Genomic DNA, 57,671 nt, shown 5'->3' on the forward strand with positions numbered 1-57,671 from the left:
TGTCGGAAAATCTGGACGCTTTCATGTAAAATCTCCGTTCGGGTCAGTATCGGAAATTCTACCCATAAACGCTACTTCTTTTTGGGGGGATTACCGGGGCATGGCGCACATATGAAGTGCGCAATAGAGCCGGTGCGCTATTTTCCTACAATATGCTTGAGCAGCTTTGCAATAAAGGCTGGGCCACTTTGACTGAGAATACCGTCACAATTCTCAATCGACATATGGCTAAGTGTCAGCCGTGGGAGTTGGCAGCCCTGGCGTTGCCCCCAGCCCTTCCCTTTCATTTGCGCGTTCACCCTCGAGGGAGCCTCACAATAGGAAGCAAGTTTGCCGTGGAGTATGCTTTCCATGCCCTGTCTCGCCCAATTTTGTTTACTCGAACTGGAATAATGGTCAAAGCCGAAGGCAAGGAGTACTGCCTGCTCGACCCAAATTACAGTATCATTACAAAGATTGATGCTTACAGAACGGATCCACTGACGGATCCGCAGGACAGAATGTTCTGGTGGGCAGAGCTGCTTGATTTGATGTGTAAGCCGGATGAAGTCATTGACAATAAGGCGTTACGTTCATACAAAATTGCCAGAGCATACCACTTTACTGTTAGTATTCAATCTATTCGAGGTGATTTGCGTATCACGCCCCGCCTGCTAGCAGAAGTGCCAACGCACGAGAATGAAGATGGCAGCACCCAGGAAAACAAGATTCTTCCGCCGCAGGCGCACGCAACTTTTGTAAAAGATTTTGAGCAGCACCCCCTGCGAACCCAATACGCACTGGGAAGCGGATACTTCATTTCACTGCCCAAGGAAATGCAAGTCGGATTGAGCGCGGTGAAGGGCGTTAACCGGTCAAGCATTCAAGAAAAAATAGATTTCATCAATAATCCTTATGAGTTTTTAAAAAAACGACTGGCGGGCGATCTGTCAGAAGAAATTATAGACAGCATTTTTGTGGAAACACCTCTTTTTTTAGAGGAGCGCGTCAAAGGGCTCTGCATATGGGAAGCGCGAAATGTCTTTCCCACAAGCTCCAGCGGGCAAAAATGGCTGCCGGACACGCTGCCGGATACTGTGCAAATTCTTGTGGGCGACCAAGCATATCAAGTATCTGTGCCAGAATTGCGACAATTCATCGCTGATGTCGCTGGTGCTTTGGAAAACAATGAGCCGCTTGTCTCTTTATGCGGAGACAACATTTCTGTAACGTTTGACCTTCTTGAGCAGCTTAAAACAACAGCACGAATTTTTTTGGAAGGAGAAAAACAGGGAAAAGTAGAAATTTTCCGCATTGCACCAAGAGTAACTGACGTTGATGAAGTATGTGCCGTGCCAACGCGGCCAGCGTGGGAAGGCGCTATAGAGTATGCTGCTGGCGTGCACCCGCATCTTCACCAGCAGGACGGCATTGATTGGCTGCAAGCGCATTGGCGTGCAGGAACTTCAGGTGCTCTTCTAGCTGATGACATGGGCTTAGGAAAAACACTTCAAACTCTTTCCTTCATGTGGTGGCTTTTTAAGCAAATGGAAACAGGGCATGCAGATCGCCACCCAATACTCATCGTTGCGCCTACAGCCTTGATTAAGAACTGGCAGGAGGAGGCTGAAAAATTTTTTGACCGTGCGCTGGGGAATCCACTCGAAGCCTATGGTCCATTTTTTACAGCTTTTGCTAGTAGAGCCGCAGCACGCGAAGCCCTGATGCAGCATCCATGGGCTATCACAACGTATGAAACCATGCGTGACAAAATAGAAGTATTCGTGGGGCCGTACTCTCTGCTTGTTTTTGATGAGGCACAAAAAATAAAGAATCCTGGCGCACTGGTTTCTGAAATGGCAAAGTCCATAAAGACAGAATTTTGCCTCGCATTGACCGGGACACCCGTAGAAAATAGCTTGCGCGACCTTGTGAGTATTGTGGACAGAGTACAACCCACACGCAAACAGAAGCTGCTACGTTTTGTTGAAAACTATGAAACTATCGAGAGGGGAGGGAAGCCAACTTTTGGCCCGTACCCGAAAGGAGTACACTGCCCAAATACAAGCCGCAGTAACAATGCAAGCCAGCATGATGAGCCTGAAGAAGCCTACGACAAGGAAATTTTTCTGCAAAAAATCAAGGAAGAGCTGGAGTGCGCTACGCCTCCTGTACTTCTGCGCAGGTTGAAAGATACACACTGGAACGAGCGGCCAGAAAAAACGATCCTTCCGCCTTACGAAGACATTATGCCACCTTTGCAAGCGCAAATCTACGATGCAGCACTGGCTAACGCCAAGGAAAAACTCCGCATGGGATCAATGGGGGCGGTACTTGAGGCCATTCAGCGTATGCGGCAAATATCATTGCATCCACCGCTTGATCCAACGGATTCGCCCCAAAAAATGCTGGAATGCTCGGCACGCATTGTCCGCCTCATGACAATCTTGGACGAAATACAGAAACGCGACGAAAAAACCCTCGTATTTGTGGAATACCTCGAAACGCAGGCACGGCTTGCCACACTCCTGAGTGAGAAATATTCACTTTCTGTCTCATGCATCAACGGCGGGGTACAGGCAACGCAACGACAAGGAATTGTAAATAAATTCCAAAATGGGCCTGATGGATTTGACGTGCTGTTGCTCTCACCTAAAGCTGGGGGAGTGGGGCTAAACCTTACCGCCGCCAACCATGTCATACATCTAACGCGCTGGTGGAATCCGGCGGTCGAAGACCAGTGCACTGACCGGGTTTACAGAATCGGCCAAAAGAAAGCCGTGTTTCTGCACTATCCACTAGCCATCCACCCTACCTACGGCGATCAAAGCTTTGATTGCAATCTACACCGACTGCTCGATAAAAAGCGTGCTCTAAGCCAAGGCGTGCTTAGTCCAACCAATCCTAGAGACACCCGCGAAGTGTTTGAAGCTCTATTGGGAGATGCGTAACAAAATCGGCCTGCCGCAATACTCCAATAATCTGTTCTTCGGTAAATCTGCTGCGTTTCATTCTTGTGCTCCTATGCCAGGAATACTAACTTTTCAATGGTATATTTTCCTGGGGGAGGGTCAGTGTTGGTTTTGAAAATGACGACTGCGCCAACGACCAACACTATAACCAACAGCAAGGTTGACTGCAAACGACAGCAAATGAAAAAATGTGAATGGACGTGAAAGCAAAAGCCGCCCCAATCTCGTTGATTGGGGCGGCTTTTTGAAAGAAAATGATTTTTGTTGAAATCATCTGAAAACCATCATGGTGCCGAGGGCGGGACTCGAACCCGCACGAGAATTCTCACTACCCCCTCAAGATAGCGTGTCTACCAGTTCCACCACCTCGGCGCAGAGAAGGCTTCTATCGCATAGTCCGGGGAATGGCAAGTGTTTTTTCCTGTCGCGGCGGGCTTGCGCTCTAAAGCTGTTGCGGCTACTCTTGCAAGCCCTATGGAGTGTGGCATGGACGAAACCGTACAGAAATTTTTGCGCAGCGCGGGCCCGGTGCTCTGTGTGGACATAGGCAGCGGCACGCAGGACGCGCTGCTGGCCCGTCCAGGGCTGGAAGGCGAAAACTGGCCGCGCTTTGTGCTGCCCGCCCCGGCCCGGCTGGCGGCCCAGCGCATCCGCGAGCTCACCCTGCTGCACCGCAATATCTGGCTTTACGGCGGCAACATGGGCGGGGGCTTTACCCAGGCCATCAAAGAACACCTGGCCGCCGGGCTGGCGGTCTTTTCCACCGCCGCGGCCACCCGCGGCATTCATGACAGCGAAGAGGTGGTCCGCGGCCTGGGCGTGGAAATCTGCGCCAATTGTCCGGAAGGCTGCGTGCCCGTCTTTCTTGCCGACTACGCGCCCGATTTCTGGGCGGGCCTGCTGCGCCTGGCCGGGCTGCCGCAGCCGCACTTGGTGTTGGCCGCAGCGCAGGACCACGGCTTTCACGTCTACAACAACCGGCAGGGCCGCATGCGCGCCTGGAGCGACCTTCTGGCCGCCTCGGCGGCCCCTTCCGGCTGGATCCACGCCGCGCCGCCCCCGTCCCTGACCCGCATGCAGGCCCTGCACGAAAAGACGGGCGGCCCCGTGGCGGACACGGGCGCCAGCGCCCTGCTGGGCGCGCTGTGCGACCCGAGCGTGCTGGAGCGCAGCTTCCGCGAAGGCGTGACCATCGTCAACGTGGGCAACGGGCACACCGTGGCGGCCCTGGTGTATCAGGGCAAGGTGCGCGGCATTTACGAGCACCACACGGGCATGCGCACACGGGAGCAGCTCCTGGAGGATCTGGAGCAGTTCCGCAAGCACTGGTTGCCGGCCGAGGCGGTACAGGCCAGCGGCGGGCACGGCACGGCTTTTGGTCCGTACTGTGAGGAGGCCGGCGGCTACGCGCCCACCTTCATCACCGGGCCCAAGCGCGCCCTTCTGGAGGGCTGCGGCACATTTCTGGCCCCGCACGGCGACATGATGCTGGCGGGCTGTTTTGGACTGCTCTGGGGCTGGGCGCACCGGCAGGTGAAGTAAGACGCGCCACTTGAGGGGGAAGGCATGGACGTTTTTGACGAAGCGGAACTGTGGAGTCGCGAGCATATTGAAGAAACGCAGCTGCTGCGCCTGCGCAACACCGTGGCGCAGACCCGCAAGTGCGCCTTTTACCGCCAACGCCTGGACGAGGCCGGCGTAGGGCCAGAATCCCTGCGCAGCCTGGACGACCTGCGGCGCATCCCTTTTACCACCAAGGACGATCTGCGCGCCCAGTATCCCACAGGGCTGCTCTGCGTGCCGCAGTCCGAGGTGGTGCGCATGCACTGCTCCAGCGGCACCACGGGTTCGCCCGTGGCCATCTGCCATACCCAGAACGACATCAACGCCTGGGCGGACCTCATGGCCCGCTGCATGTATATGGTGGGCGTGCGCCGGGACGACGTATTCCAGAATATGTCCGGCTACGGGCTGTTCACGGGCGGCCTGGGCATCCACTTCGGGGCGGAGCGCCTGGGCTGCATGACCATCCCGGCCGGGGCGGGCAATTCCCGCCGCCAGATCAAGCTGGCCAAGGATTTTCACACCACGGTGGCCCACATTCTGCCTTCTTACGCGCTGATTCTGGGCGAGCACCTGCGCGAAATGGGCGAAGACCCGCGCGAATTCCCCTTGCGCATCGCCATGGTGGGCGCGGAGCCGTACACCGAAGAATACCGCCGCCGCATTGAGCAGCTCTTTGACATGAAGGTCTACAACTCCTACGGCCTCTCGGAGATGAACGGCCCCGGCGTGGGCTTTGAATGCCTGGAGCAGAACGGGCTGCACATCTGGGAGGACGCCTACATCCCCGAAATTGTGGACCCGGAGACAGGCGCAGCCCTGCCCGACGGCGAGGTGGGGGAGCTGGTCATGACCTGTCTCTGCCGCCAGGGCATGCCCATCCTGCGCTACCGCACCCGCGACCTGACCCGCTTTCTGCCCGGATCCTGCGCCTGCGGCCGCAAGCACCGGCGCATCGACCGCATCCTGGGCCGCGCGGACGACATGTTCATCATCAAGGGCGTGAACGTCTACCCCCTCCAGGTGGAGCAGGTCATCATGGCCTTCCCGGAAGTGGGGCAAAGCTACCTTATCGTCCTGGAAAACGACGGCATCGGCGACGTCATGCGGGTGCAGGTGGAAATCCGGGACGAGTATTTTGTGGAAGATATGCGCGTGCTCCACAACCTGCAAAAGGCCATTACCGCGCGCCTGCGCGATGAAATTCTGGTGACGCCCAGGGTGGAGCTGGTGGAAAGCAACAGCCTGCCGCGTACCGAGGGCAAGGCCGTGCGGCTCAAGGATCTGCGCGAACAGAAGTAACGCGCCGGTTTTTGCGGCACAACCGGCCCACAGGCGGTTCTATGGATTTTCTGCCTTTTCCCCTGGCCTCAGTTCTGGCGGGCGCGTTCATCTCGCTGCTCTGCTTTGTGCTGCTGCTGAATATCTTCGGTCTGCCGGCCAACTGGCTGCTGCTGGGGCTGGTAGCTCTGTGGAAGATGGTCCACCCCGCGGCCCAGTCCATGGACGTCTGGTTCTGGGTGCTCATGGTGGGCATCGCCCTGGCCGGGGAGGCCCTGGAAATGGGCCTGCAGATCGTCAAGGCCCGGCGCTACGGCTCCAGCTCCTCCGGCACCTTTGCCGGCATGATAGGAGCCATTGCCGGCGCCATCCTGCTGGCCCCCCTGTTCTTTGGCCTGGGCGCGCTCATCGGCGCGCTGCTGGGCGCGTGGACAGGCTGTTTCCTCATGGAGATTGTCCGGGGCCGCCCGTTGGGCGAGGCTCTGGACGCGGCCTTCGGGGCCATGATGGGACGCTTTTTGGGCACAGTGTGCAAATGCGGGGCCGGCGGCGCCATGCTGGCTCTGGCGGCCAGCCATATCTGGCCCCAGGCCCCCGCCCTTTTTCTGGAACCGACCGAAGGCGCAACCCAGGTGCTGACGTCCTTTTTCCGGTTGTGCTGAGGCGCATGATGTTGCTGCACGGTCTGGACGTGGTTCTGGTCAAGACCCGCTTCCCTGAAAACATCGGCATGGCGGCGCGGGCCTGCGTCAATATGGGCTGCCCTTCTCTGCGTCTGGTGGATCCGGAACGCTGGGACAAAGACAAAGCCGCACCTCTGGCCACGCCCAAGGGCCTGCCCCTGCTGGACAGCCTGACCGTGCACCCCGCAGTGGAGGAAGCCGTGGCCCCCTGCGCCCTGGTGCTGGGCACAACGGCGCGGGTGGGCGGCTGGCGCAGGGCCCTGCTCTCGCCCCCGCAGGCCGGGAGGCTGGCGGCGGCGGCTCTGGCGCGCGGGGAACGGGTAGCCCTGGTTTTCGGTCCTGAAGACCGCGGCCTGAACAATGCGGAAATCACCCACTGCCAACAGCTGGTCACCATCCCCACTGATCCGGCGGCGCGCTCCCTCAATCTGGCCCAGGCCGTGCTGCTCCTGACCTACGAATGCGCCAACGCCGCACGGGCCCTGCGCCATGCCAGGGCCGACGCCACGGGCACGACGGCCACCCTGGTCGCCGACAACGCAGGCCCCGCGCCTGACGCGCCACCCCGCCAGGACCGGCCAGACCCCGTGCCCGGCGGGCGGGCCGCCACGGCCGCCGAGCAGGAACGGCTTATGGCCGCGCTCAAAGACATGCTCCTGCGGCTGGACTACCTGCACGGCGACAACCCCGACTACTTCCTGCTGCCCTGGCGGCGGCTGTTCAGCCGCGCGGGCCTGCGCCGCCACGAGTACGACGCCCTCATGGGCCTCTGCCGTCAGGTGCGCGCCAAGCTGGGCTGATTCCGCGCAGGGCAGCATCCGCCCTGCCGCCCCCTATGCCGCATCTGCGCCTTTACCCCGCCCCACAGCCCCGGCAATCCCCCACACGGTTTTGCAGAACGCTTCGCATGCCACGCAATGTGAAAAAAAATTCTTTTGCCGCTGCGGCCATCATTCCGGCGCAGCCTTTTGACAGCTTTTGCCGTCCATTCTATACTCGTCTCTCAACTTTTTATCATTCTTGTCGATAGAGATTAAAACACTACAGGCGACGTGCCTGCCCCTTGGCAGGGGGGCATCCACGCTCTGAGGTCCGCACGGCGCGGCCAGATCCTGGCCGCGGACGGGCCTTGCCCGCTGCAACGCGGCAATTCCGACGGCATTTTCGTTATGCTTGGGGGAGGACATTCCATGCGTCTCACGCTCGCGCACAAGTATGTGGGTTCCCTGTTCATTGCGCTGATCGTCTGCTGCGCCGTGGTGCTCGGCGTCGCCATCTATCATATGAAAAAACCTTTTGAGGCGGAGCTGGAAGACGGCATGGCGCGCAGCCAGAAGGTGGTGGAAGCCGCCATCGCCGCTACGGCGGAGCGCTTTCTCCGCAGCGGGGATCTTGTGGCGCGCAATCCGGACTTCGCCGCCGCCGTGGCCGCCAAGGACCACGCCACGGTCTACGCTCTGGCCCAGGAGCTTATGCGCGCCGCGGGTTCGGACTTCATGTCCGTTACGGACGCCCAGGGCACGGTCGTGGCCCGCGGCCACGCCCCCAAATACGGCGACAACATCGCCAGACAGTCCACCGTGGCCAAGGCCATGCAGGGCGAAGCCGCCGCCGCCGTGGTCACGGGGCCCATCAATCCCTTTATGCTCCGCGCCTCCTGCCCCATACGCCACGAGGGGGCCGTGGTGGGCACCGTTTCTGTGGGCGTGCTCCTCACCACGCCCACGTTTCTGGACGACCTCAAGCGCCTGGCCGGCGTGGACGTGACCATCTTCAAGGGCGATACGCGAGTCATGACCACCATTATGCGCGACGGCAAGCGGGTTGTCGGCACCAAGCTGGACGCCCCGGACGTGGTGCGGGCCGTGCTGGAGCGCGGCGAAGTAAGCCTGGTGCGCAACGTCATCCTGGGCGTGCGCTACCAATCCGCCTACTGGCCCGTGCGGACGGCGGACGGCAAAATTCTGGGCATGTGGTTTGTGGGCCTGCCCATTGAAGAGCTGGCCAAGCTGGAGTACGCCGGCATCCAGGCCGCTGTGCTCACCGCGCTGGGGCTGCTGGCGGTTCTGCTGGCGCTGGCCGTGCTGGTGGGGCTGCGCATCAGCGCGCCCGTGGGCCGGATTACGCGCTACGCCCTGGCCGTGGCCAAGGGGGACGCCTCCGCCCGGCTGGGCGTGCGCGGCAACGACGATATGGGCCAGCTGGCCGATGCCCTGCGGCACATGGAAAGCAACCTGCGCAACCTGGTGAAGGAAGCCCAAGCCAGAACCGAAGAGGCCCGCAGCATGAGCGAGGAGGCCCGCCAAGCCGTGGAAGAGGCCCATAAAGCGCAACAGGAGGCCGAAAAGGCCCGGCAAGAGGGCATCGTGAGCGCGGCCGGGCGCATGGGCGGCGTGGTGGAAAAGCTCAACGCCGCCGCCGAACAAATCGCCGACCAGGTGGACAACACCCATGTGGCCTTGAGTCATGCCCTGAAGCGCCTGACGGAAACCGCCGCGGGCATGGGCCAGATGAACGCCAGCGTGCTGGACGTGGCTAAAAACGCCGGGGGCGCGGCGGACATTTCCAACGCGGCGCGAGTGGAGGCCGAATCCGGCGCACAGGTGGTGGCCCAGGCCGTTTCCGGCATTCAGGAGGTGCAGCGCCAGTCCTTAAGCCTGCGGGAAGGCATGGCCCAGCTGGCGGAACACGCCCAGGCCATTACCAGGATCATGAGCGTCATTTCGGACATTGCGGACCAGACCAATCTGCTGGCCCTTAACGCGGCCATTGAGGCCGCCCGCGCGGGCGACGCGGGGCGCGGCTTCGCCGTGGTGGCCGACGAGGTGCGCAAACTGGCGGAAAAGACCATGGCCTCCACCAAGGATGTGGCCGAAGCCGTCAAAGCCATTCAGCAGAGCGCGGAAACCAGCGTGGCTCTGGTGGACGCCACAGTGCAGACCATTGACACGGCCACGGGCTTTGCGGGCCGCTCCGGCGAGGCGCTGAGCAAAATCGTGGGCATGGTGGATCAGACCGCGGACGAGGTGCGGGCCATCGCCTCGGCCAGCGAGGAGCAGTCCGCCGCCAGCGCGGCCATCAACAAGTCGCTGGAAGACGTGAACTATATTGCCAAATCCACGGCCGATTCCATGGAAGTGGCCGCCCGCGAAATGGCCGCCCTGCGCACCCAGGCCCAGGACATGGCCAAGCTGGTGGAGGCGCTGCGGCAGGGGTAGGGGGGGACTCAGGCGGAATGTTTGCGGCAATATGCTGCAAGCGGCTCAATGCATATTCTGTCTTCGTCTCCGAGCGCGCCCTGTTGCCGCATTAGCGCCTGCGGGCTGCGCCAACGGGGGCGACCTGCCGCGCGTGGCCAGGTATGGGGCGGCTGGAGAACGATGCGGCCAGCCCCGGTCTCCGGCCACACACCTGTGAGGGCAGTTTCCACCGCCTGCGCAAGACAATCCGGGCTGATTCCCGTCAGACAGTGTCGCTCCGCATACCGGCACCTCCAGTTACACCCGGCACATTCCAACGGCAGACAAAGGGCCAATGTCTTCGGCGAAGAAGGAAGGAAACGCCCCATATCTGCGCCCCCCAGAACAATCACTTGCGGCACTTGCAGAGCGGCCGCAGCATGGGCAAAGCTCGTATCAACGCCTACAGCCAAACGGCAGCGGGCAAGCAAGGCGGCACTGGTCAAGAAATCAGTCTTGCCGGAAAGATTAACAGCCGCAATGCCTTGAGTGCGCAACGCGCTAATATTTTTTTCATTGATCGCCTTTTCTCGGGAAGATCCCAGGGCAACGACGGCAAGATTATATTTCTGACAACACCGCGACAACGCCTCACCCACAAAGGGGCAATCACGCTGCCTATCCCCCCCACCGCAAAAAATGGCTATGGTGTGCCCTAGTGCAAGGCCACACTGCGCCCACAGGGCATCAGCAGCCGAACGGGCCGCAGCCGGCAACCAAATCTTTGGCTTCAAGCAGGGAAGAGGAGCACCCAGTTGGCGTAATATTTCCCTGTATGTTGCCATTTCATTAGATGTTCCTGGATGCGGGGCCCATTGGGAGGCAAGCGCAGCATTGTAAAAATCCCTCTCACTCGGACTCATGTTAACCGCATTGGCGCGAAGCCCCATGACAGGAATCTCCAATGCAAGACTGAGAGCCGCCACAGACATGGTTGGAGAACGCGTCCCCTGAAAAACGACGTTCGCTTTTACTGCACGAAGCAACTTGACACATTGCAGCAGATAGTCAGGATCATCCAGGCGGGATTTTTCGATCGGCAACACCTCTGCAACCATGGGGGCAGCCGCATACAGGGTGGCAGCAGCGGCGTCACAAGCTACAGTAATGCGCGCTTTTGGGAAAATGGTAGGCAAATGTTCCAACAGGGCGTTGGCCAGGATACTGTCGCCAATGCCATCCAGGCGGATGTACAGCAGTTTTGCAACCTCCTGTGCAGAAAAGCCTGGAGGCAAAGGATGCGCTTTCACGCTCGGTGATGTAGGGAGTCCATCGTCGGCCAATGCATGCCCACGCATGGTCTCTGAAATATTTTGTATAATAGTCTTTAACGTTGCGTTCTGCTGTTGCAATGCAGCAAGGTGGAGATAGTTGACATAGGCAGCATAAGCCGTTATCCTTTCCGGAATAGCCATGAACGTCTTCTTTATCTGCAGAGGCGAATACTGTTTGAGCGGTTTCCTGGAAAAAATATAAAACATGTCGTCAACGCCAAGCGTCGGATAATGTACGCTATGGACAAAGCCATGCTCACGGACAAGCCGTTCAAGAGCGGCTGCAGAAAAAAGAAAGAGATGCTCATTAGGAATTAACTGCCGAATAAATCTAGCATTTGTCTGTTGAAGATAGGAAAAAGAAACCTTTTCAGAGTACTTTGGTGTTTGTATACACAATATTCCATCATTACTTAACATTGAAATAGCATTTTTCATAAATGAAACAGGATCGGAAATATGCTCAAGAACGTCCATTAAAACAATTGCATCCGTTTTGCATTCACCAGACTGCAGAGGTCCCATAGTCCCCACGTCCACCTTGATGCCTACCTCCTGCCGCAAATGCTCCGTCCATTGCCGACTCAGCTCCAACGCACGAGCCTCATAACCGAGATCCTGCATCCAGCGGGTGAGCGATCCTAAACCGCACCCCACCTCCAAAACCGTAGCCGGGGGCAGAATGTGTCGCATAATGGCGCTAAGCCAAAGCCCTGCACGCTCCCTGTAGTGTAGAATTAAGGCATCCTCAATATCATCACAATGCATTTTTCTATATTGTTGCATTGTTTTTTCTTTCCAATAGTTTGAACCATACAATGATCTTTGCTCATCTTTGGGCGCGAACAAACCTTCTTCTTCTGCACAGTCTGTATAAATTGAGATTAAAGTTTCACACACGTTACACCTATAGTAGGCGTCACTCCACTGCACAAGGTCAGTATTTCCGCACCAACAACTTTTTTTCATTATTCCGCCGCCATTAAATTTTATCAATAAGTCTATTTAAGAATATTATTAAGGTATATCCTCAAGGGGGTTATCCTCATCAAGAGCATAATTCAAACTTGCTTCCATAATCTCGCGCGCCTTTGGGGCAACGCGTGAAAAAAGCACACGGAGGCGCTCCTCAAACAATACACAGCTCTTTGGGTCATCGCTCACCCCGCCCAATTCCATATATGAGACAATAATTGGCAATTTTATAATATTATCACTTGTAAGAATTTTTGCAGCGAAATCAAAATCACCAGCAATCTTATATGAGACGTCAAAACGTTCTTTCTGCAACACACTCATACGTATAAATGTTGCTGGAAATGGAAGCCCCATCCTTGAAAGAAACAGATTATACACCTCTTGCATCGATCTGTTTATCATATGTCCAACTTTTCCATTCTTTCCAGTAAGCAATGCGCCATACGACATAGAAATATGTGCTGGTGCAGTCCGTAAATATCTATGACACTGCGCTATGCTATGCCGGCTGACAAGAAAATCGTCTGCGCCTAAAAATATGGCCCAGTCCCCAGTTGCCCGATCCAGCGCTTTATTCCAAGCATCATAGATGCCCGAATCTGGTTCCGAAATCAACTTGATTCTATCTGCATAGGGCCGCAATATATTTAAGGTCCCATCTGTGGACCCCCCATCCTGCACGACCCATTCTATATTTGGATATGACTGATTGAATATTGATGCCATCAATTTAGATATATGCTTTGCGCAATTATATACTGATGTAATAATAGAATATTTCATTTTTATCTCGACATATATAAAATTTCATTAATATATAATAATACATAACTCAATATATTTAACATATAATGGCATATCAAGTCAGAATATTATTGCGTTGCAGCAATTGTACCGCCTGCTGAAACCCCATGCGCAACTGCGACGCCTCGCGCTCAAGATTGACACAAGCTGGTCTGGAAAAGGGATGTTCCCGCTCCAGGATTTCCCGCAGGGCACTTTCCACAGCTGTCCGTTCAGCGCGCCGCGTGTATTGCAACCGCGTCCGGCCTTGAAGCGCCGCAGCTTCGGTCAAAAGGTTTTCCCACTGGTCCATTACCGTGCGCGCGTCATAACGGGCAAGCAGCTCCTGAGCGCGCCGTCCCATCCTGTCGCGCAGGGCGGCGCTGCGCAGCAGCACTTGCAGGGTAGCGGCCAAAGCGGCCGGGGTCCGCTCCGGTGCCAGCAGGCCGTTCTCTCCATGCACAATAATTTCATTGGTTCCCGTACAGTCAGCAAAACCCACAGCGGGCAAGCCGTGGCGCTGCGCCTCCACAATAACCATGCCAAAACCTTCATAACGCGAGGGGATGCAAAAGACATGGGCTTTGGCATAATAGGCATCAATATTTTCCACCATGCCAGGAAACATTACCCGCTCTTCAAGGTGTAATCCATGAACAAGCCTCTCATAGCCTGCACGGTCAACGCCATCCCCACAGAGACAAAGATCCCAATCCGGAAACCGGGAAGCCAGCAGTTTAAACGCGCGCAACAACAAAGAAAACTGCTTTACGTCTTCAATCATTCGGCCTGCAGCAATTATCTGCTTGCGGTGCACAGATTCCCTATCTGGCGGCACGGGCAGCGGCGGTAGGACGGGGTTGGGGATAACCACAGCTCGCTCCCGCAGGAATTCGGGCAAGTTCTGCCAAAAATCGGCAGTGAGCATATGGATTTTGTCCGCCGCCGCCAGACAAGCCCGCCGTTCATACGCATTCCAGCGCTCTTTTTCTATCACCTCCGGCTTGCTATGTTCTGATATAACGAGCGGTATGCCGGTATGGTTCATGATTGACGGCAGCCAGAGCAACGCGTCCCATGAAAAAAGGGCGCAGATCACGTCTAGATTGGATGCAACAATTTTACGCCGCGCTTTGTCGACTGACGCCTGTGCCCCAAGGTTCAGCGATATGCATTCCACTGAAGACGGTATAGGATACTGCGGTTTGCCGTCCGGAGGAATATCCTGACAAAAAATAACCACCTCGTGGCCCCGCCGCACCATTGCTTCCGCAATCATGGCGCCCAGACGTTCTATGCCACCGCGCACAGTATACAATGACCACACTACCAGCCCTATACGCATTGCAACCTCTGCAAACTTTGTATAACTGTTACTCAGTGAAGCAGCACTATATTATAAATTATTGCATAAATTAAAAATGCCCCCTTCCCTAGGCGCTCGACGCACCTGCATGGCGGTCATGACAACAGCCACTGCCGTCGGTCTTCGCGCCTTGCCGCTAACTCGCGTTGCACGAGGTTCTGGTCATACTTATAAAATAACTTTATCCTATTGCCCAAAGAATTACCATTAAGCGAAGCGCTCTTTTGCACTTCCTTCCCCATGCCGCGCAGATGCATAAAGTGGATGAGTCCGTTAAAAACAATTCTCATTCCAGCCAGACGCATCCTGAGGTGGTGCTCGATATCCACGAACTGGCAAGGAGAAAGCCTGATGTCAAAAAGCCCGGCGGATTCGAGAGCGCAGCGATCAAAAATATGCAAACATCCGATAACATGGTCAACAATATCAATATAATCAAATTGCCCCACATCGGGGCAATCCCCTTCATTGGTTAATGCGACAGCCTGCGGCGAAAATTCGATGATATTGCGTATCCCGCCGTGGACGGTTGCGGGCCAACCGGGGCTGAGCGCCTTCCCCCCTACACAGCCACAGCCGGGAATGGCCCGGGCTGTTTGAACCATACGGGTAAGCCAGTCTTGCGGCACAGCGATCAGGTCATCATCGCCAATAGCGATGTAATCCGCGGCACTATGGTCAAAAGCCGTCAAAAGCCAGTTGTGACCGGCAGGACGCCCGATATTCGTCGGGAAATTTAACAAATTAACTTTAACATGCGAAGGGAAAAAATCCTGCGCGCGTTGCACGATATCCCAGGTGCCATCTGTTGAGCCATTGTCAGCTATATATACTGAGTAATTTCTATATGACGTTTTTCCAAGCTGTCGCAACGCATTCTCAACATATGACGCGCGATTGCAGGTCAAAATAAGCAAATGCACCAGTGGCTCTTCTGGCAAAGGCGCCATAACGGCTTCCCACAGTTCCGCCGTTTTGGCGCGCAGGCGACATTCCTCCGGGCTGACCAAACGTCTGGCGGCCCGCGCCGCATTGTGCGGCTCATGGCGCGAAAAGTAGAGCGCGCTGGCCATTTGAGCAAGAGCGGCGCCATCCGCGGCATCCTGAACATTTTCAAACAAATCCAGCAAAGGCTCTACAGCCGTACATTGATACAGGATAGCCATATGTTCAACGGTATTCAATGTAGAGAGGGGTAAATCTTTTGCACGCGCAACGATATTCTGGACAGTTCTTGACCACGCCTCAAGATCTGCGTTACGATAGTAGGTTATAGCTCTCAAAAATAGCAACGACAATTCGCTCATAGCGCTACAGCCTTACTCTAGAGACATTTTCATAGCAAACACATGCAGTTTTCTGTGCACGATTCCACACATATCGTCGAATACAGGCTACCATGGCGCAACGCCTGGGAATACATAAACAAACTTATGCATATATAATGCCAAAAAGCGTACCACAGCAGATTGCCACCTGAATCCTGGTATGCTACGCTGAAAACATTGGGAAATCGGATCTGTCCACAACAGCCAATCCCTTGACGCTGCAAAAACAACCAGGGTCGCCCATGAAACCGATTCTCATAGTGGGGGCCGGGCTGTTCGGCTCGGTGCTTGCCGAACGCATCGCCGCCGACGCCGGTCTTCCTGTCACGGTCATCGACCGCCGCGCGCATCCCGGCGGCAACTGCTGGTCCGAGATCGACGGCCCCACCGGCGTGGAAGTGCACAAGTACGGCTCGCACATTTTCCACACCTCGGATGAAAACGTCTGGCGGTATGTCACACGGTTTACGGATTTTAATCAATACCGCCATACGGTCTGGACCATCAGCAACGGCCAGGCTTATTCCATGCCCATCAACCTGGGCACCATCAACGCCTTTTTCCGCAAAAGTTTTTCCCCGGCCGAGGCTGCGGCCCACATCCGGGCGGAGATCGCCCGCGAGGGCCTCGCCGATCCGGCCAATCTTGAAGAAAAAGCCGTTTCCCTCATCGGGCGTTCGCTCTACACAGCCTTTATCCGGGGCTACACCATCAAGCAGTGGGAGAAAGACCCCACCGAGCTTTCCCCGGAGATCATCACCCGCCTGCCCGTGCGGTTTACCTACAACAACAGGTATTTCTCCGACGCCCATGAGGGCATCCCGCTGCAAGGCTATGCCGCCTTGTTCCGCAACCTGCTGCGCCACCCCCGCATCCGCCTGCTGCTTGATACGGACTACCAGGACGTGGCCGCGCGCCACGCCGATGCCCTGATCTGCTGCACCGGCGCAGTGGACGCTTTTTTTGACTATCGCCTGGGCCGGCTGGAGTGGCGCACCGTGGATTTTGAGCGGCAGTACCACGACTGCCCCGATTTTCAGGGCACGGCGGTCATGAACTACGCCGACGCCGAAACGCCCTGGACGCGCATCCACGAGTACAAGCACTACCATCCGGAACGCCCGGCAACGCCGGCCACCGTCGTTTTTCGGGAATATTCCCGCGCGGCCGGGCAGGACGACGAGCCTTACTACCCTGTGGACACGCAGCCCAACCGCGATCTGCTGCGCCGCTACCAGGATCTTGCCCGGCAAACGACCCCGAACGTCATCTTCGGCGGGCGGCTGGGCGCATACCGCTATTATGATATGGACGACACCATCGCGGCGGCCCTGCGCTGCTATGAACACGAGGTACTGCCCCGCTTGCGCGCGGCGCCGGCCTAGCCCGCGGCCCGCTTGCCGGGGCGGTTTCCCGGCCTACAGACACGCGCGGGCCGGGAGCCCGCAGGAGCCATGCCCATGCTCACCCCCAGGCTGCTCTGGACCGCCATGCCCCAGGCCGCCAGAGAAACCCTGCTGCTTGCGGCGCACGGCGGCCGCCGCCTGACGGCCGTTATCGGCCACATTCTCGACCATAATGCGGATTGGGCCGGTCTGCCCCCCGCCGACCTCTGCGCCCTGCTCAACGGCCTGGCCGTTGCCGCCTGGGAAGACGCCCCCTTTGATCCGCAGATCTGTTCCCTGCTGGTGCAGCTGCACCAGCAGAACCAGCCGTTGCCCCCGCCCCTCCTGCGCGCAGCCGCCCAAGGCGCGCGGCTGCCCGAAGACTGCGGCGATCTTGTCCAACGGCTGGACAACCTTTCGGGGTCGGAGAGCGTGGAGCGCACCCGCGCCCAGGTCGAGCGCTACGCCAAGCAGCGTCCGGATGCGCTCCTGCCCTTGTTTTTCGCCGTCAGGGCCGGCCTCAAGGCTGGGGATCCGGACTGGTTTGCCGCCTACTGTCGCCTGTTGCGCCTGCCGCCGCTGCTGCGGCGCGGCCTGGAGGCGGATACCCTGTATGCGCGGGGCGACTGGGCCAACGCGGCCCTGGCCTACGACAAAGCCCTGGCCCTCTGCCCCCTGCCGGGCCTGCTGGCCCGCAAGGCGCAGTGCCTGTATAAGCAGGAAGAAAGCCAGGCTGTGGATCTGTTCCGGCAAGCGGCCGCCCTGGCCCCCTGGGATACCGGCCTGCTGCTACGCGCAGCCGATCTGCAGGCGGGCCGCGACCGCCCCACCGCGCCGCCGCCGGGTAAGGGCGCGGTGCTGCTCTATTCCTGGAATCACGCTCAGGATCTGGAGGAAACCCTGGCCGCGCTGCTGGCCTCGGACCTGGGCGAGGCTCGCGTTCTGCTGCTCGACAACGGCAGCACCGACGAGACCGCCGCGGTGGCCGCGCGCATGACGGCGAACTTTGCGGGGCGGCTGCGCGCCCTGCGCCTGCCCGTCAATGTGGGCGCGCCCGCGGCGCGCAACTGGCTTTTACAGGAGCCGGAGGCGGCCCAGGCCGACTGGGTTGTCTATCTGGACGACGATGCCCTGGTGCCGCCCCACTGGCTGCGCGCGCTGGGCACAGCGGCCGCGGCCTTCCCCGATGCCGGGATTCTGGGCTGCCAGGTGACGGACATGGGGGCGCACATGGCCGTGCAAAGCACGGACCTGCACTTTGAAAGCGACCTTTTTATCCGCCAGGACGCCAACAAATCCGGCCTGTTCAATCTTACGGACCTCTGCTCCCCCCTGCCAGATTTCGGGTATTTTCAGTATATCCGCCCCTGCCTTTCGGTCACGGGCTGCTGCCACCTGCTGCGGCGCTCCAGCCTGGACGCCGTGGGCGGCTTCGACCTCCAGTTCTCGCCTTCCCAGTTTGACGACCTGGAGCGCGACCTCCGCGCCGGTCTCAAGGGCGAAAATGTCGTCTACAACGGGCACCTGCGCATCCAACACAAAAAACGCAGCGGCCTCATGTGCCGTGTAAACCACCGGCAGGCGGTCAACGCGCTGGGCAATTCCACCAAGCTGCGCGGCCTGTACGCTGAGGACGAAATCCGCCGTCTGCGCGATGCGGACTTCAAACGCCTGTTCGCCGGGCTGCTGCAGGCCGCAAAGCAGCTCTGCGCCCCAACGCCGTAAGCCGCCCGGCCCGAGAGCGGGCCCCACAGCGCGCCGCGTCACAACGCCGATAACCTGGAGCCGTCATGAACAACAACTACTTCAAGCTGCTCAGAGAAGGGCTGTCCGCCGAGCTGGCTATTCTGAACCTGGAAGAAAAGCTCCGCTACATGCGCATGTATCAGGATCTGGTTGTGCCGGACGCCAACATGGCCGCGGCCTTTGTCAATGCTCTCATTGCGGATGCGGACCTCCCCCGCTCGGCCGAAGCGCAGCAGGCCTTTTTCTACTTTCTGCAAATGGCCTGGCAGCACCAGCCGCTGCACCGGAGTATACTGCAGGCCCTGCAGAACCTCCGCCCCACGCCCCAGCGCCAAGAGCACCTGGCTATGCTGGAAAAGCTCGATCTCTCCGACGCCCAGTGGAGCCAAATGCAGCAGTGCGGCGCGCCCGAAGAAGGCAGCGCCCCCCTGCTAGCGCTGCTGCGCGCCAATCCCGCCCATGTGGGGGCCGCCAATGCGCTGCTTGCTCTGGAAGAAAAGTTTCCAGGCAGCATTGAAGACTGGTCGTCCCTGTTCCGCTGCCCGCACCGCATGCAAAGCCTCTGGGACTACCGCCTGTTCCTGCACTACGCCGCGCTGGGGCGTCACGCCGCCGCCACGGAGGCCTGGGCGCGCCTTCAAGGCGAATACAAGCTGCCCCTGGCCTGCCAGATGGCGGCGGACAACTTTGCTCTGGCCGGGGCAACGGACATGGCCCTGGCCCTCTATGCCCGGGCCTGCGCGGCCGACCCCCGCCTGCGGCCTGTTGCACGGCGCATGGAGACGCTGCGCCATCCGCCCCAGGCCCAGGAGGCCCTGGTCCACCAATGCCGCACTGCCATCTGCCTGTATTCCTGGAATAAGGGCGCCGTGCTGGAAGCGACCCTGCGCTCCCTGGCCGCCAGCGAAACCGCCGACAACCCCGTGTTCGTGCTGCTCAACGGCTGCACCGACGGCAGCGCCCAACGGATTGAAGGCCTGCGCGATCTGTTCGCTGGGCGCTCCTTCACCGTTATTACGCTGCCCATCAATATCGGCGCGCCTGCGGCGCGCAACTGGCTGCTGCATCTGCCCGATGTGCGCGCCTGCCCGTATGTGGCCTTTATGGACGACGACGTGACCGTGCCGGCCAACTGGCTGGTCCGCTACCTCACCGTTATGGAAGAGGACGCCCGCACGGCCGTTGTGGGCGGCAAGGCAGTCTTCCCCAAGGAGGACGGGCTGGCCCCCGGCATTCAGTATTTTTACCGCCTGGTCAGCCTGGCCAAGGACGGGCTGCTCAAACTGTCTGTGGCCACTCCAGGTCAGAACGTGCGCGACACAGGGCTGTATTCCTTCAGCCGGCCCTGCATGAACGTCATGGGCTGCCTGCACCTGCTCCGCACGGCGGCCCTGCGGGAGGTGGGCGATTTCGACATCCGCTATACCCCGTCGCAGGTGGACGACCTGGACCACGACCTGAGCACCTGCCTCGCAGGGTACCAGATCATGTACTGCGGCGATGTGACCTGCGAGCACCACCAGAACTCCGGCGTGGGCGTCAAGCGCCGCCCCGGGCTGGCGCAGATGGGCAGCATCATCGGCAACGACCTGAAAATGACCTATAAATTCGCCGAAAAACAGTCTGAACTGCTGCGCATAAGCCAGGAACTCAGCACCCTGCCGCTGCCGGGGGCCCCAACGCCGTAAGCCGCCGCGCCTCCTTCCCCGCAGTTTTTCCCTACATATTGCGGGGGCCGACACCTTATGGTATATGCCGTGGAGGATAAACTGGCAGAAATCCATTGCAATGCCAGTCTGTTGCTTCCCGCAAAAACGCCGCGCCGCCGCCAGGGCTCTGCGTCATGCCGGGCAACCAGCCCACCATCAACCACAGCAGAGGGTTACCATGATTGTCGGCGTTACCAAAGAAATCAAGGCGGACGAATACCGCGTGGGGCTCACGCCCGCAGGGGTCAAAACTCTGACTGACCACGGGCATGCCGTGCTGGTGGAAACCGGCGCGGGCCTGGGCAGCCGCATCAGCGACGCGGAATATGAGGCTGCGGGCGGACGTATCCTGCCCGTGGACGCTGTCTGGGACAAAGCCGAAATGATCGTCAAGGTCAAGGAGCCCCTGGAAAGCGAATACCGCTACTTCAAGCCCGGCCTGCTCCTCTTCACCTACCTGCACCTGGCGGCGGACAAAGCCCTTACAGCGGCTCTGCTGCGCTCCGGGGTGGTGGGCCTGGCTTACGAAACCGTGCAGCCCGAAGACCGCAGCCTGCCCCTGCTGGCTCCCATGTCCGAGGTGGCCGGGCGCATGGCCGTGCAGGTGGGGGCGTACCACCTGACCAAGCAGGGCGGCGGCGCGGGCATGCTCATGGGCGGCGTGGCCGGCGTGCAGCGCGCGCGGGTCGTTGTGGTGGGCGGCGGCACCGTGGGAACCGAGGCCGCCAAAATGGCCATGGGCCTGGGCGCGGAAGTGACCATCCTGGACAGCAACCTCAACCGCCTGCGCTATCTGGGCGATATTTTTTCCGCCCGCGTGCAGACCCTGGCCTCCAACGTCTATAATATCGCCGACGCCGTGCGGGAAGCGGATCTGGTTGTCGGCTCCGTGCTCATCCCTGGGGCCATGGCCCCCAAACTGGTCACCGAGGCCATGATCAAAACCATGCGCCAGGGCAGCGTGGTGGTGGACGTGGCCATTGACCAGGGCGGCTCCTTTGAAACCACGGCGGGCAGGCCCACCACCCACCACCAGCCCACCTTTGAAAAACACGGCGTCATCCACTATGCCGTGGCCAACATTCCTGGCGCGGTGCCCATCACCTCCACCCATGCCCTGACCAACGCCACCCTGCCCTACGCCACGGCCCTGGCCGACAAGGGCTGGAAGGCCGCCTGCAAAGAAAACGTCGCCCTGCAGCGTGGCCTCAATACCGTGGACGGCCGCTGCACTTTCAAAGGCGTGGCCGAGGCCTTCAACCTGGAGTATGTGCCCGCGGCGCAGCTGCTGCACTGAACCGCACAGGGGCAAAGCGCCCCGCCAGCGCTCCCCTGTGTTTCTGACCGGAGCGGCCTGCCCCGCCGCTCTGCGCCCCCAAGGCAGGACGCCCGCTGCAAAGCCCGCGCCCTGACCTGGGAGCGCAAAGAGCGAACATCCCTGCCTGCGCCGTCGCCGGAGATCCTCCCGGCAGGCGCGCTATGCTCCTACGTCTTTTTCCCCCTGGGCTGTCGCGCCGCCCGCCGCCGCGCTCAGGGCCTGACGGATCCGCGCGCGCAGGGCGGCCTGCGCCGCCGCGTCGGGGTCGCGGGGGCGAGGGGAGGCCACCTGCCAGCACTGCGTGAGCCCCCGGCCTTCTTCCATAAGGTGCACGGCATCGGCCAGCAGGCAGGCTTCGCCCACATCGTGGGTCACCAGCACCACCGTCAGGCCCGCTTCGGCCTGCAGGCGGGCCAGAAGCTGCTGCATGCGCAGGCGGGTAATGGCGTCCAGGGCGGCAAAAGGCTCGTCCAGAAACAACAGCCTGGGCCGCAGGGCCAGGGCGCGGGCCAGGGCGGCGCGCTGCCGCATGCCGCCCGAAAGCACCGAAGGCAGGGCCGCACCCCACGCGCTGAGCCCCACCTGTTCCAGCACCGCGGCCACCCGTTCACACCGTTCCCGGCGCGAACATCCTGCCTGCCGCAGGCCCAGGGCCACGTTTTCCGCCACGCTCAGCCAGGGGAACAGGGCGTCGTTCTGAAAGGCCATGATCCGTTCCGGCCCTGGCCGCACGCAGGGCGCGCCTTCCAGAAACACCGCCCCCGCGTCCGGCGGCAAAAAACCCGCCAGAATGTGGAGCAGCGTGCTTTTGCCGCAGCCGCTCGTCCCCACCAGGGCCGTGACGCTCCCCTGCTCCAGGCGCAGGTCCACGCCGGGCAGCACCACGCGCCCCGCATAACTTTTGCGGATGCCCGCACAGGCAAAAAACGGCTTCACCGCCGCATCCCCGGCAGACGCCGCAACCCGCGCAGGAGCAGCGCGTCGCAAAGCGCCCCCAGCAGGGCGATGCACACAATGCCGCAGAGCAGCACGTCCACCCGGCCGTTCATGCGCGCGTCCATAATCAGCGCTCCCAGGCCGTTGGGCACGCCGGTCAGCTCGCCCAGCACCAGATAAGCAAAGCTCATGCCCAGGGCCACCCGCAGCCCGGCGCAGAGCTGGGGCATGGACCAGGGCAGCGCCACCCGCCAGAACAAAGCCGCGCGCCCGAAGCCCAGCATGCGCCCCACATGCAGCAGCTCGGACGGCACAGCGGCGGCTGCGGCTGCCGCGCTGAAATAGACGGGAAAGAACCCCGCCAGGGCGATAAGCGCCACCGTAGTTCTGAAGCCCACCCCCAGCCAGATGAGCGCCAGGGGCAGCCAGCTGATGCCGGGCACGGCCTTGACCCCGTTGATCACCGGGGCCAGCAGCCGGGCCACGGCAGGGCTGCGGCCCGACCACAGGCCCAGAACCGCGCCGGGAATCGCAGCCAGCGCGTAGCCGGCGGCCACCCGGCCCAGACTGGCCGCCGCGTCGGACCAGAACCGCCCGGCCTGCGGGTCGTGCCCCACGCCGCCCACATAGGCCGCCAGGGTGCCGGCCACCTGCCGGGGCGCGGGCAGCAGCCAGGGCGGGACCAGATGTCCCTCCGTCGCCGCCCACCAGCCCAGCAGCAACAGGCCCGGCAGGCACCAGGGCAGCAGGCGGTCGCGCCAGGCCTTACTCATGGGCCAGGGGGCGGCCCGTCCGCAGGGCATCCACAAAGCGGCGGTCCACCAGACGATTGTAGTCCGGCTCCGCGGCAATGACGCCCAGGGCCTTCATGCGCGCGCCCAGGGCCGCCAGGCGGCGCAGAAACACGTCGTCCATATCCCAGGCCAGCTCCATATTGGGGGCAGCGGCCTCCAGCAGGGCGCGGTCCACATGAAAAAGCGCGGCGGCCGTGTCTAGCCAGAGCTTTTTATCCGCCATAAAGGCCTCTGTGGCGGCCTTGTGCGCCGCCACCATGCGCAGGGCCTGCTGCGGACGCTCCCTGATAAAATCCTCGCGCATGAGCATGCCGCTGTTGATGGCGCCGATGCTGTCGCCGTAATAAGGATAGGCCAGGATGCGCCCGTAGCCCTGGGCCACAGCCTGGGTCGGGAAAGGCTCGCCGGAAAGGAAGGCGTCAATGTCGCCTTTGGCCAGGGCCGTGCCCATATCAAAAAAATCAATGCGCATAAGGGTCACGTCCCTGTCGGGATCAAGCCCCTGGCGTTGCAGCGTTTCCCGCAGCAATATCTCGTGCATGGTGCCGGGCACATAAGCAATGCGCCTGCCCTTGAGCTGCGCCGGGCTGCGGACGGGGCCGTCCTTGGCCACCACCAGGGCGGAACACTTGTTGCCCAGGGCCGCCACCAGCCGCACGGGCTCGCCGCGCGAGGCCGCCTGGATGGCCAGGGCCAGCGTGGTGCCCGTCATGTCCAGGCTGCCGGAAAGCAAGGCGGCCTTCTGGTCCGCCGGATTGGTGAAGGGGCGCACCTCCACCTGCGGCGTGGGCGGCGCGGCATAACGCGCATACACAAAGGGCTGGATGGTCTGCGCCGTCTTCCAGGTGCCCACCCGCCAGACTTCCGCCGCCGGGGCGGCCGCGGCCCAGAACGCCGCGGCCAGCGCCGCCAGGGCCGCCAGAAACAGCGGCGACCACATAAAGCTCCTCTCTCTCCCTCCCTTCCGCAAACTCAGACGCATGCCGTCCCTCCCAGGTTTATGACCAGAACAAAATGCCCCCAGCGTCGCCGGCGGCCGCCCGCCTCACGCGCCGCCCACCGCGTAGCCCGCTTCCAGCAGCAGGGAGAGAGCGTCCTCCACGCCGAAGGCGCGCCAGTCCGCGTCGCTTTCGGCCACGTCGCGGGGCACGGCCCCTGTTTCCACCACCAGCACGTTGGCCCCCCAGTGCAGGGCCTGAAGCGTGGGCGGATGCACGCAGATGTCCGGGGTCTGCACGCCGCCGGCCAGGCGCGTCACCGCGGCTATCTGCGCCAGGCGCTCCGGGGCCAGTTCCGCGTCCGGCCCTGTGCCGGCCCTGTCCCCGCAGGGCGTGCCGGGCACATTGACCCGCGCCATAACGCCGCACAGCCGCGCCCCGTGGCGCAAGGCCGTGAGCAGCACCGCCACAATCTCCGCATCGGCGTGCTCCGGCCCCACGGGCTCCACCAGGTGGGCCAGGTCCAGGCTGGAGTCGCGCACCGCGGCCAGGGTGTCCAGGCGCGTGGCCACCTTGAAGCCCGTGGTTTTCCCTTCGCCCAGCCGTAGGGTGTGGTAGACGACGTTAGCCCCGGCTGCGGCCAGGGCCGCAGCGTCGGCAGGCGCAAGCTCCCCCGTGTTGACCACCACGCGGTAGTCGCCGGGAACCTCGCGCCGCAGAAGGCGCACCAGGTCGCGCAGCTTTTCCGGCGGGTAGTGCTCTGTGGTGCGCAGGGTTACCCAATGCGCGCCCTGGGCCACAAACCGGCGCGCCGTATCCACAATGCGCGCGGCGGACCACTCCTGCGGCTCCCGCACCAGCCCCCATTTTTCGCCGAAGGAACAAAACCCGCAGTTCATGGAGCAGGGGCGGCAATCCACCCCGATGGCGCTCCAGACCCGGCCACGGTTGCCCGCCGTGCGGCGCGCCATATCCCGCGCCCGGCGGCCCAGAAAGGCTGCTTCGGCCGAAACGGCGGGAACGGCCAGCAGTGCCTCAAGGTCTGCGGCGGCGGGGATGCGCCCCGCCAGCGAGGTCTGCGCCACGCGCTCCACCAGACGGATAAAGGCGCGGTCCATGGGGTTGGCCTCGCGCACCAGGGCCAGGGTCGCGTCCAGGGTGCGGCGGTAGTCCTCCAGGGTGGCTTCCCACTGGGCCAGACAGGCCCGTCCGCGTTCCGTCAGGGCATAGCGGCGGCGGCCCGTGGTGCGGCCTTCTTCCTCCTCGGCATGCAGCAGCCCCCTGCCCTCCATGCTCTTGAGCAGACGGTACACCCCGGTCTGGTCCGGGGCCGCGCCGCCCCATAAGGGCAAGGCGCGCAGGCCCTGCAAAAGGGCGTAGCCGTGCTGCGGCCCCTGGGCCAGTAGCCCCATGATCACGGGCTGCACAAAGCGCTGCAGGGTACCGCCCGTACAGGCGCAGCCGGCAAAATCCAGTTCTTCCATAAGCTGGCCTCCGATAGTGGAGCTTATCTAATCTTTGCCGAGAGTAGTCCCCCGCGCCGCTGCGGTCAAGTCTCGCCGCCCGCCGTCTTCCGCCAAAAAAATCGCGTGGTTCCGCCGCCGCCTGCCCGCGCCTGGCCGGGAAGTGGATGCGGCCCTTGACAGCCCGGCGCATTCGGCTATATTTCTCCATTCCCGATCCGTCGGCATGGCGACGGCGGGCGGCGCGTTGTCTTCGCCGGTGGCCCCGCGTCCCCGGCCGGGCGCGCGTGAACATTTTTGGGCGGTCCGCCGCCGACATATCAGCTACCATAGAGCGCTGCGGCGCATGGAGGTTTTGTCATGACCCCTCTGGAAAACGCCACCAAGACCGCCGAGGGCGTGGTGGTCAACGGCTTTGTTCTTTCCCCCGTGGTGGAACAGTGTAACGGCTGTGACCGGGTGCGCGAGTTTGACGGCGAGCAGTTCTGCTCCAGCTATCCCGCGCCTTCCCGCAAATGGTCCGGAGGCCGCTGTAACTTTGCCACCCACGCCAAGGTGCAGACGGCCGCCGCCGCCAAGGTGAACCCGCTTAAGGCTTCCAAGCGCGCCGCCAAGGGCCGTTAGAACATTTGCGGGGGCCGCCGCGGCGGCCCGCCGGCACGCAGCGGCCCCCCGGCTTTTTCGGGGCGGCGCAGTTTTTTGGGCCGCCTGTGCGGCCCTTCGTGTTTTTCCCCCATACGACAGGTGGGCGCCATGTTTAAAAACCTGGATACGCTGCTGCGCGGCCTGGCCGGACGTGAAGACCGGGTGGCGGAGCTGCAGGCCGTGCTCACCGCCTGCCAGGCCCTTGGCCCGGACAACGGCGGCCAGGGCGAGATGGAAAAAACGCGCTGCATCACAGATTGGCTCAAGGCCTGCGGCGTCACGGATCTTACCCGGCTGGACGCCCCGGACCCGCGCGTGCCCGATGGCCTGCGCCCCAACCTGGTGGCGCGCGTGCCGGGCAAAAGCCGCCGCACCCTCTGGCTCTTCGGGCACACGGACGTAGTGCCCCCTGGGGACAGGGCCGCCTGGAGCGGCGACCCCTGGCAGGTGCGCCGCGAGGGCGACTGGCTTTACGGCCGGGGCGTGGAGGACAACCAGCAGGCCATTGCGAGCATGCTGCTCCTGGCTGAGGAGCTTTCCGCCCGCGGCGTCACGCCGGAGCTGAGCCTGAGCATGGTCTTCATGGCCGACGAAGAAACGGGCAACGCCTACGGCCTGCGCCATGTCCTGGAAACCGCGCCGCAACTGTTCGCCCCAGGCGATCTCTACATCGTGCCCGATGCGGGGGGCCCCAAGGGCGAGGACATGGAAGTGGCCGAGAAAGGCCAGCTGTGGGTGCGGGTGCGCACCACGGGCGTGCAGTGCCACGCCTCCACGCCGCAGCAAGGGCGCAACGCCTTTCTGGCCGGAGCGGAAATGGCCCTGGCCGCCCACAACGGCCTGCGCGCCGCTTTTGACGACGCCAACCCCCTGTTTACGCCGCCTTTTTCCACCTTTGTGCCCAGCAAGCACGAGCCCAACGTGCCCAACATCAATACTGTGCCGGGCAGCGACGTTTTTTATATCGACTGCCGTCTGCTGCCCCATGTGGATCCGGAGGCCGTGCTGGCCAAGCTGCGCAGCACCGCAGCGGAGGTGGCCGCGCGCCACCGGGTGCGCATTGAGGTGGAGAGCGTGCAGCAGCAACAGGCCACGGCCACGCCCACGGTCAGCCCGGTGGTCACGGCCCTGCGCGCCGCCGTGGCCCGCATCTACGGGGTGGAGGCCCGCCCCATGGGCATCGGCGGCGGCACTGTGGCCGCCCTGCTGCGCCAGCGCGGTCTGCCCGCCGTGGTCTGGAGCTGCATTGCCGGCACCTGCCACCAGCCCGACGAACGCTCCTCCATCACCGCTACCCTCAAAGACGCTCAGGTCTTTGCCCACGTCCTGATGAACGCCGCCCATGTCTGAGCCCATTTTTGACTGCATTGTGGCAGGGGGCGGCCATGCCGGCAGCGAAGCCGCCGTGGCCCTGGCCCGTCTAGGGCACAGCGTGCTGCTCATCAGCGGCAACCTGGACCGTCTGGGCTATCTTTCCTGCAACCCGGCCATCGGCGGCTTGGCCAAGGGCCATATGGTGCGCGAAATCGACGCATTGGGCGGCATGATGGGCCTCTGGGCCGACGCCGCGGGCATCCAGTTCCGCGTGCTGAACATGAGCAAAGGCCCGGCCGTACGCGCCACCCGCGCCCAGATGGACAGGGAGGCCTACCAGCGCGCCCTCAAAAAGACCCTCTACCACACGCCCGGCCTGCGCCTCTGGCAGGATCAGGTCACGGAAGCGACCACCGACGACACGGGCATCACAGGCGTGCGCACGGCCCAGGGCCTCAGCTTTGCGGCCCGGCATGTGCTGCTGACCACGGGCACCTTTCTGGACGGCCGCCTGCACATGGGCCTGACCAGCCTGCCCGGCGGCCGCCTGGGCGACGCGCCCGCCCTGGGCCTTTCAGAGAGCCTGCGCGCCCTGGGCCTCAGCCTGGGCCGCCTCAAAACGGGCACCACCCCGCGGCTTTTGCGCGCCTCCATCGATTTTTCCCGTCTGGAGGAGCAAAAGGGCGACGATCCGCCCCACGGCTTCAGCTTCCACGGGCCGGGACCGCGCCTGCCGCAGGTCGCCTGCCACATCACCTGGACCAACGCCCGCGCGCACGAGATCATCCGCAGCGGTTTCGACCGCTCCCCCATGTTCACGGGCGTCATCAAGGGCACGGGCGCGCGCTACTGCCCCTCCATTGAGGACAAGGTGGCCCGCTTCCCCCAGCGCGAACGGCACCAGATTTTTCTGGAACCGGAAGGGCTGGAGAGCGCCGAGGTCTACGCCAACGGCATCCCCACCAGCCTGCCCCTGGACGTGCAGCTTGCCATGATCCACGCCATTCCCGGGCTGGAGCGGGCCGTCATGCTGCGCCCAGGCTACGCCATCGAATACGACTACGCCGACCCCGTGCAGCTCAGCGCCACCCTGGAGACCAAGGCCGTGCCCGGCCTCTGGCTGGCGGGGCAGATCAACGGCACCTCAGGCTATGAAGAGGCCGCGGCCCAGGGCCTGTGGGCCGCCCTGAACATTTCCTGCCGCCTGCGCGGCCTGCCCCCCTTTGTGCCGGGGCGGGACGCGGCCTATATGGCCGTGCTGGTGGACGACCTGGTGACCCTAGGCACCCGCGAGCCTTACCGCATGTTCACCTCCCGCGCGGAGCACCGCCTGCTGCTGCGCGAGGACAACGCCGACGCCAGGCTGACGCCCCTGGGCCGGGAACTGGGCCTGGTGGACGACGCCCACTGGGAGCTTTTTTGCCGCAAGCAGGAATCCGCCGCGCGTTTGCGCGGACACCTGGAGGAAACGCGCCTGCCTGCCGATATAACGTATGCAGGGGCCGCATTGCCGGCGGGCCGCAGCCTGGCGGAGGCTCTGCGCCGCCCGGACCTGGACCTTGCGGCCCTGACGGCCCTGCTGCAGGACGCCGCGCCGGAGCCCGCCGCGGCCCTGGCCGCCGTGCTGGCCCAGAGCGACGCAGACGTGCGCCGCAGCGTGCAGACGGAGATCAAATACGCGGGCTACCTTGCGCGCCAGCGGGAGCTGGTGGAGCGCACGGCCAGGCTGGAGGCGGCGGCCTTGCCCCCGGAACTGGATTATGCAAAAGTAGCCGGGTTATCGCATGAAGTTGTTGAGAAGCTCAGCCGGGTGCGCCCGCGCAGCCTGGGCCAGGCCGGACGGATTTCCGGCGTGACCCCGGCGGCCGTGGCCTGCCTGGAAGTGCATCTGCACAAGCTGGGCCTGCTGCGCCAGGAAAAACGCCCCCGCCGCGCGGGAGCGGCCGCTTCCTGACCCGCGCGCCGACAGGCGCGCTTGTGCTGCTGTCGCGCCGCGGCGTCAAAACGCGCGGCCATGCAAGGGCGCTCCGCGCCATATCCGTTGCGGCCGGCATGTCGGCGCGCCCGTGGTGGTTGTATGACAGGCAGAGGACTCATCGTTATTTTGCTGGCGCTCATGCTGGTGCTGGCCCTGCTCCTTCTGCTGCTGCGCAGCCGCCTGCGCAGCCAGCGCCAGGAGGCCAGACGCCGCGCCGTAGTGGGCCGCATGCTGGCCCTGGCCCAGGGCCAGAACGAAATTTTTGAGATCAACGTGCTGGACGGCGCGCCCCACAAGGGCCTGGCCGGGCTGCTGCAGCGCACGGGCAACGGCCGCCTGGTCTTTGACGTGCTCTGCTACGCGCCGCAAGGGCTCCAAGGAACGGCGGCGGAGGTCTACTTCCGCGCCACGCTGCCCGAAGGCTCCACCTTCTACAAATTCCACACCACTATTCTGGACGTGGCGTCCGGCAAACAGAAATCCCGCCTGACGGTCGCCGCGCCCCTGGATTTGGACGTGGGGCAAAAGCGCACCTTTATCCGCGTGCAGCCGCCCGCGGGATCCATCCGCGTGCTGGCCCTCTGGAAGTTAGGCCTCTCCCAGCCCCTGCCGCCCGACACCTCGGCCATTGGCAGGCCCTTTATTTACGCCAAAAGCGGCATGGAAAACGCCCCCCTGCGCATTGAGGATATCTCCGGCACGGGTGTGGCCCTGCGCTTTCCCATGCCGGATCCGGAGGTCATGCCTGTTGACCTGAACAAAGGTTCCCGGATACTCTGTCTTGTGATTTTTGAAGCGGGCCGGCAAGACCGCGTGATTACCTTCTGGTGCAGCTGCGACGTCGTCCATACCCGCGCGGTGACCATGGACGACCCCGCTTTTATTGTAGGCGCAAAATTTTCCAACTGGGCTATTCTGGAACCAGGCAAGACCGAACTCAACTGGTTCCACTGTTCCCCCACGCATGGGGTATTGCCCATCACCCAGTGGGTCATGTATCTGGATATAGTACAGCGCAAACTGCTCTGAGAGCATGGGGCGCTCCCGCTGACCCCAGACAAGGAGGTTCATTTTGGACGGCGGCACGGAAGGTCACAGTACCATCTGGTCGCGCCTGAGCAAGCTGTTCGGGCACGACGATGAAGAATCTCTGGAAAAAGCTATCCTCGAAGCCAGAGCCGAGGGCGAAGTGGAACCGGACGAGGAATCTATGCTCCTCGGCATCCTGCGCTTCAACGACCTGCAGGTGCAGGACACCATGACGCCCCGCACCGACATTGATTGCGTGCCCGACGATCTGCCCCTGCCCGATGTGGCGCGCATCATCGTCCGCTCCGGGCACTCCCGCATTCCCGTGTACCACGAAACCCGCGACAACATCGTGGGTATCGTCCACGCCAAAGACGTGCTCCACACCCTGCTGGACGCGCACAACAAAGACGCGCAGGCAGACGAGCCGCCCGCGGCCGCCGTTATGCGCGAACCCTTCTTTGTGCCGGAAACCAAGTCCATCCGCACCCTCCTGCAGGAATTCCGCGCCCGCAAGCAGCATATTGCCATAGCTCTGGACGAGTACGGCGGCACCTCCGGCCTCATCACCATTGAAGACGTGCTGGAGGAAATCGTGGGCGACATCGAAGACGAGCACGACGCCCCCCGCCAGGAGGACATCCGCCCCCTGGGCGACGGCGCTTACGAGCTCACCGGGCGCGCCCTGCTGGAAGACCTGGAAGAACTGGGCGTGAACCTGGATTCGGACGAGGTGGACACCATTGGCGGCTACCTGAGCATGGAGGCTGGCCATGTGCCCGCCCCAGGCGAAAGTTTCATCCTGGAGGGCTGGACCTTCACCGTGCTGGAGGCCGACAAAAAACTCATCCTCCGCCTGCGCATGGCGCCCGCCGCCGCGGAGCAAGCCGACCAGCCTCCGGCGCTGCAGGCATGACCCACCCGGCATTCTCCCCCTCCGCCGGGCTTGTGGGGCTGGCCGGGGCCTGCGCCCTCTGGCTCGGCTTTCCCAACGACCTGCTCTCCCTGCCGCCGCTGGCGCTGCTCTGGCCCGTGGCCCTGGCCCGGCTGGGCGTCACCGCGCCGGACAACGCCGCGGCCTTGCGCCGGGGCTGGCTCTGCTGCCTGGCCGGCGGCACGGCCGCCCTCTACTGGCTCACCCTGCCCGTACACAACGTGGGCGGCCTGCCCTGGGCCCTGGCCGCGCCCTGCGCCCTGTTCATCGCCGCCTGCCTGGCCTTTTCCGGCGGGCTTTTTGCCCTGGCGGCCCGCGCCCTGCGCCGTCGCCCGCCCTGGCTCTGGGCCCTGCTGCTGGGCCTTTTCTGGTTTGTGCAGGAGGACGTTTTTGCCCGCGCCCTGGGCTTTCCCTGGCTTAGCCTGGCCGGCGCGCTGGCCCCTTGGCCGCTCCTGATTCAGGGCGCGGACGCGCTGGGCGCTTACGGCCTGGCCGGGGCCTGGGTGACGGCGGCCCTGCTCTGCGCTGCCGCGGCCTGCCGCGCGGCCCCCGCGGCCCCCGCCCCCCCCGGCGGGCGGGCCGCCTGCCTTGCGGGCTTTGCCCTGGCGGCCCTGCTGCTGGGCTACGGCGGCCTGCGCCTTGCGCACAGCCCCCTGACCGCGCAGCCCGCCGGGCCGGACGCCCTGGACGTGCTGTTTGTGGAAGGCAACGTGGACCAGAACCAGAAGTGGCTGCCGGCCATGCAACGCCAGACCGTAGAGCTCTACCTGGGCCTGACCTACGGGGCGCTGGCCCTTCGGCCAGAGGCCCGGCCCCTGGTCGTCTGGCCGGAAACGGCCCTGCCGTTCTTTTTTGAAAACAACCCCCTCCTGGCCCCCCGCGTGCGGGAGCTGGCCGCCCGCAGCAACGCGCCCCTGCTCTTCGGCGCGCCGGGCATGGAACGCCGCCCAGGCGTCAAAGAGCCGGAAATATACAACCGCGCCTTCCTGCTGGGCCCCGACGGCGCAACCCTCAGCCACTACGACAAGGAACACCTGGTGCCCTTCGGCGAATACCTGCCCTCCTGGCTGAACTGGAAATTCCTGGAGGCCCTGCTTCAGGGCGTGGGCGTCTATACGGAAGGCACGGCCGTCGCGCCCCTGCGCTACCACAACCTTGCCCTGGGCATGCTCATCTGTTATGAAGGGATATTCCCTTGGCTGGCGCAAGCCCGCACGGCGGACGGGGCCAACGTCCTGGTCGACATCAGCAACGACGGCTGGTTCGGCTCCACCCCGGCCGCACGGCAGCATTTGTACCTCACGGCGCTGCGCGCGCTGGAGCAGAACCGCTGGCTCCTGCGCGGCACCAATACCGGCATTTCCGCCGTGGTGGACCCCCGCGGCCGCCTGACGTTGCACGGTGGGCAGTTCCGCGCCCAGGCCCTTTGGGCCCGCGCCGCTTTGCAAACCGCGCCCAGCCCCTACCATCGGCTGGCGCCTTGGCTGCTGCCCGGCGGCCTGCTGCTGCTGGCGGGCCTCTGGCTGCTGGGTCCGGGCGGCCCGTTCGCAGCCGGACACCGCCGGGGCCGGGTGCAACACGGCGCATAAAGCTATTGATAATAATTTTTTCTAAATGTATAGCGCCGCTGGCCGCGTTACGCGGCCACGGAGAGTTTCCGCGCCTTGCGCGCTCACCTTCAGCCCCCTACAGCCATGCTCCAACTCAGTGATCTGCGCGCCGCTTGTCAGCCCCTCAACCAACGTTTCCAGGCCCTTTGGGGGCGTCTTTGACCTGGCCGGCAGCGAACGTCGCCTGCAGGAAATTGAGCAGGCCATTTCCCAACCCGGCGCGTGGGACAAGCCCGAAGCCCTCACCCCCCTGCTGCAGGAAAAACGCCGCCTCGAAGACGAGGTGGAGCGCCTCGGCAAGCTCAAAACCTGCTGCGACGACATGAACGAATGGCTGGCCCTGGCCGCCGAAAGCGAAGACCCCGAAGCCCTGGAATCCCTGGACCAGCAGCGCGCCGATCTGGCCCGCCTGCTGGACGAGACAGAGCTGGTCATGCTGCTTTCCGGCGAGGAAGACGGCCAGGACGCCATCCTGGAAATCCACCCCGGCGCGGGCGGCACAGAATCGCAGGACTGGGCCGAAATGCTCCTGCGCATGTATACCCGCTGGGCCGCACGCCGCCACTATACGGTGGAAGAGCTGGACTTTCTGCCCGGTGACGAAGCGGGCATCAAAAGCGTTACCCTGCGCATTGCCGGACCGCACGCCTACGGCTTTCTCAAAAGCGAACGGGGCATCCACCGTCTGATCCGTATCTCGCCTTTTGATTCCTCCGGCCGGCGGCACACCTCCTTTGCCTCCGTGGACGTCATCCCCGACGCGGGCGACGACATCCAGCTGGACATCAAGGAATCGGACATCCGGGTGGACATTTTCCGCTCCAGCGGCCCCGGCGGCCAGAGCGTCAACACCACCAGCTCGGCCGTGCGGGTCACCCACCTGCCCACGGGCATCTCCGCCCAGTGCCAGAATGAGAAATCCCAGCACCATAACCGGGAAACGGCCATGCGCGTGCTGCGCGCCCGTCTCTACAACCTGGAGCTGCAGAAACGCGAGGCCCAGCGCCAGGCCCAGTATGCCGGCAAGGACGCCATTGCCTTCGGCAGCCAGATCCGCACCTACACCCTCCAGCCCTACCGCCTGGTCAAGGACCACCGCACGGGCACGGAAATGGGCGATGTGGAAGCCGTCCTGGACGGCCAGATCGACCGCTTCCAGCACGATTACCTGCTGTACCGCCATGAGCAAGAACGCTGACCCCCCCTCCCCCCTGGCGGAAAGCCTTGCCGCCCTGCGCCTGAGCGACGCCGCCGGGCGGGCCATGCTGACGGCCGCCCTGCTGCGGGAGACGGACCCCGAACTGTGGCGGGAATTTTGCCGCCGACATCCTGAGGGCGGCCGCCCCGACGGGGCCGACGCCCTGGCCGCCGCGGCCGGGGAAGCGGATTTCTCCGTCCGGGAACAAGCCGAAGGCCCCCTGGCCCAGATGCTGCCCGCCGACCCCTTCACGCGCCAGATCAGCCGCGAGCTGCAGCTGCTGGCCCGCACAGGCGGGGAGCTTTCCTTGCTCTGTGCCGCCGTCTGCGGGCCGGAGGCCGAAAGCGACGGCAGCCTGCTGGGCGCAGCCCTGGCCGAAGCCCTGGCCGAGAGCCTGCACGCCTGCCAGGAAAGCTGCGACAGCCTGGGCTGCACCGGGCCCGGCCGCTTTGCCCTGCTTTTGCCCGGCGTGGGCCGCCTGCGCGCCCGCCTGCTGGCCGAGCAGGTGCGCCAGCACTTCGCGGCGCGGACCGCAAACCTTCTGCGCCGCGCCGAGGACGGCCCCCTGCCCCTCTGCGCTGTGGGCGTCGTCTGCGCCGCCCAGGGCCGACGGCCGCCCGCCCGCATCCTTATCCAGCAGGCTGACGCGGCCCTGCACGCGGCGCAGGCCTCCACCGGGGGCATCAGCCTGGCGGAAGACCCGCGCGAGCGCGATTCCCTGGTGCAGGCCCATGAAAAACGCTTTCTCTTCTTTGGGAGTTGATATGGCAACAACAACGCTGAGCGTCTCTCTTCTGAGCGGCAAGGGCGGCGTGGGCAAAACCAACGTTTCGCTCAACCTGGCCTGCGCCTTGCACCAGATGGGCTTCAAAGTGCTGCTCATGGACTGCGACCTGGGCCTGGCCAACCTGGACGTGCTCCTGGGCATCACTCCTGAGGGCAATCTGCAGACCGCCCTGCTGGGCGAAAGCAAACTGGCCGACGTGCTCTTTCCCGTGGAGCCCCAGGGCTTCGACGTCCTGCCCGCCGCCTCCGGCGTGCCTGAGCTCACCGAGCTGCAGCCCGATACGCGCGATCTGCTCCTTGCCCGCCTGGAGCCTGTGCTGCACCACTACGACTATATACTCATGGATCAGGGGGCCGGCATCTCCCAGACCGTGCAGACCTTCGCCGCCCTCTCCGCCGTGCGCCTCATCGTCATCACGCCCGAACCCACCTCCCTTACGGACAGCTACGCCCTCATCAAGGTGCTCAATCTCCGCTACGGCGTGCGCGACTTTCTGATCGTCGTCAACCAGGCGACCTCCCCGGCCGAAGCCAAATCCGCCTTCGGCAAACTGCACGGGGCCTGCCGTCACTTTCTGCATCTGGAGCCCGTGCTCCTCGGCCATGTGCGCACGGACAAAAACGTGCCCGAATCCGTCTGCCGCCAGCAGCCTCTTATGCGCGCGGCCCCAGGCTGCCCCGCCGCCCAGGATATCCAGGCCCTGGCCGCCAGGCTCCAGCGCCTGCGCCTGGGCATGCTGGACTGGCTCGCCCCCCGGCCGGTGCTCCAGCCTCTGCCGGAAACAGAACCCCAGGAGGGCTGACCCCCCGCCGTCCTGCGGCCCGCGCCGCCAGACCATAGGGCAGATTGCCTTTGAGAACAGGCCTTCCCAAAGGTTGCGCACGCTTATTCCGGCGCGTAACAGCGCAAATACATTGTACTTACGCCTGCACGGCTGGCGTCTGCTCACACAGCCGCTGCGGCTTTGCAACATTGCGCTGCCGCAAGCGCCCGCGCCGCCCCCAGCGCACGCGCGCTTCTTTTGATGCAAACAACGAAAAATTTTCCGTAGAAGGTTTACCTTGGAGCATAAAAACGGTAGGTAGAAATTACCAGTAAATGCCCGGCCTTGTCGCCCCGGCGGGCTAACCGGCAAAGCCACGGAGGCACAATGAACAAAAGCGAACTGATCAAGGCGCTGGCCGATGAGACCAGCCTTCCTTCCGACGATGCATCCCTGGTGGTCAATACGTTTTTCAACACCATGAAAAAATCTCTGCTGGCCGGAGAAAGGATCGAAATCCGCGGGTTTGGCAGCTTTAAAATCAAAGAATACCAAGGTTATGCCGGCCGCAATCCCAAAACGGGCGAAAGCGTGACGGTGGCCTCCAAGCGCCTGCCGTTCTTTCGCGCCGGTAAGGAATTGAAGGAATTTATCAACCAATAACGCCCCTTGCGCCAAAGGGCTCATGAACCCAGCCGTGCCGCTGGGCTGTCGGCGTCCCTCGGGGGTCGGCAGCCCGGCGACGCCAGTTCGGCGCGGCGCGGACAGGAGTCAGCCATGTTATTTTCCGGTGCCTTGACCGCCCTGGTCACCCCATTCCGCAACAACAGCCTGGACGAGGCCACCTACCGGGCCTTCATCGAACACCAGATCAACGCGGGCATCCACGGCCTGGTGCCCTGTGGCACCACCGGCGAATCCGCCACCCTCAGCCATGAGGAACACGAGCGCGTCATAGAAATCTGCATCGACCAGGCCAAGGGCCGCGTGCCCGTACTGGCCGGGGCCGGCTCCAACAATACCACAGAGGCCATCCGCCTGGCCCGCTTCGCCCAGAAAGCCGGGGCCGACGGCGCCTTGCTTATCACCCCCTACTACAACAAACCCACCCAGGAAGGCCTCTACCAGCACTACAAGGCCATTGCCCAGGCCGTGGACCTGCCCTTGGTGCCCTACAACGTGCCCGGGCGCACAGGCTGCAACCTCCTGCCCGCCACCCTGGCCCGCCTGGCCCACGACTTTTCCAATATCGTGGGCGTCAAGGAAGCCACCGGCGACATGTCCCAGGCCAGCCGCATCCTGGAAAGCTGCCCCGAAGGCTTCTGCGTTCTCTCCGGCGACGACTTCACCGCCCTGCCCCTCATGGCCCTGGGCGGCAAGGGGGTCATCTCCGTCACCTCCAACGTGGTCCCCGACCGCGTGGCCGCCATGTGCAACGCCTTCGCTACGGGCGATCTGCCCGCCGCCGCCCGCCTGCACCACGAGATCTTCCCCCTGCACGAAGCCATGTTCCTCGAAAGCAACCCCATCCCCGCCAAAACCGCCCTCGCCCTCATGGGCCGCATGGAAGCCGAACTGCGCCTGCCCCTCTGCCCCATGAGCGATAACGCCAAACACCGCCTTATCGAAGTCCTGCGTCAGCAAAAACTGCTCTGATCCGTAGAACAGGACGGAAATTTTTTGTGGGGGAAGGGGGGGCTTTTGTTCACAAAAGTCCCCCCTTCCCCCACGCCCCTCATCCCCTTTCAAAAAACTTTTCTCCACCGCGTACCACGCAGAAACGTCCGTTGGGCAAAAAAACAGCGGTGCGTCGTTTCTGACGACACACCGCTGGGTATGGATTTTTACGGCATTGCAACGTTGCACCGCGCGCCGTGCGGGCGTCTGCTTACGCAGCCAGCCGCCAGGGCATTTCAACTTTGAAATGCCCTAAAAGCCTTGCTCCAGGGGCGGCCAAACCAGCCAATCCCCCTCACGGGGCGCGCGGGGGGCGGCGCCGGGCGCCAGGAAGACCTGACGGCCCGCCACACACACGCGGCCCTGAGCCAGCCACTGCACGGCCTGAGGATAGATGCGGTGCTCCATAACGTGGATGCGCTGCATAAGGGCCTCCGCGTCTTCGCCCGCTTCCACGGGCACGGCGGCCTGGATGAGCACCGGGCCGCTGTCCACCTTCTCTTCCACAAAATGGACCGTGCAGCCGGAGAGCTTGACGCCGTAGGCCACAGCATCGGCCCCGCCGTGCACGCCGGGAAAGCTGGGGAGCAACGCCGGGTGGATGTTGAGCACCCGCCCGGCAAAGGCCTCCAGAAAGTACGGGGTGAGCAGGCGCATGTAGCCCGCCAGCACCACCAACTCCACGCCGTCCTCTCGCAGCGCGGCCGCCATGCGGCGATCAAAGCTCTCCCGGTCCGGGAAGGCCGTATGGTCCAGGGTCAGGCAGGGCACGCCGGCCCTGGCCGCGCGTTCAATGACCGGCGCGCCGGGCCGGTTGCAGATGACGCGCCGGATGTTCACGTCCAGCACGCCTGCGGCGGCCTTGTCAAACATGGCCTGGGCGTTGGTGCCGCTGCCGGAGGCCAGGATGGCGATATTCAAGGGCATGCGATCCTCAGGCGCGGGCGGACCGCGCAAAATGGGTTTGCAGCGCCGCCACCAGGGCCGGAATGGTGTATTCCGCCGGCTGGATATGGCAAGGGAGCCCGTGCGCGGCCAGGGTCTGAGCCGTCACCGGGCCGATGGCGGCCAGTTGCGTTTCAGGATGGGCCTTCAGCGTGGCCGCCGGAATGAGCGCCAGGAAGTTTTCCACTGTGGAAGAGGAGCCGAAGGTCACGCAGTCCAGGCGGCCTTCTTCCAGGCAGCGCAGCACGGTCTCCTGATTATGGGCCGCAGGCACGGCCGCATAGGCGGGCAGCACGTCCACCACGGCCCCGGCCTTGCGCAGCTCTTCGGGCAGCACTTCGCGCGCCTTGGCCGCGCGGGGCAGCAAAAAGCGCTTGCCCGCCACCTGGCCGCCCTCGCGGGCCAGCAGCCCTTCCAGCACGCCTTCGGCCACATAGCGCTCCGGCACAAAATCCGGCGCAATGCCGTGCCCGCGCAGGGCCTGGGCCGTGGCCGGGCCGATGGCCGCCACCCGGCAGCCGCCCAGGGCGCGGCTGTCCTTGCCCGCCGCCTCCAGCCGCTGCCAGAAACAGCGCACGCCGTTTACCGAGGTAAAGATAATCCACTGGTATTCCGCCAGCCGGGCCAGCGCCGCGTCCAGGGCGGCGTAGTCCTCCAGCGGGCGAATTTCAATGGTGGGGCACTGGATGACCTCGGCCCCCAGGTCCGTAAGGCTCCGGGCCAGGCCGCTGGCCTGCTCCCGCGCGCGGGTCACCACAATGCGGCGGCCGAACAGGGGGCGGTTTTCAAACCAGTTGAGCGTGCCGCGCAGGCCCGCCACCTTGCCCACCACGATGACCGAAGGATTGGTGAACCGCGCCGCCGCAGCCGCCTGCGGCAGATCGGCCAGCGGGGCCGCAAGGCTGCGCTGGGCCGGGGTGGTGCCGCGGTAAACCAGGGCCGCCGGGGTCTGCGGGTTCATGCCCGCGGCCAACAGATTGCGCACAATGTCCGGCAGGTTCTTCATGCCCATGACAAAAACCAGGGTGGCGGCGCTGGCCGCCAGGGCGCTCCAGTTATGCACCGAGCCGGGCTTATCCGGATTTTCGTGGCCCGTGATGATGGTGACGGAGGAGGCAAAGTCGCGGTGGGTAAGCGGGATGCCCGCGTAGGCCGGGGCCGCCACCGTGCTGCTGATGCCCGGCACTTCCTCAAAGGGCACGCCCGCGGCCGCAAGCTCTTCGGCTTCTTCGCCGCCGCGGCCGAAAATGTACGGATCCCCGCCTTTGAGCCGGGCCACCACCTTGCCCTCGCGGGCCTTGCCCACCAGCAGGGCGTTGATCTGCTCCTGGGGCAGGGCGTGGTTGCCCGCCACCTTGCCCACATAGATTTTTTCCGCGTCGGGCCGGGCGTGGGCCAGGAGCGCCTCGTTGGCCAGGGCGTCGTAAACTACCACGTCGGCTCCGGCCAGGGCGTCGCGCCCCTTAAGGGTCAAGAGGCCCGCGTCGCCGGGGCCTGCGCCGATCAGATACACCTTCATTGCACGCCCCCCCTGGCCAGCTCCAGCAGGGTGCGCGCGCCAAAGGCCGTGGGGCCTTCGGGGCAGAGCGGCGTCGTTTTGGCGGCCCAGTCCACCCCGGCGATGTCCAGGTGGGCCCAGCGCACGCCCTCCTGCACAAAATGCTGCAGGAACAAGGCGGCGTGGATGGCCCCGCCCTCCCGCGGGCCGATGTGGCAGATGTCCGCCACCCGGCTTTTGAGATTCTCCGCATAGGGCTGCCAGAGGGGCAAGGACCAGAAGTCCTCCCCGCACACGCCCCCGGCCGCCCGGATGCGCTCGGCAAGGTCCGCGTCGTCGCAGAAAAGCCCGGCCAAGCCCGTGCCCAGGGCTACGGCGCAGGCTCCGGTAAGGGTGGCAATGTCCACCACCGCCGCGGGGGTCCAGGTTTTCTGGGCGTAGGCCAGGGCGTCGCAGAGCGCCAAGCGGCCTTCGGCGTCGGTATTCTGAATTTCCACCGTATCGCCGCTGGCCGCGCGCACCACGTCGCCAGGGCGCACGGCCCCGCCGTCGGGCATATTTTCCGCGCAGGTCAGAAGGCCGATGACGCGCCGGGGCGCGCCTTCCCGCGCCAGGGCCGTCACCGTGGCCAGCACCGTGGCCGCGCCGGTCATGTCGCTCTTCATCTGGTACATGTTGGCGGCCGGCTTGAGGCTGATGCCGCCGGAATCAAAGGTGATGCCCTTGCCCACCAGAATAAGGGGCTTATCCTGCTCGTGCCCTTTGGGCGCGTGCTCCGCCACCACCAGGCGCGGCGGCCGACGCGAACCCTGGCCCACGGCCAGAAGACAGCCCATGCCTTCGCGCTCCAGAGCTTCCTCATCCAGCACGGTGCAGGCAAAGCCCGCTTCCCGCGCCAGCTCCTGAGCGCGCTCGGCCAGGGCCTCCGGATAGAGCAGATTGGAGGGCGTGGTGGCCAGCTCCCTAGCCAGGCTCACGGCAGAAGCCGCATTCTCGCCCCGACGGGCCGCCGCCTGGAAGGCGTCCGGCACTTCCTCGCCGTCAAAGCCCAGGGCCAGCCATTGCGGATCGGCGGGCTCGTCCGCCTCTGGCTTTTTCAAAGCCGTAAAGCGGTACAGGGCAAGCTGCGCCGCACAAACGCATTCTTCCACCAGGCGCTCCCGGCCACCGGGCAGGCCCGCCAGGGCGGCCTCCGGCAGCAGCAGCGAGGCATAACCCTGACGCCGGCAGAACTGCACCGCCGCGGCCACGGCCTTGCGCACCCCCGCAAGCTCCAGCTTTTCGCGCGGGCCCAGGCCCACGGCCAGCACGCGGGGCACGGGCAGATCCTTGTGCCCGTGCAGCAGGGCCAGCTCGCCCGCCTTGCCCTTCACATCCCGCAGGGCCGGGGCAATGACCAGCCAGGGCGCGGCCCGGTCGATCTGCGGGCACTGCTCCAGCACGGCTTCGCCCTCGCACACGGGCGCCAGCAGAACTTCCGCCTTCCACTGTTCCGGCCCCAGATTCTGAAAACGTATTTCCATGAGGTGTTCTCCTTGGCAACTCTTTGACGCCGCTTTGCGCGCGGCGCGGCCCGGCGCCCGCTTGCGCCCCGTGCCGGACTGCGAATATACTGTGCGACGGCGCTTTTGCCAAGGGCGACGCCGCCGGATCCACCGGCTCCCGCAAAGCCTGAAAATCCAGCACGCTTCTTGCAAGCCATGCGCAAACCGGCGTCCCCCTCCGCGCCACGCTCAGGAACCTGCCATGCTCGTTTACATCCATGTGCCCTTCTGCCGCACCCGCTGCCGCTACTGCGCCTTCTACTCCAGCCCCCTGGGCCGCGGCGTGACCGCTGCCGCGTCTCCGGCCGTGCGGGATTATGTGGATACCCTGCTTATGGAGCTGGCCCTCTGGGGCGACCGCCTGGGGGGCAGCCCGGTGGAAACCGTCTTTTTCGGCGGGGGCACGCCCAGCCTGCTGCCGCCGCGCATCATCGGCGTGGTGCTGGAGCGCCTGGCCAAATACTTCAAACTGGCCCCCAAGGCCGAAGTGACCCTGGAGGCCAACCCTGAATCCCTGCGCGGCGGGCACACGGCGGCCCAGTTTCTTTCCGCCGGGGTCAACCGCCTTTCCATCGGCCTGCAGAGCATGGACGAAACCCAGCTGCGCCTGCTGGGCCGGGCCCACAAAGCGGCAGACAGCCTGCACTCCGTGTTTCTGGCCCGCGAGGCGGGCTGCGCCAACATCAACGTGGACCTCATGTGGGGCCTGCCGGGCCAGAGCGTGCGCCACTGGCTGCAGACGCTCAAAGACGTCTTCCGCATGACGCCGGACCACATCTCGGCCTACGGCCTGACCCTGGAGCCGGGCACTGCCCTGGAGGCGGACGTGGAGGAAGGCCGCCTGAGCCTGCCCCCAGAGCGGGACCAGAACATCATGTTCATGGAAGGGGCGGCCCTGCTGGAGCAACACGGCTACCTGCACTACGAAATTTCCAATTTTGCGCGCATGGGCTTTCAGTGCCGCCACAACCTGGGCTATTGGGAAGGCGCGGACTACCTGGGCCTGGGCCCTTCCGCCACCTCCACCATCCAGAACCGCCGCTGGACCAACCCCGCAGGCCAGAACGCCTGGAACACCCGCGTGCGCCAGGGCAGCCTGGACGCGGAAGCCGAAATCCTTACCCCGGAAACCCGCGTCCTGGAGCTGCTCATGCTCCGCCTGCGCACCGCGCGCGGCCTGCGCGTTAAAGACTACCACGAGCTCACCGGCCGGGACTTCACCCGCGACCACCAGAAGCTCGTTCAGGCCCTGCACGAAAACGGCCTCATCCGCCTGCGCGACGGCTACCTGCGCCTGACCCGCAAAGGCATGGTCGTTTCCAACGCCATCCTCACCAACCTCTTTGCCCGCACCCGCGAGGTTCTCCACACGCCCCTGCCCCAAGGGGCCGCCCCCCAGGCCGTGGGCACAACCCAACAGACCCCGGAACCGGACGTCCGCCCTGTGCGCTGGCCCAGCGCCTAGCAGGGGGGAAAAATGGAAAGGGGACGCCCAGCGCGGCTGCCGGGGAAAGACGCCCCGGAACGGCCGCGCACGGCCACCGTGCAAAAGCCAGGTCCAGGGCATGCCCTGCGCGTTGCCTGAGGGAAGAAAAATTTTTTGAAGAATGGGGAGCGTGGGGGGAAGGGAACGCTTGTTCACAAAAGTTCCCTTCCCCCCACACGGTTTCTTTCTCTGACGCCTCTCCTACGGCTGCAGCAGCAGGTCGTAGCGGTTGGCGGGGGTAAGGTAGACGCGGGCCGCGGTCTGGATTTGTTCCGGGGTGAGTTTGGCGGCCTTATCGATAAGGGCCAGGTCAAAGCCCTGGGGGCGGCCCAGCACGGCGTCCGTAGCGGCGTCGCCGGCGCGGGCGCCCAGGCTTTGCCGGTCGCGGTAGTATTCGCCGCGCAGGCGGTTGGCGGCGGCGCGCAGCAGGTCTGCGGGCAGGGGTTTTTCCTGCACCTGGGCAATGATTTTGGCGAAGCCCTGACGGGCCTGCGCCACCTTGTCCGGGGTGGTGCCGATGTAGAAGGCCATCATGCCGGCCAGAGGCATGGCGCGGTAGAAGGCTGTGACTGTGTAGCCCAGGCCTTCCACATCGCGCATCTGGCTGAACAGCAGGCCGCTCTGGCCTGAGAGCACGGCCTGAAGCAGCAGCAGGGCCGGGGCGTCCGGATGGTCGGGCGGCACCGCGCGAAAGACCTCCAGCACATGGGCCTGGTTGCGGCCGGGCAGGTGCAGATCCAGTTTTTTGTCCCTGCCCCAGGCGGGCAGGGCCACAGAGAGGGCCTGGCCCTGAGGCGCGGGCAGGCTGCGGGCAAAGGCCAGCACAGCCTCGCGGTCAAAGTCTCCGGCCACGGCCAGCACCCAGGGCTGGCGCAGCTGTTGCGCCCAGAAGTCGCGCACGTTCTTGGGGCTGAACGCGGCCAGGGTTTCCGGCGTGCCCAGGGGATCCAGCCCGTAAGGCTGCCCGCCGGGATAAAGGAAGGGGTTAAGGCGGGAGAACAGCAGGGCCGTGGGCCGGTCCGCCCGCTGGCGCAGGGCGGCAAGCATGTCCTTGGTCTCGCGCCGCACTTCCTGTTCCTCAAAGCGCGGTCTGGTCAGCAGATCTTGCAGCAAGGCGAAGTAATCCGCATTGAAGCGGGCCGGGCCGGTGAGCGAAACGGTAAAGGTCTGCAGACCGGCAGTAGCGTCCAGGGAGGCTGCGCGCTGGGCCAGCCAGCGCTCCACGCCCTGGGCGTCCAGGTCGGCGCAGCCGTCGGTGAGGGCCCGGGCCGTGAGCCCGGCCAGGCCCTGGCGCGCTGCGGGCAGCAGCGCGTTGCCGCCGGGGAAGGAGAGCTGCAGGGCCGCATAAGGCACGGTGGCATCGGGCAGCAGGATGAGCGTGCGGCCCCCGCCCAGGTCAATGGTTTCGGTTTTGCCGGCCTCGGCCGCGGCTGCCGGTGCGGCGGTCTGCGGCGCAGCGGGGGCGGGCCAGTTGGCGCGCAGGATGGCTTCCAGGTCGGGCAGTTGCGCTTTCTCCGGGGCCAGCACCCGCACGCGCAGGGCTTCGGGCCGCAGCCAGCGGCCCAGGGCCGCCTGCAGACGGGCCTGATCCACACTGCGCAGGGCGGCGCGCAGATTGGCCTCCTGCTGCGCGCCGCCCAGGTCGAACTGCACGCTGCCGGTCCAGGCCGCCAGGCCGCTGAGGGTCTCCGCCGAGCGGTCCATGCCGTCTTCCAGATTAAACACGGCCCGGCGCACGCTCTCCGGACTGAAATCCGCGGCCTTGAGCGCGGCCAGATCCTTGGTCAGGCCCTGCCAGAAGGGCGCGAGCTTATCCGCGTCCATCTGGGCCGTAAGGTAGAGCAGGCCCGCGCGGGCCAGGCTCATGTTGCCCATGCCGATGCTGTCCGCCAGCTGCTGTTCGTACTTGTACTTGCGGTAGAACAGGGAGGTGCCGTCCCCGCCCAGCAGGTAGCTGAGCACGTCCAGATCCGTGGAGCGCACGTCGCGCAGGGAGGGCGCGGGGAAGGCCAGGCCCAGGTAGACTTTGCTCCAGGGGCCACGGATAATTTCCACCTGCGGGCCGCCGGGGGCCGCGCGCAGGTCCGCGGGGGCGGGTTCCGCCTGATCGCCGCTGTTGGTCAGCCCGCCGAAAAGCTCGCGGGCGTGCTCCAGCACGGCCTTGGGGTCAATATCGCCCGCCACCAGCAGCAGCATGTTGCGCGGCTGGTACCAGCGGCGCACATAGGCCCGCAGATCGTCGGCCGTAACGGCGCGCACCGTGTCCTTGTAGCCGATAATGGGCCGCCCGTAGACGGTATTGTGCAGGGTGGAGGTCTGGAGGCTCTCGAACAGGCGGCTCATGGGCTGGTCCTGGTCGCGCTCCAGCTCGGAAATGACCACTTCTTTTTCCGATTCCAGCTCCTTGGGATCCAGGGAGGCCTGGAAGGCCATTTCCTTAACCACGTCCATGCCCGTGCGCCAGTGAGCCGCGGGCATATCCGTAATGAACCAGGTTTTGTCAAAGCTGGTGGCCGCGTTAAGGTAGCCGCCCAGGGCCTCCACGTCCTTGGCCACCTGCCCCTTGGGCCGGTGCTCTGTGCCTTTGAAAACCATGTGCTCCAGCAGATGGCTGATGCCCGCCTGGGCCGCCGTCTCATGGGAGGAACCCGTGCGCACATAGAGGCGCGTGGCCGCCAGGGGGAAGCGGGCGTCTTTGACGATGCAGACCGTCAGCCCGTTGGGCAGCCTGGTGAGCAGCGTGTCCTTGCCCGGCGCGGCCTGCGCAAGGGACGCCGCCAGCAGCAGCGACAGAAAAAAAAGACCAAACAAACTATGGCGTGCCATATATGCTCCCGTAAAGGTTTCGTCATGCCGCAGGGGCTGTTGGCCCCTGAGAAAACACAACGGCGCGCCCCTGGTGCGGGACGCGCCGTGACTATAGCAGGCGGGCGGGCAGGGGGCAACGCCTAGCCGCCCAGGTATGCCTCTTTAACCTTCGGATTTTCCAGTATTTCCTTACCAGGGCCTTCCAGCGCCACCCGGCCTACCTCCAGGATATAGGCGTAGTGGGCCACGGAAAGGGCCGCATAGGCGTTCTGCTCCACCAGCAGGACGGTCTTGCCCTCCTGATTGATGCGCTGGATGATGGCAAAAATTTCCCGCACCAGCAGCGGGGCCAGGCCCAGGGAGGGTTCGTCCAGCATGAGCAGGTCCGGCCGGCTCATGAGGGCGCGGCCCACGGCCAGCATCTGCTGTTCGCCGCCGGAGAGGGTGCCGCCCTTCTGCCAGTTGCGTTCCTTAAGGCGGGGAAAGAGGGTGTAGACCCAGTCCAGATCTTCGGCTATGGCCGGGGCGTCCGAACGGGAATACGCGCCCAGGAGCAGATTTTCCTCCACCGTCAGGTGCGGCAGAATGCGCCGCCCTTCCGGCGAGAGGGAAATGCCCTGCCGGACCATGTCTTCGGGCTTGAGCCCCCGCAGAGAGACGGACGGTTCGCCCTCGTGCCGGGTTAGCAGGATATCCCCGCCGATGTGCTTGTTCAGCCCGGCTATGGAGCGGATGATGCTGCTTTTGCCCGCGCCGTTGGCCCCGATGAGGGTCACGATGCTGCCGCGGGGGATGTTCAGGCTCACGCCCTGCACAGCCTGGATGCCGCCGTAGCGCACCTGAAGGTCTTTGATTTCAAGGATATTGCCCATACGTTGCCCCTATCGGCCGCCCGCGGGCGCGTCCTCGCCCAGGTAGGCGCGGATGACCACGGGGTTGCTGCGCACGGCGTCGGGGCCGCCCTCGGCGATCAACGCGCCGTATTCCATAACCCAGATGTACTGGCACACGCCCATGACCACCTTCATATCGTGCTCAATGAGCAGAATGGTCAGGTTGAATTCGTCCCGGATGTGCCCGATGAAGTGCATAAGCTCCAGGCTTTCCTGCGGGTTCATGCCCGCGGCGGGCTCGTCCAGCAGCAGCAGGCGCGGCTCCGTGGCCAGGGCGCGGGCGATCTCCAGGCGGCGCTGGGCCCCATAGGGCAGGCTGCCGGCCTGGTCGTCCAGGTGCTCGCTCAAGGCCACCCGCTCGGCCAGTTTCCGGCTTTTTTCCGCAATGGCCGCTTCTTCCTTATAGAAGGGCGGCAGGCCCAGGGGGGCCATCCACCAGGGGCAGTGCCGCCGCACATGGCAGCCCACCATGATGTTCTCCAGCACGCTCATCTGCTGCGAAAGGCGGATGTTCTGGAAGGTACGGGCGATGCCCAGGCGGCAGATATCGTTGGGGCGCAGGCCCTTGATGCTTTTGCCGTCAAAAAGCACGTCCCCTTCCTGCGGGGTGTAGAAGCCGCTGAGCACGTTAAAGGCCGTGGTCTTGCCCGCGCCGTTGGGCCCGATGATTCCGGCAACGGCCCCCTGGGGCAGGGCCAGGGTCAGGTCGCTCACGGCCGTGACGCCGCCAAAGCGCATGGTCACGTTTTTGGCCAGCAGCAGGGCCCCGGCGTAGTCCGGGGGGGTAGGTGCGGTGTAGGCGCTCATGCCTTGCCCCTCCTCAGAAGGGCGTTAAGCCCCTTCCAGGTCAGTTCCCTGGCGCCCATGATGCCCTCGCGCCGATAAAGGATGATGCCCAGCAGCACCAGAGAGAACACCACCATGCGCATGCCGGGAATGCCCGGCAGCTCAATGAAGCCCAGGTCCATGGGCTCCTCAATGGCGCGCAGCCATTCCAGCAGAACAGTGATGACGGCCGCGCCCAGAAGGCTGCCCGTCAGGGAGCCGAGGCCGCCCGCCACCACAAACATGAGCACGTTGAAGGTCAACAGAAAGTTGAACATCTTGGGGTCGATGGTGGAAAGGTGGCTGCCCAGCAAGGCCCCGCCCACCCCGGCGAAGAACGCGCCCACGCAGAACGAAAGCACCTTGTAGCGGAAGACGTTGATGCCCATGACCCGGGCGGCGATTTCGTTATCCCGGATGCAGCGCAGCACGTTGCCGTAGTTGCTGAACACGAGCCGCGCCAGGACGATGAGGGTAAAAAGCATCCAGACGTAGCAGGAGAGCAGCGAGGCGTGCCCCGGTATGCCCTTGATGCCCAGCGAACCGTTGGTGATGCTGGTGGCGTTGACGATGAGCACGCGGATGATCTCCGCAAAGCCCAGGGTGGCGATGCCCAGGTAGTCGTCGCCCAGGCGCAGCACGGGCACGGCGATGATGAAGGCAAAAACCGCCGCCACCAGCCCGCCGGCCAGCACCGAGACCCAGAAGGGCGTCATGAGCTCGGAGAAAGGCCAGATGATGGGTTCCAGAATCCACATCATCTCTTTCTGCTCCGGCGGCAGAATGCAGAGCGCCGAAACATAGGCCCCAATGGCGATAAAACCCGCGTGCCCCAGCGAAAAGAGCCCGGTAAAGCCGTAGATAAGGTTGAGCGAAAGGGCCAGGATGGCGTTGATGAAAATGAGCTTCGCAATATAGATCTGGTAGTCGCCGAGGAAGCTCTCCGCCTGCCAGAGAACGCAGGCCCCCGCCAGCATGAGGGCGATGCTCAGGATTGTGCTGGTGTTCAGGCGCATCAGATTTTCTCCTCCAGGCTTTCGCCGAGGAGGCCCGTGGGCTTGAACAGCAGCACGAGCACCAGCAGCACAAAGGCGAAGGCGTCGCGATAGCCCGAAAGCTCCGGCATGAAGGCCACGGTCATGATTTCCACAAAGCCCAGAGCCACCCCGCCGATGACCGCGCCCTGAATGGAGCCGATGCCCCCGAACACGGCGGCGATAAAGGCTTTCAGCCCCGGCATGATGCCCATATACGGATGCACCTGCGGGTAGCGCAGGGCCCACATGATGCCGGAGGCCGCAGCCAGAGCCGAGCCGATGCAGAAGGTCAGGGCGATGATGTTGTCCACCCGCACGCCCAGGAGGCGCGTGGTCTCAATGTCCTTGGAAATGGCCCGCATGGCCAGGCCGGGCTTGGTGCGGTAGACCACATAGAGCAGAATGCCCACCAGCACGATGGTCATGGAAGGCACAAAGGCCGTGAGGGGCAGAATGCGCACGCCGCCCACCTGCCATTCCGAAACCAGCCATTCGGGCTGCAGCACGGGCCGGGGCTGGCCGGTAAAGACCACCACGGCCAGACTTTCAATAAAAAAGGACACGGCAATGGCGCTGATGAGCGCCGAAATGCGCGGGGCGTCGCGCAGGGGGCGGTAGGCCACCCGTTCAATGATGACGCCAAGGAGACTCGCGCCCGCCACGGAAACCACGGCCGCCACGCCCCAGGGCCAGCCGAAGGCGAACGTGCCGAAAAAGACGAAGTAGGCCCCCACCATCAGGATGTCGCCGTGGGCGAAGTTGATGAGCCGCAGAATGCCGTAAACCATGGTGTAGCCGATGGCGATCAGGGCATAGAGCGAGCCCAGGGTGAGGGCGTTGAAACAGTGCTGCAAAAACATGTCAAGGCTCATGAGCCACCTCGGCGCGGCCCCGCGAGGCAACGGGCGCAAAGCGCCCCGCTTCGGCCGGGCAGCGGCAGAAAGAGAAAAAACGCCCCGCGGCGATTGCCGCCGCGGGGCCGGAAAGGGAGCGGTTTATTTGGGCGTCACTTCGCCCACATACACGCGCTTGCCGCCCTTGTACTCAATGATGCCCACGGGCATTTCGGCATCGTGGGTTTTGTTGATGGTCAGCGAGCCCAGTGCGGTGGGCAGATTCTTGGTTTCGGCCAGGGCCGTGGCAATGGCTTCGGGCTTGGCGGAATTGGCGCGCTTGATGGCGTCGATGATCAGGAAGTAAGTGTTGTAGCCCAGCGCGCCGTTAACGTTGGTTTCCTTTTCAGGATAGGCGGCCTTCCAGGCTTCGGTAAAGCGCTTGGCTTCGGCGCTCATGTTGGGCATCTGGGGGTCGTAAGGGAAGGTGGTGTGCAAAAAGCCTTCCGCGGCCTTGCCGCCCAGCTTGAGGGTATCGGGGTTATCCATGGCGTCCGCGCCCATAAGGCGGAACTTGGCCCCCAGCTCGCGGGCCTGCTTCATGATGATGGCGCCTTCGGCAAAATAGGCGGGCATGAAGACGATATCGGGCTTTTTGGCGATAAGCTCGGTGAGCTGAGCCGTAAAGTCCTGGTCGCCGGAGCTGTATTTGAGGTTGGCCACCACTTCGCCGCCCAGCTTCTTGAAGGAGCGGGTGAAGAAGCTGGAAAGGCCCACGGCGTAGTCGTTGGTCATGTCCATGAGCACGGCGGCCTTTTTGAAGCCCAGGGTCTCATAGGCATAGGTGGCCGCGGCCGCGCCCTGATAGGGATCGATGAAGCAGGCGCGGAAATAGTATTTCTTGCCCTGGGTCACCAGCGGATTGGTGCAGGAGGTGCCCACGCCGGGAACCTTGGCCTTTTCGGCCACTTCGGCCCCGGCCATGGCCAGGGAGGAGCCGTAGGTGCCGATAAGGGCCACCACTTTGTCGCGCTCCACCAGGCGCTTCACGGCGTTGGCGGCTTCAACCTTGTCGGACTTGTTGTCCACCACCACCAGATCCACGGGGCGGCCCAGCACGGTGGGCATTTCCTTGTGCGCCAGGCGCACGCCTTCCAGCTCCAACTGACCGCCGAAGGCGTTCTGCCCGGTCAGGGGGAGGTATACGCCGATTTTGACGGGGCCGGCTTCAGCGGCCTGGGCCTGGCCCGCCACGCCGAAGGACAGCGCCAGCCCGGCCAGCGCCACAAGCAGTTTACCCAATTTCATCCTTCTCCCTCCGATAATTGTGGTTCCTGCCGGCCTCAAAGCAAGACCGGCCGTTGGCGGTACTCTACGCCAGATAGGGGGCGACCGCAATTGTTCCGCCCCGTTGGCGTCACAAAATCTCCGCACGCGCCCCGGCGCGCCTCAGTCCGCCGCAGCCAGATAGCGGGCAAACAGCCGCGGGCCGGGGCGCGAAAAGCGCTCCCACTCCGCCGTCAGGGCCAAGCCCGGCGCAAGAGCCCGCACCACGGGCAGGCCCAGGTCCGCACGGGTCAGCTCCACATACAAAGGCCGCCGCCCCTGGGCCGTCAGCGTTTCCTCCAGCAGGCGCAGCGCCGCCGCGGGCGAAGGCAGGCTCAGGTCCGGCAGGTCTTCCAGGTCGCGCACGGGCAGGCCCGCCAGGCCGGGGCCCGAAGGCCGGGGCGGCGCGCTCCGCAGCGGGGAATAGGGCCAGGGCGTTTCCGTCAGCGCGGCCAGAGCCGCCCGCGGGCCGCACAAATTGGCCCCGGTGGCGCGCACCACCGTCCCCTCCGGCCCCAGCACAAAACACTGATACACCGGCAGGCCCAGCTCCGTGGTCAGATCCTGAAACTGCACCCGGACGCCGCAGGCCGCGTAGTCCTCCAGCAGGGCCTGCAGGCGCGGATCCCGGCTGCGCAGGCAGAAGCAGCGCGTGCGCCGGTAGGGCGTGGTGGCCTCGGCATCGCGCTCGGCAATCTCCGTCAGCGCCGCCACCTTGGCCTCCTCCAGCGTATTGCCCGATGCCAGGCCCGTGGAGCCCCCGGCCAGAAACAGGGCCGGTTCATCCAGATTGCAGAACAAAAACACCGCCTGGGCCGGGACCAGCACCGTCGCACCCGCAGGGTCTCTGGCGGGCAGCCAGTGGAGGGGAAAATCCGTATACGGCGCTTCCAAGGGCAGCGCGTTGGGGTCCAGCGCCTCCCGCCCCTGGGCCCGCAGCTCCGAAAGCCGCGCCCGCACCAGGGGCAGCTCGGCCTTGCGGTCGGCAATGCGCCCCGCCGCCGCGCCGCCCTCCTCCACGCTCACATAGGCGCTGGCGCGCTCCACAATCTCCATGGCGCAGGAAGCCCTGGCCGCGGCCAGCGAGAGCCCGCGCCCGTAAGCCCTGGCCGTACCCCGCAGATTGTGGCGCACGGCCCCGTTGCGCACGCTCACGTCCACCCGCCAGTCGCGCAGCAGGGCAATGGGGGCCAGCGAGGCCTCATGGCGCATTTCCCGGCCCTCCACCAGCCCGGCTTCCATAAGGGCGTCCTGAGCGCGCAAAAATGTCTCCTGGGCCGGGGGCCGCCGCCAGGCCGGCCCGGAATCGGCCGCCAGCCGGGCGTGCAGCCGCCGGAGTTCCCCGGTCTGGGCCTCCATATCCGCCAGAACGGCGCGCAGCCGCTCTTCCGCAAAGAGGGGCGGCAGGTCGGTTTCGCCCCAGCGGGGCAAGGGGTGGTGCTCGCAGATATTGGCGCGGAACAGGGCGCTCCAGGCGGCAGCAGCGGCAAAGTCGGGCTGCGCGGCCGCGCGCAGATACACGGCCGGGGTGGCCTCCAGGGCCGCGTCCCGCGCCGTGGGCGGCAGGGCCGCCTCCAGGCCTTCCAGCCCCGGCAGAAGCAAGGCGCACTCCCGCAGCAGCGCGGCCAGGGCCGGACGCGGGCACCCCTCCGTGGCCGGGTCCGTGCAGCGGGCGGCCAGGGCGTGCAGATCCTCCGGACTTTTTTCGCCCAGCAGACGCAGAAGATGCAGATGGAGAAAATCGTCCCACGGCGTGGCTTCCAGGCGCTCCAGCGCGGCCTCGAAGCTGAGGGATGCGGGGGGCACGCAGGCGAAGTAGCCTGTGGTGGCCTGGGTGCGCTCGTGGGTATAGGCGTAGTCCAGCGGCTCCGGGGCAGCGCCGGCGGAAGGGATATGGTGGCTCATAAACGCTGTGCCCTTGCAGCTCTTGCGCCGGGGACGCGCGCACCGCGGCTCCAAGGCCCTAGTTTGCCGCCGCGCAAAGGCCGCGGCCATGACCGCCGCCCCACGGCAAGGGCCGCGGCACAAAAAAAGGCGGACCGTACAGACCCGCCCAGACGCTTTTCCGTCACTGATCCGGCCCCGGAGACGCCAGCGGAACCGGCAGAACGCCCGGGCCGCAACAGGAACCGCCTTCCGTCGCCCCGGCAGCCTTCCGCAGCCTTCTTGCGGGCCGCAGCCGGATTGCGGGCCGCGCCGGGCAGAAGTCCGGGGCAAGGCCCGTGCGCGAGGGCCGCCCCGCCTTGCTCTGCTGAGCGCTGCGGCGCGGCCCTCGCGACCATATTAACGTTTGGAGTACTGGTACCGGGCGCGGGCTGCGCGCAGACCGTACTTTTTACGCTCTTTCTTGCGGGCGTCGCGGGTGAGGAACCCGGCCTTCTTGAGCATGGGCCGCAGGGCGGGGTCCACGGCCAGCAGGGCGCGGGAAATGCCGTGGCGCACGGCCTCGGCCTGGCCGCTCACGCCGCCGCCGGCCACGTTAACGCGCACGTCCAGCTTCTCGGCCAGCTTGGAAAGAACCAGGGGCTGGCGGATGATCATCTGGAGGGTCTTGCGCGGGAAGTATTCCTCAAACGCGCGGCCATTGACCACAATGGCCCCGGAACCGGCGTAGACGCGGGTGCGGGCCGTGGCGGTCTTGCGGCGGCCGGTGCCGTATTCAAATTTTTCGCTCATGGCGTTCTCCGTCCTTGGCTAGTGCGTCAGGGTCAGCGGCTGCGGGTTCTGGGCCGCATGGGGATGCTCGGCCCCGGCATAGATCTTGAGTTTCTTGAGCATGGCCCGGCCCAGGCGGTTCTTGGGCAGCATGCCGCGCACGGCGGACATAAGCGCCCGGTCGGGGTGCTGGGCCAGCACGTCGCCGAGCACGGTGGTCTTAAGACCGCCCACCCAGCCGGAATGCCGGTAGTACTTTTTGTCCTGCAGCTTGTTGCCGGTGACCTTGATCTTCTCGCAGTTGACCACCACGATGAAGTCCCCGTTGTCCATATGCGGGGCGAACTCGGGCTTGTGCTTGCCGCGCAGGCGGTGGGCGATCTGGCTGGCCAGACGGCCGAGCACCTGATCCTGAGCGTCCACCACAAACCACTGGCGGTTGATGTCCTTGGGGGTGGGGCTGAACGTTTTCATGGGAATGACTCCTCACTCTGCAAATATCGGCGGCCGTCAGGCAGCTTGGCGTTTCAAACCCGCGATGCGCCGCCCAACGGGGAATGACGACAGTATCGCAGCAAAGGAAGCTTCAATACAGCAAAACGCGCCGGCGTGTCAAGGGGCGGAACGCCTTTTGCGCGCCGCAAGGGGCGCGGGCCCCACACGGGCCCGGCCTGCCCGGCCCGAAGCGGAAGCGATGCGTCCCCCCCCGGCCGAAAGCGCTGCGAAGCGCTTGAGCTTTACACCATGAGACCCTATACTGCCAACTGTTTTTTGTCGGCATACCGGGAGGCCCCCATGCCCGTCATCCGCAAGAGTCTGCTGGAGCTCATCTTTTCCGGCGCGTATCTGCTGCGCTGGAACGACAAGCTGCGCCCCGTGGAGCTGCTTGAAATCGACAAGCAGGCCCACAAGATGCTGCTGGCCTGCGTGCTCTGGCACGAATACAGCCGCGGCGCGGACACGGCCCGGCGCGTGGCCCTGGCCACGGAAATCGTCGAAGGGGGCCTTTTTGACTACTTCTACCGGGCCATCATCACAGACATCAAGCCGCCCATCTATTATCGGATCAAGGAAAACCCCCGCCAGTTCCGTGAGCTTACCGAGCACGTCCTGCAGCGCCTGGCGCCTTCTCTGGCCCCCCTGGGCCCTTTCTGGAAGCGCATGCGCGCCTGGCACCTGAACCCGGACGAAGAAAGCCCGGCCCGGCGCATCCTCACCGCCGCCCACCTCTATGCCTCCCAGTGGGAATTCCGGCTCATCGAACCTTGCAACGCCCCCTTTGACGACGAGATGGGCGACATCGGCCAGTCCTTCCCCGACCGGCTGGACGGCTTTGCCGACCTGCCCGGCCTGGCCGCCATGCGCACCCCCCGCACGGCCCTGGCCCGGCTGGCCAACCTCTGCGGGCAGCTGCGCTTCCAGATCCGCTGGACACAGGCCCCGCGCATCCCTTCCACCTCCGTGCTGGGGCACATGTTCATTGTGGCCTGCCTGGCCTATTTTTTCAGCCTCACGGTCAAGGCCTGCCCGGCCAGGGCCGACAACAACTTCTTCTGCGGCCTGTTCCACGACCTGCCCGAAGTCCTCACCCGCGACATCATCTCGCCCGTCAAGCAATCCGTGGCCAGCTTGCCCCCGCTCATCAAAGAATATGAAGAAGCGGAGCTGGAGCGCCGCTTGTTCGCCCCCCTGCGGGACGAAGGCTTTACCGGCCTGGTGGACCACATCGCCTACTTTCTCGGTCTGGAAGTGGGCTCGGAATTTCAGGAATGCGTCCGCCGCCAGGGCCGCGTCCTTGCTCTGGACGACTTCAACGCCCTGCAGCGCGAAGGCAACACGGACGATCAGGACCCCAAGGACGGCCGCCTGCTCAAAGACTGCGACAACCTTGCCGCTTTTCTGGAGGCCCACAGCTCCATCCGCAACGGGGTTTCCTCGCCGCATCTGCTGGAGGCGCGCGTGCGCCTGCTCACCCGCCTGCGCGAAAGCCCCCTCGCCTGCCTTAATCTGGACGCCCTGCTGGCGGATTTTGACTGACCATGCGCCGCTGCCCTGCCCCCCCCTTCGCCGCCCTGCTGGCGGCCCTGCTGCCCCTGATCTTCCTCTGGGCGGCCCGCCCGGCCACGGCCCTGACCATCGCCAAGGGCGTGCCCTTCTACGCCAGGGACATGGAATACTATTACCAGGAAAAACGCGCCGAAACCCTGCCCGGCATCCTGCGCACCTTTGACGCCCAGGGCGTGCTTGCCGACAGCCGCAAACAACTGACCCTGGCCGCCTTTCTGGCGGAAGTGCTGCGTCGCGACCCCACGGCCCGGCAGCGGCTCCTGCCGCCCCAGCCCGGCCTGAGCCGCGACGGCCGCCGCACCCTGGCCTGGACCGCGCACCTGGCCCTGCTGCCCGACGCCGCAACGCTGATCCACAGTCTGCTGCAGCCCGAAGAGGCCCTGCTGCAACGCCAGATTGCCGAGAGCCCGGCCCCCCTGCTGCGCTGGAACCTCTATGCGGAAAAGACCGTGCTCCAGATGTACTGGACCGCCTACTTCGCCTCCGGCGACACGGCCTATCTGGATCCCATTCTGGAAGCGGCCCTGCGCTACGCCAGGCTCAACGCCGCGGGCCTGCAAAAAGACCCGAACTTCCCCGTCTGCGCCGCCGCGGCCGCATCCCTCTATGATCTGGCCCCCCGCCACGCAGCGGTCAACGCCCGCGTGGCGCAGGCCCTTGACCGCTGCTCCGGCCCGGAGGCCGCAACCCTGCGCACCATCCTGCGCCGCTGAGCTTACACCGCCATGACCAACCAAACCACCAACTACGGCGTGCTGTTTGACCACGGCCGTCACGCCCGCATCGGCCTGCCCGAAGCCGTTTTCTGCCAGGGCAAGCCCCGCGAGGCCGTACTGGGCCTTTTGCGCGACCGCGCCGCCGACGCCGCACCCGTGCTGTTCACCAGGCTTGCGCCTGAGGTCTTTGCCGCCGCGCCTGAAGACCTCCGCGCCCGCTACAACTACCACCCCCTGTCCCGCACGGCCTTCACCCGGCCCCTGCCCCCCAAGCCACACGGCCGCGTCGCCCTGGTCTCCGCCGGCACGGCCGACGGCTCCGTGCTCTGGGAGGCCGCCCGCACCCTGGAATATCTCGGCATCACCCGCCTGGTGATTGAGGACAACGGCGTGGCCGGGCTCTGGCGCATCACCGCCAGCCTGCCGGATCTGGCCGCCGCCGACGCGATCATCGTAACGGCGGGCCTGGACGCGGCCCTGGCCTCGGTGGTAGGAGGGCTTACCCCCCGGCCGGTCTTCGCCGTGCCCACCTCCGTGGGTTACGGCATGGCCCGTCACGGCCAGACGGCCCTGGCCGCCATGCTGGTGAGCTGCGCGCCCGGCGTGGGCGTCATGAATATCGACAACGGCTACGGCGCGGCCTGCGCCGCGGCCAGGATCATCAATCTTCTCAACGACAAGGAATCCTCATGCCCCGGCAAACCCTGACGCCGCCTCAGGCCGCGACCGCCCGCGGCCGCCATGCCCCCGCCGCGCACGCGGAGGCCCACCCGCACCACGGGCCGGAGCCGGGCGCCCCCGACGAAAGCCCTGTCGGCGATGTGGTGCTGACTGTCCGGCCCGCCTCCGGCCTTTCCGGCGACATGCTCCTGAGCGGCCTGGCCGCCCTGCTGGGCCTGGACGCCCCGGCTCTGGACGCCCTGACGGAAGAGCTGCGCCTGCCCGCTCTGCGCGGCGTTTTGCGGCTGGAAGCACGGCAGGTCAACGGCATCGCCGGCGTGGGCTGCCGCATCCAGCTGCCCCACGAGCACAGTCACCGCAGCCTGGCGGACATCCTCGCCCTGCTGGACGCCAGCGCCCTGCCCGCCGCCGCCGCCGATCTGGCCCGCCAGGCCTTCACCGTCCTGGCCGCCGCCGAGGGCGCGGTACACGGCAAAAGCCCGGAGCAAGTGACCTTCCACGAAGTGGGCGCGCTGGACAGCATCCTGGATATCTGCCTCGCCTGCCGCCTGTTCACCCTGCTGGCCCCCCGGCGCTTTGTGTGCAGCCCCCTGCCCCTGGCCGACGGCACGGTGCACTGCGCCCACGGCTGCCTGCCCGCTCCGGCCCCGGCCGTGCTCCACATGCTGCAAGGCGTGGCCGTGCAAG

General features: G+C 64.4%; 46 protein-coding genes and 1 tRNA gene (1 of these 47 running past the window's edge). 26 read left to right on the forward strand and 21 right to left on the reverse strand.

Annotated features, from left to right (window positions below; genetic code table 11):
- Nucleotides 1-152 precede the first annotated feature (152 nt).
- Entirely contained in the window at nt 153-2,930 is a 2,778-nt protein-coding gene (locus tag BLS55_RS08100; protein WP_092154159.1) for a DEAD/DEAH box helicase, read from the forward strand.
- A gap of 308 nt (nt 2,931-3,238) precedes the next feature.
- On the opposite strand, the gene BLS55_RS08105 is transcribed toward BLS55_RS08100, so the two are convergent.
- Nucleotides 3,239-3,323, reverse strand: a tRNA-Leu gene (locus BLS55_RS08105).
- A 114-nt stretch (nt 3,324-3,437) separates the two neighbouring features.
- On the opposite strand from BLS55_RS08105, the gene BLS55_RS08110 reads away from it, so the two are divergent.
- From BLS55_RS08110 to BLS55_RS08130, 5 genes are all read left to right on the forward strand, one after another.
- Nucleotides 3,438-4,493 (forward strand): DUF1786 domain-containing protein, encoded by a 1,056-nt coding sequence (locus BLS55_RS08110; RefSeq protein WP_092154160.1) that lies wholly within the window; start codon nt 3,438-3,440, stop codon nt 4,491-4,493.
- A 24-nt stretch (nt 4,494-4,517) separates the two neighbouring features.
- Nucleotides 4,518-5,816, forward strand: coding sequence for a phenylacetate--CoA ligase family protein (locus tag BLS55_RS08115; protein WP_092154162.1), 1,299 nt, complete (start codon nt 4,518-4,520; stop codon nt 5,814-5,816).
- A 41-nt stretch (nt 5,817-5,857) separates the two neighbouring features.
- On the forward strand, nt 5,858-6,457 hold the full coding sequence (locus BLS55_RS08120; RefSeq protein ID WP_092154164.1) for a DUF456 domain-containing protein: 600 nt from the start codon (nt 5,858-5,860) through the stop codon (nt 6,455-6,457).
- A gap of 8 nt (nt 6,458-6,465) precedes the next feature.
- Entirely contained in the window at nt 6,466-7,278 is an 813-nt protein-coding gene (locus BLS55_RS08125) for an RNA methyltransferase (RefSeq protein WP_092154166.1), read from the forward strand.
- Between the two features lie 390 nt (nt 7,279-7,668).
- Nucleotides 7,669-9,696 (forward strand): methyl-accepting chemotaxis protein, encoded by a 2,028-nt coding sequence (locus tag BLS55_RS08130; RefSeq protein ID WP_092154167.1) that lies wholly within the window; start codon nt 7,669-7,671, stop codon nt 9,694-9,696.
- An 8-nt stretch (nt 9,697-9,704) separates the two neighbouring features.
- On the opposite strand, the gene BLS55_RS08135 is transcribed toward BLS55_RS08130, so the two are convergent.
- The 4 genes from BLS55_RS08135 to BLS55_RS08150 form a co-directional block, all read right to left on the reverse strand.
- Entirely contained in the window at nt 9,705-11,960 is a 2,256-nt protein-coding gene (locus BLS55_RS08135) for a methyltransferase domain-containing protein (protein WP_092154169.1), read from the reverse strand.
- Between the two features lie 48 nt (nt 11,961-12,008).
- Nucleotides 12,009-12,752: a glycosyltransferase family 2 protein gene (locus BLS55_RS08140; protein ID WP_092154171.1), complete on the reverse strand. Its 744-nt coding sequence runs from the start codon at nt 12,750-12,752 to the stop codon at nt 12,009-12,011.
- A 76-nt stretch (nt 12,753-12,828) separates the two neighbouring features.
- Nucleotides 12,829-14,097 (reverse strand): glycosyltransferase family 4 protein, encoded by a 1,269-nt coding sequence (locus tag BLS55_RS08145; protein ID WP_092154173.1) that lies wholly within the window; start codon nt 14,095-14,097, stop codon nt 12,829-12,831.
- A 116-nt stretch (nt 14,098-14,213) separates the two neighbouring features.
- Nucleotides 14,214-15,425, reverse strand: a complete 1,212-nt coding sequence (locus BLS55_RS08150) for a glycosyltransferase family 2 protein (RefSeq protein ID WP_092154175.1) — start codon at nt 15,423-15,425, stop codon at nt 14,214-14,216.
- A 263-nt stretch (nt 15,426-15,688) separates the two neighbouring features.
- On the opposite strand from BLS55_RS08150, the gene glf reads away from it, so the two are divergent.
- The 4 genes from glf (at nt 15,689) to ald (ending at nt 21,583) form a co-directional block, all read left to right on the forward strand.
- A complete protein-coding gene (gene glf / locus BLS55_RS08155) occupies nt 15,689-16,831 on the forward strand; it encodes a UDP-galactopyranose mutase (RefSeq protein ID WP_092154177.1) in 1,143 nt (380 codons plus the stop codon).
- Nucleotides 16,832-16,906: 75 nt separating this feature from the next.
- A complete protein-coding gene (locus BLS55_RS08160) occupies nt 16,907-18,556 on the forward strand; it encodes a glycosyltransferase (RefSeq protein ID WP_092154179.1) in 1,650 nt (549 codons plus the stop codon).
- A gap of 65 nt (nt 18,557-18,621) precedes the next feature.
- The gene (locus BLS55_RS08165) at nt 18,622-20,265 is read left to right on the forward strand and encodes a glycosyltransferase (RefSeq protein ID WP_092154181.1); all 1,644 of its coding nucleotides are present in this window, start codon (nt 18,622-18,624) and stop codon (nt 20,263-20,265) included.
- Nucleotides 20,266-20,464: 199 nt separating this feature from the next.
- Nucleotides 20,465-21,583, forward strand: a complete 1,119-nt coding sequence (gene ald / locus BLS55_RS08170; RefSeq protein WP_092154183.1) for an alanine dehydrogenase — start codon at nt 20,465-20,467, stop codon at nt 21,581-21,583.
- 180 nt (nt 21,584-21,763) lie between these two features.
- On the opposite strand, the gene BLS55_RS08175 is transcribed toward ald, so the two are convergent.
- The 4 genes from BLS55_RS08175 to BLS55_RS08190 form a co-directional block, all read right to left on the reverse strand.
- Entirely contained in the window at nt 21,764-22,540 is a 777-nt protein-coding gene (locus BLS55_RS08175; protein WP_092154185.1) for an ABC transporter ATP-binding protein, read from the reverse strand.
- Complete coding sequence (locus BLS55_RS08180; RefSeq protein WP_257243189.1) at nt 22,537-23,313, reverse strand: ABC transporter permease; 777 nt, start codon at nt 23,311-23,313, stop codon at nt 22,537-22,539. Before BLS55_RS08180 ends, BLS55_RS08175 begins: the two co-directional genes overlap by 4 nt.
- The gene (locus tag BLS55_RS08185) at nt 23,306-24,274 is read right to left on the reverse strand and encodes an ABC transporter substrate-binding protein (RefSeq protein WP_092154188.1); all 969 of its coding nucleotides are present in this window, start codon (nt 24,272-24,274) and stop codon (nt 23,306-23,308) included. The genes BLS55_RS08180 and BLS55_RS08185 overlap by 8 nt, the downstream gene beginning before the upstream one ends.
- 105 nt (nt 24,275-24,379) lie before the next feature.
- A complete protein-coding gene (locus tag BLS55_RS08190; RefSeq protein ID WP_092154190.1) occupies nt 24,380-25,756 on the reverse strand; it encodes a PadR family transcriptional regulator in 1,377 nt (458 codons plus the stop codon).
- Nucleotides 25,757-26,095: 339 nt separating this feature from the next.
- Here BLS55_RS08190 and BLS55_RS08195 point away from each other — a divergent pair, with 339 nt between their 5' ends.
- The 11 genes from BLS55_RS08195 (at nt 26,096) to dapA (ending at nt 37,649) form a co-directional block, all read left to right on the forward strand.
- Nucleotides 26,096-26,359: a PxxKW family cysteine-rich protein gene (locus BLS55_RS08195; protein WP_092154192.1), complete on the forward strand. Its 264-nt coding sequence runs from the start codon at nt 26,096-26,098 to the stop codon at nt 26,357-26,359.
- A gap of 129 nt (nt 26,360-26,488) precedes the next feature.
- Nucleotides 26,489-27,730 (forward strand): M20 family metallo-hydrolase, encoded by a 1,242-nt coding sequence (locus tag BLS55_RS08200; protein ID WP_092154194.1) that lies wholly within the window; start codon nt 26,489-26,491, stop codon nt 27,728-27,730.
- Nucleotides 27,723-29,648: a tRNA uridine-5-carboxymethylaminomethyl(34) synthesis enzyme MnmG gene (mnmG, locus tag BLS55_RS08205; RefSeq protein WP_092154196.1), complete on the forward strand. Its 1,926-nt coding sequence runs from the start codon at nt 27,723-27,725 to the stop codon at nt 29,646-29,648. Before BLS55_RS08200 ends, mnmG begins: the two co-directional genes overlap by 8 nt.
- 123 nt (nt 29,649-29,771) lie before the next feature.
- Nucleotides 29,772-30,701 carry a PilZ domain-containing protein gene (locus BLS55_RS08210; RefSeq protein WP_143339536.1) on the forward strand — a complete coding sequence of 310 codons (930 nt, stop codon included), beginning with the start codon at nt 29,772-29,774 and terminating at the stop codon, nt 30,699-30,701.
- Between the two features lie 43 nt (nt 30,702-30,744).
- Nucleotides 30,745-31,617 carry a hemolysin family protein gene (locus BLS55_RS08215; RefSeq protein WP_092154199.1) on the forward strand — a complete coding sequence of 291 codons (873 nt, stop codon included), beginning with the start codon at nt 30,745-30,747 and terminating at the stop codon, nt 31,615-31,617.
- The gene (gene lnt, locus BLS55_RS08220) at nt 31,614-33,224 is read left to right on the forward strand and encodes an apolipoprotein N-acyltransferase (RefSeq protein ID WP_092154201.1); all 1,611 of its coding nucleotides are present in this window, start codon (nt 31,614-31,616) and stop codon (nt 33,222-33,224) included. The genes BLS55_RS08215 and lnt overlap by 4 nt, the downstream gene beginning before the upstream one ends.
- Nucleotides 33,225-33,329: 105 nt before the next feature.
- A protein-coding gene (prfB, locus tag BLS55_RS08225) for a peptide chain release factor 2 (RefSeq protein WP_257243190.1) occupies nt 33,330-34,443 on the forward strand; the annotation gives its coding sequence in 2 pieces (ribosomal slippage) (nt 33,330-33,404 and nt 33,406-34,443; 1,113 coding nt in all).
- Entirely contained in the window at nt 34,427-35,206 is a 780-nt protein-coding gene (locus BLS55_RS08230; protein WP_092154204.1) for a diguanylate cyclase, read from the forward strand. The genes prfB and BLS55_RS08230 overlap by 17 nt, the downstream gene beginning before the upstream one ends.
- 1 nt (nt 35,207) lies before the next feature.
- Complete coding sequence (locus BLS55_RS08235; protein WP_092154206.1) at nt 35,208-36,032, forward strand: MinD/ParA family protein; 825 nt, start codon at nt 35,208-35,210, stop codon at nt 36,030-36,032.
- A 306-nt stretch (nt 36,033-36,338) separates the two neighbouring features.
- The gene (locus BLS55_RS08240) at nt 36,339-36,656 is read left to right on the forward strand and encodes an HU family DNA-binding protein (protein ID WP_257243191.1); all 318 of its coding nucleotides are present in this window, start codon (nt 36,339-36,341) and stop codon (nt 36,654-36,656) included.
- Nucleotides 36,657-36,770: 114 nt separating this feature from the next.
- Nucleotides 36,771-37,649 carry a 4-hydroxy-tetrahydrodipicolinate synthase gene (gene dapA, locus BLS55_RS08245; protein WP_092154210.1) on the forward strand — a complete coding sequence of 293 codons (879 nt, stop codon included), beginning with the start codon at nt 36,771-36,773 and terminating at the stop codon, nt 37,647-37,649.
- Nucleotides 37,650-37,922: 273 nt separating this feature from the next.
- Here dapA and purN read toward each other — a convergent pair whose 3' ends face one another.
- Genes purN through BLS55_RS08260 form a run of 3 tightly spaced genes read right to left on the reverse strand, consistent with a single transcriptional unit; the run spans nt 37,923 to nt 41,636 of the window.
- Nucleotides 37,923-38,597: a phosphoribosylglycinamide formyltransferase gene (gene purN / locus BLS55_RS08250; protein ID WP_092154212.1), complete on the reverse strand. Its 675-nt coding sequence runs from the start codon at nt 38,595-38,597 to the stop codon at nt 37,923-37,925.
- Nucleotides 38,598-38,604: 7 nt separating this feature from the next.
- Nucleotides 38,605-40,134 carry a uroporphyrinogen-III C-methyltransferase gene (cobA, locus tag BLS55_RS08255; protein ID WP_092154214.1) on the reverse strand — a complete coding sequence of 510 codons (1,530 nt, stop codon included), beginning with the start codon at nt 40,132-40,134 and terminating at the stop codon, nt 38,605-38,607.
- Nucleotides 40,131-41,636 (reverse strand): leucyl aminopeptidase, encoded by a 1,506-nt coding sequence (locus BLS55_RS08260; RefSeq protein ID WP_092154216.1) that lies wholly within the window; start codon nt 41,634-41,636, stop codon nt 40,131-40,133. Before BLS55_RS08260 ends, cobA begins: the two co-directional genes overlap by 4 nt.
- A gap of 223 nt (nt 41,637-41,859) precedes the next feature.
- Between BLS55_RS08260 and hemW the strand changes: the two genes are divergently transcribed.
- Nucleotides 41,860-43,122, forward strand: coding sequence for a radical SAM family heme chaperone HemW (gene hemW, locus BLS55_RS08265; RefSeq protein ID WP_092154218.1), 1,263 nt, complete (start codon nt 41,860-41,862; stop codon nt 43,120-43,122).
- Nucleotides 43,123-43,344: 222 nt separating this feature from the next.
- Here hemW and BLS55_RS08270 read toward each other — a convergent pair whose 3' ends face one another.
- The 9 genes from BLS55_RS08270 to rplM all read right to left on the reverse strand — a co-directional run bounded on the left by BLS55_RS08270 (nt 43,345) and on the right by rplM (nt 53,994).
- Nucleotides 43,345-45,969, reverse strand: a complete 2,625-nt coding sequence (locus BLS55_RS08270; RefSeq protein ID WP_180365427.1) for a M16 family metallopeptidase — start codon at nt 45,967-45,969, stop codon at nt 43,345-43,347.
- A gap of 122 nt (nt 45,970-46,091) precedes the next feature.
- Complete coding sequence (locus BLS55_RS08275; protein ID WP_092154283.1) at nt 46,092-46,814, reverse strand: ABC transporter ATP-binding protein; 723 nt, start codon at nt 46,812-46,814, stop codon at nt 46,092-46,094.
- A gap of 18 nt (nt 46,815-46,832) precedes the next feature.
- The gene (locus BLS55_RS08280; RefSeq protein WP_092154220.1) at nt 46,833-47,651 is read right to left on the reverse strand and encodes an ABC transporter ATP-binding protein; all 819 of its coding nucleotides are present in this window, start codon (nt 47,649-47,651) and stop codon (nt 46,833-46,835) included.
- Complete coding sequence (locus BLS55_RS08285) at nt 47,648-48,685, reverse strand: branched-chain amino acid ABC transporter permease (RefSeq protein ID WP_092154222.1); 1,038 nt, start codon at nt 48,683-48,685, stop codon at nt 47,648-47,650. The genes BLS55_RS08280 and BLS55_RS08285 overlap by 4 nt, the downstream gene beginning before the upstream one ends.
- A complete protein-coding gene (locus tag BLS55_RS08290) occupies nt 48,685-49,578 on the reverse strand; it encodes a branched-chain amino acid ABC transporter permease (RefSeq protein WP_092154224.1) in 894 nt (297 codons plus the stop codon). The genes BLS55_RS08285 and BLS55_RS08290 overlap by 1 nt, the downstream gene beginning before the upstream one ends.
- A 123-nt stretch (nt 49,579-49,701) precedes the next feature.
- Complete coding sequence (locus tag BLS55_RS08295) at nt 49,702-50,847, reverse strand: ABC transporter substrate-binding protein (protein WP_092154226.1); 1,146 nt, start codon at nt 50,845-50,847, stop codon at nt 49,702-49,704.
- Between the two features lie 141 nt (nt 50,848-50,988).
- On the reverse strand, nt 50,989-52,770 hold the full coding sequence (locus tag BLS55_RS08300; RefSeq protein ID WP_092154228.1) for a YcaO-like family protein: 1,782 nt from the start codon (nt 52,768-52,770) through the stop codon (nt 50,989-50,991).
- Nucleotides 52,771-53,148: 378 nt separating this feature from the next.
- Entirely contained in the window at nt 53,149-53,541 is a 393-nt protein-coding gene (gene rpsI, locus BLS55_RS08305) for a 30S ribosomal protein S9 (protein ID WP_092154230.1), read from the reverse strand.
- Nucleotides 53,542-53,559: 18 nt separating this feature from the next.
- The gene (gene rplM, locus BLS55_RS08310; protein WP_092154232.1) at nt 53,560-53,994 is read right to left on the reverse strand and encodes a 50S ribosomal protein L13; all 435 of its coding nucleotides are present in this window, start codon (nt 53,992-53,994) and stop codon (nt 53,560-53,562) included.
- Nucleotides 53,995-54,315: 321 nt separating this feature from the next.
- Between rplM and BLS55_RS08315 the strand changes: the two genes are divergently transcribed.
- The 4 genes in view from BLS55_RS08315 to larC are tightly spaced (at most 12 nt apart) and all read left to right on the forward strand, a layout consistent with a single transcriptional unit that may run on beyond the window.
- A complete protein-coding gene (locus BLS55_RS08315) occupies nt 54,316-55,557 on the forward strand; it encodes an HD domain-containing protein (RefSeq protein WP_092154234.1) in 1,242 nt (413 codons plus the stop codon).
- Nucleotides 55,558-55,559: 2 nt separating this feature from the next.
- On the forward strand, nt 55,560-56,300 hold the full coding sequence (locus BLS55_RS08320; RefSeq protein ID WP_092154236.1) for a translation initiation factor 2: 741 nt from the start codon (nt 55,560-55,562) through the stop codon (nt 56,298-56,300).
- A gap of 12 nt (nt 56,301-56,312) precedes the next feature.
- On the forward strand, nt 56,313-57,011 hold the full coding sequence (gene larB, locus BLS55_RS08325) for a nickel pincer cofactor biosynthesis protein LarB (protein ID WP_092154238.1): 699 nt from the start codon (nt 56,313-56,315) through the stop codon (nt 57,009-57,011).
- Nucleotides 56,993-57,671 carry the 5' portion of a nickel pincer cofactor biosynthesis protein LarC gene (gene larC, locus BLS55_RS08330; RefSeq protein WP_092154240.1) on the forward strand. 179 nt of this gene lie beyond the right edge of the window, so only the first 679 of its 858 coding nucleotides appear in the window; its start codon is at nt 56,993-56,995; the stop codon falls past the right edge of the window. The genes larB and larC overlap by 19 nt, the downstream gene beginning before the upstream one ends.

Source organism: Desulfovibrio legallii (genome assembly GCF_900102485.1).
Lineage (GTDB): Bacteria > Desulfobacterota > Desulfovibrionia > Desulfovibrionales > Desulfovibrionaceae > Desulfovibrio > Desulfovibrio legallii_A.

Bases quoted from the DNA above. Each gene is read 5' to 3' on its own strand.
- BLS55_RS08100 (WP_092154159.1), top strand. From the start codon at position 153: ATGCTTGAGCAGCTTTGCAATAAAGGCTGGGCCACTTTGACTGAGAAT.
- BLS55_RS08290 (WP_092154224.1), bottom strand. From the start codon at position 49,578: ATGAGCCTTGACATGTTTTTGCAGCACTGTTTCAACGCCCTCACCCTG.
- BLS55_RS08160 (WP_092154179.1), top strand. From the start codon at position 16,907: ATGCTCACCCCCAGGCTGCTCTGGACCGCCATGCCCCAGGCCGCCAGA.
- BLS55_RS08150 (WP_092154175.1), bottom strand. From the start codon at position 15,425: ATGAGCGAATTGTCGTTGCTATTTTTGAGAGCTATAACCTACTATCGT.
- cobA (WP_092154214.1), bottom strand. From the start codon at position 40,134: ATGAAGGTGTATCTGATCGGCGCAGGCCCCGGCGACGCGGGCCTCTTG.
- BLS55_RS08120 (WP_092154164.1), top strand. From the start codon at position 5,858: ATGGATTTTCTGCCTTTTCCCCTGGCCTCAGTTCTGGCGGGCGCGTTC.
- mnmG (WP_092154196.1), top strand. From the start codon at position 27,723: ATGTCTGAGCCCATTTTTGACTGCATTGTGGCAGGGGGCGGCCATGCC.
- BLS55_RS08185 (WP_092154188.1), bottom strand. From the start codon at position 24,274: ATGTGGTCGCCGCTGTTTCTGGCGGCCCTGGCGGCGCTGGCCGCGGCG.
- BLS55_RS08110 (WP_092154160.1), top strand. From the start codon at position 3,438: ATGGACGAAACCGTACAGAAATTTTTGCGCAGCGCGGGCCCGGTGCTC.
- BLS55_RS08195 (WP_092154192.1), top strand. From the start codon at position 26,096: ATGACCCCTCTGGAAAACGCCACCAAGACCGCCGAGGGCGTGGTGGTC.
- BLS55_RS08145 (WP_092154173.1), bottom strand. From the start codon at position 14,097: ATGCGTATAGGGCTGGTAGTGTGGTCATTGTATACTGTGCGCGGTGGC.
- BLS55_RS08320 (WP_092154236.1), top strand. From the start codon at position 55,560: ATGCGCCGCTGCCCTGCCCCCCCCTTCGCCGCCCTGCTGGCGGCCCTG.
- rplM (WP_092154232.1), bottom strand. From the start codon at position 53,994: ATGAAAACGTTCAGCCCCACCCCCAAGGACATCAACCGCCAGTGGTTT.
- BLS55_RS08270 (WP_180365427.1), bottom strand. From the start codon at position 45,969: ATGGCACGCCATAGTTTGTTTGGTCTTTTTTTTCTGTCGCTGCTGCTG.
- BLS55_RS08285 (WP_092154222.1), bottom strand. From the start codon at position 48,685: ATGCGCCTGAACACCAGCACAATCCTGAGCATCGCCCTCATGCTGGCG.
- BLS55_RS08180 (WP_257243189.1), bottom strand. From the start codon at position 23,313: ATGAGTAAGGCCTGGCGCGACCGCCTGCTGCCCTGGTGCCTGCCGGGC.
- purN (WP_092154212.1), bottom strand. From the start codon at position 38,597: ATGCCCTTGAATATCGCCATCCTGGCCTCCGGCAGCGGCACCAACGCC.
- BLS55_RS08190 (WP_092154190.1), bottom strand. From the start codon at position 25,756: ATGGAAGAACTGGATTTTGCCGGCTGCGCCTGTACGGGCGGTACCCTG.
- rpsI (WP_092154230.1), bottom strand. From the start codon at position 53,541: ATGAGCGAAAAATTTGAATACGGCACCGGCCGCCGCAAGACCGCCACG.
- BLS55_RS08230 (WP_092154204.1), top strand. From the start codon at position 34,427: ATGAGCAAGAACGCTGACCCCCCCTCCCCCCTGGCGGAAAGCCTTGCC.
- BLS55_RS08125 (WP_092154166.1), top strand. From the start codon at position 6,466: ATGTTGCTGCACGGTCTGGACGTGGTTCTGGTCAAGACCCGCTTCCCT.
- BLS55_RS08115 (WP_092154162.1), top strand. From the start codon at position 4,518: ATGGACGTTTTTGACGAAGCGGAACTGTGGAGTCGCGAGCATATTGAA.
- ald (WP_092154183.1), top strand. From the start codon at position 20,465: ATGATTGTCGGCGTTACCAAAGAAATCAAGGCGGACGAATACCGCGTG.
- BLS55_RS08280 (WP_092154220.1), bottom strand. From the start codon at position 47,651: ATGAGCGCCTACACCGCACCTACCCCCCCGGACTACGCCGGGGCCCTG.
- BLS55_RS08295 (WP_092154226.1), bottom strand. From the start codon at position 50,847: ATGAAATTGGGTAAACTGCTTGTGGCGCTGGCCGGGCTGGCGCTGTCC.
- BLS55_RS08130 (WP_092154167.1), top strand. From the start codon at position 7,669: ATGCGTCTCACGCTCGCGCACAAGTATGTGGGTTCCCTGTTCATTGCG.
- BLS55_RS08300 (WP_092154228.1), bottom strand. From the start codon at position 52,770: ATGAGCCACCATATCCCTTCCGCCGGCGCTGCCCCGGAGCCGCTGGAC.
- BLS55_RS08260 (WP_092154216.1), bottom strand. From the start codon at position 41,636: ATGGAAATACGTTTTCAGAATCTGGGGCCGGAACAGTGGAAGGCGGAA.
- lnt (WP_092154201.1), top strand. From the start codon at position 31,614: ATGACCCACCCGGCATTCTCCCCCTCCGCCGGGCTTGTGGGGCTGGCC.
- hemW (WP_092154218.1), top strand. From the start codon at position 41,860: ATGCTCGTTTACATCCATGTGCCCTTCTGCCGCACCCGCTGCCGCTAC.
- dapA (WP_092154210.1), top strand. From the start codon at position 36,771: ATGTTATTTTCCGGTGCCTTGACCGCCCTGGTCACCCCATTCCGCAAC.
- BLS55_RS08235 (WP_092154206.1), top strand. From the start codon at position 35,208: ATGGCAACAACAACGCTGAGCGTCTCTCTTCTGAGCGGCAAGGGCGGC.
- glf (WP_092154177.1), top strand. From the start codon at position 15,689: ATGAAACCGATTCTCATAGTGGGGGCCGGGCTGTTCGGCTCGGTGCTT.
- BLS55_RS08200 (WP_092154194.1), top strand. From the start codon at position 26,489: ATGTTTAAAAACCTGGATACGCTGCTGCGCGGCCTGGCCGGACGTGAA.
- BLS55_RS08210 (WP_143339536.1), top strand. From the start codon at position 29,772: ATGACAGGCAGAGGACTCATCGTTATTTTGCTGGCGCTCATGCTGGTG.
- BLS55_RS08165 (WP_092154181.1), top strand. From the start codon at position 18,622: ATGAACAACAACTACTTCAAGCTGCTCAGAGAAGGGCTGTCCGCCGAG.
- BLS55_RS08140 (WP_092154171.1), bottom strand. From the start codon at position 12,752: ATGAAATATTCTATTATTACATCAGTATATAATTGCGCAAAGCATATA.
- BLS55_RS08315 (WP_092154234.1), top strand. From the start codon at position 54,316: ATGCCCGTCATCCGCAAGAGTCTGCTGGAGCTCATCTTTTCCGGCGCG.
- BLS55_RS08135 (WP_092154169.1), bottom strand. From the start codon at position 11,960: ATGAAAAAAAGTTGTTGGTGCGGAAATACTGACCTTGTGCAGTGGAGT.
- larB (WP_092154238.1), top strand. From the start codon at position 56,313: ATGACCAACCAAACCACCAACTACGGCGTGCTGTTTGACCACGGCCGT.